The 56,332-nt window shown below is 50.8% G+C and carries 57 protein-coding genes and 3 pseudogenes; 51 read left to right on the forward strand and 9 right to left on the reverse strand.

The features are described from left to right. The 11 genes from HMPREF0980_RS09160 to HMPREF0980_RS18900 all read left to right on the forward strand — a co-directional run. Positions 1-1,014: FGGY-family carbohydrate kinase (locus HMPREF0980_RS09160; RefSeq protein WP_049729182.1), on the forward strand; the 1,014-nt coding region annotated here is incomplete at its 5' end. Between the two features lie 37 nt (positions 1,015-1,051). Then, entirely contained in the window at positions 1,052-2,098 is a 1,047-nt protein-coding gene (locus HMPREF0980_RS09165; protein ID WP_049728830.1) for an NAD(P)-dependent alcohol dehydrogenase, read from the forward strand. Between the two features lie 120 nt (positions 2,099-2,218). Next, positions 2,219-3,064, forward strand: a complete 846-nt coding sequence (locus tag HMPREF0980_RS09170) for a trigger factor (RefSeq protein WP_049728831.1) — start codon at positions 2,219-2,221, stop codon at positions 3,062-3,064. Between the two features lie 18 nt (positions 3,065-3,082). Further along, positions 3,083-3,763: a histidine phosphatase family protein gene (locus tag HMPREF0980_RS09175; RefSeq protein ID WP_049728832.1), complete on the forward strand. Its 681-nt coding sequence runs from the start codon at positions 3,083-3,085 to the stop codon at positions 3,761-3,763. Positions 3,764-3,936: 173 nt separating this feature from the next. Then, complete coding sequence (locus tag HMPREF0980_RS09180) at positions 3,937-4,806, forward strand: tyrosine-type recombinase/integrase (RefSeq protein WP_049728833.1); 870 nt, start codon at positions 3,937-3,939, stop codon at positions 4,804-4,806. Between the two features lie 396 nt (positions 4,807-5,202). Continuing rightward, positions 5,203-8,460, forward strand: a complete 3,258-nt coding sequence (locus tag HMPREF0980_RS09185; RefSeq protein WP_049728834.1) for a hypothetical protein — start codon at positions 5,203-5,205, stop codon at positions 8,458-8,460. A gap of 300 nt (positions 8,461-8,760) precedes the next feature. After that, positions 8,761-9,291, forward strand: a complete 531-nt coding sequence (locus HMPREF0980_RS18895) for a hypothetical protein (RefSeq protein ID WP_147629810.1) — start codon at positions 8,761-8,763, stop codon at positions 9,289-9,291. 176 nt (positions 9,292-9,467) lie between these two features. Then, positions 9,468-10,148, forward strand: a complete 681-nt coding sequence (locus HMPREF0980_RS09200; RefSeq protein WP_049728837.1) for a hypothetical protein — start codon at positions 9,468-9,470, stop codon at positions 10,146-10,148. 17 nt (positions 10,149-10,165) lie between these two features. After that, positions 10,166-10,669, forward strand: a complete 504-nt coding sequence (locus HMPREF0980_RS09205; protein ID WP_147629811.1) for a hypothetical protein — start codon at positions 10,166-10,168, stop codon at positions 10,667-10,669. Continuing rightward, positions 10,670-11,197 (forward strand): hypothetical protein, encoded by a 528-nt coding sequence (locus HMPREF0980_RS09210; protein WP_049728839.1) that lies wholly within the window; start codon positions 10,670-10,672, stop codon positions 11,195-11,197. It abuts the gene before it with no gap. 48 nt (positions 11,198-11,245) lie between these two features. After that, positions 11,246-11,407 (forward strand): hypothetical protein, encoded by a 162-nt coding sequence (locus HMPREF0980_RS18900; RefSeq protein ID WP_157039365.1) that lies wholly within the window; start codon positions 11,246-11,248, stop codon positions 11,405-11,407. 112 nt (positions 11,408-11,519) lie between these two features. On the opposite strand, the gene HMPREF0980_RS09215 is transcribed toward HMPREF0980_RS18900, so the two are convergent. Next, positions 11,520-13,052: a recombinase family protein gene (locus HMPREF0980_RS09215; RefSeq protein ID WP_330375886.1), complete on the reverse strand. Its 1,533-nt coding sequence runs from the start codon at positions 13,050-13,052 to the stop codon at positions 11,520-11,522. A gap of 234 nt (positions 13,053-13,286) precedes the next feature. On the opposite strand from HMPREF0980_RS09215, the gene HMPREF0980_RS09220 reads away from it, so the two are divergent. The 6 genes and pseudogenes from HMPREF0980_RS09220 to HMPREF0980_RS09245 all read left to right on the forward strand — a co-directional run bounded on the left by HMPREF0980_RS09220 (position 13,287) and on the right by HMPREF0980_RS09245 (position 18,358). Beyond that, positions 13,287-14,270, forward strand: coding sequence for a DUF6017 domain-containing protein (locus tag HMPREF0980_RS09220; RefSeq protein WP_007037034.1), 984 nt, complete (start codon positions 13,287-13,289; stop codon positions 14,268-14,270). 31 nt (positions 14,271-14,301) lie between these two features. Then, positions 14,302-14,523 (forward strand): DUF5348 domain-containing protein, encoded by a 222-nt coding sequence (locus HMPREF0980_RS09225; protein ID WP_002569164.1) that lies wholly within the window; start codon positions 14,302-14,304, stop codon positions 14,521-14,523. 41 nt (positions 14,524-14,564) lie between these two features. Further along, positions 14,565-15,041, forward strand: coding sequence for a PcfB family protein (locus HMPREF0980_RS09230; protein WP_007037035.1), 477 nt, complete (start codon positions 14,565-14,567; stop codon positions 15,039-15,041). After that, positions 15,038-16,006: pseudogene (locus HMPREF0980_RS09235) on the forward strand (type IV secretory system conjugative DNA transfer family protein); the annotation flags it as partial. The gene HMPREF0980_RS09230 and the pseudogene HMPREF0980_RS09235, both read left to right, overlap by 4 nt. A 91-nt stretch (positions 16,007-16,097) precedes the next feature. Beyond that, the gene (locus tag HMPREF0980_RS09240; RefSeq protein ID WP_008791589.1) at positions 16,098-17,978 is read left to right on the forward strand and encodes a recombinase family protein; all 1,881 of its coding nucleotides are present in this window, start codon (positions 16,098-16,100) and stop codon (positions 17,976-17,978) included. Positions 17,979-18,004: 26 nt separating this feature from the next. Next, positions 18,005-18,358, forward strand: a complete 354-nt coding sequence (locus HMPREF0980_RS09245) for a TnpV protein (protein WP_008978045.1) — start codon at positions 18,005-18,007, stop codon at positions 18,356-18,358. A gap of 60 nt (positions 18,359-18,418) precedes the next feature. Here HMPREF0980_RS09245 and HMPREF0980_RS09250 read toward each other — a convergent pair whose 3' ends face one another. Next, entirely contained in the window at positions 18,419-19,411 is a 993-nt protein-coding gene (locus HMPREF0980_RS09250; protein WP_330375887.1) for a helix-turn-helix domain-containing protein, read from the reverse strand. A gap of 195 nt (positions 19,412-19,606) precedes the next feature. Between HMPREF0980_RS09250 and HMPREF0980_RS09255 the strand changes: the two genes are divergently transcribed. From HMPREF0980_RS09255 to mobQ, 11 genes are all read left to right on the forward strand, one after another. Beyond that, positions 19,607-20,188, forward strand: a complete 582-nt coding sequence (locus HMPREF0980_RS09255) for an MptD family putative ECF transporter S component (protein WP_008791591.1) — start codon at positions 19,607-19,609, stop codon at positions 20,186-20,188. Next, positions 20,188-20,925: an energy-coupling factor transporter transmembrane component T gene (locus HMPREF0980_RS09260; RefSeq protein WP_008791592.1), complete on the forward strand. Its 738-nt coding sequence runs from the start codon at positions 20,188-20,190 to the stop codon at positions 20,923-20,925. Before HMPREF0980_RS09255 ends, HMPREF0980_RS09260 begins: the two co-directional genes overlap by 1 nt. Before the next feature lie 5 nt (positions 20,926-20,930). After that, a complete protein-coding gene (locus HMPREF0980_RS09265; RefSeq protein WP_008791593.1) occupies positions 20,931-22,445 on the forward strand; it encodes an ABC transporter ATP-binding protein in 1,515 nt (504 codons plus the stop codon). Beyond that, positions 22,442-24,187: an ABC transporter ATP-binding protein gene (locus HMPREF0980_RS09270; protein WP_008791594.1), complete on the forward strand. Its 1,746-nt coding sequence runs from the start codon at positions 22,442-22,444 to the stop codon at positions 24,185-24,187. The genes HMPREF0980_RS09265 and HMPREF0980_RS09270 overlap by 4 nt, the downstream gene beginning before the upstream one ends. Positions 24,188-24,201: 14 nt before the next feature. Next, the gene (locus HMPREF0980_RS09275; protein WP_008791595.1) at positions 24,202-25,938 is read left to right on the forward strand and encodes an ABC transporter ATP-binding protein; all 1,737 of its coding nucleotides are present in this window, start codon (positions 24,202-24,204) and stop codon (positions 25,936-25,938) included. Positions 25,939-25,949: 11 nt separating this feature from the next. Continuing rightward, positions 25,950-26,321, forward strand: coding sequence for a metal-dependent transcriptional regulator (locus tag HMPREF0980_RS09280; protein WP_008791596.1), 372 nt, complete (start codon positions 25,950-25,952; stop codon positions 26,319-26,321). Positions 26,322-26,798: 477 nt separating this feature from the next. Then, complete coding sequence (locus HMPREF0980_RS09285) at positions 26,799-27,212, forward strand: RNA polymerase sigma factor (protein ID WP_007860240.1); 414 nt, start codon at positions 26,799-26,801, stop codon at positions 27,210-27,212. Positions 27,213-27,315: 103 nt separating this feature from the next. Then, the gene (locus HMPREF0980_RS09290) at positions 27,316-27,768 is read left to right on the forward strand and encodes a hypothetical protein (RefSeq protein WP_008978042.1); all 453 of its coding nucleotides are present in this window, start codon (positions 27,316-27,318) and stop codon (positions 27,766-27,768) included. 10 nt (positions 27,769-27,778) lie between these two features. After that, complete coding sequence (locus tag HMPREF0980_RS09295) at positions 27,779-28,240, forward strand: RNA polymerase sigma factor (protein ID WP_008791597.1); 462 nt, start codon at positions 27,779-27,781, stop codon at positions 28,238-28,240. Between the two features lie 28 nt (positions 28,241-28,268). Next, the gene (locus HMPREF0980_RS09300; protein ID WP_008791598.1) at positions 28,269-28,559 is read left to right on the forward strand and encodes a DUF3847 domain-containing protein; all 291 of its coding nucleotides are present in this window, start codon (positions 28,269-28,271) and stop codon (positions 28,557-28,559) included. Positions 28,560-28,746: 187 nt separating this feature from the next. Beyond that, complete coding sequence (gene mobQ, locus HMPREF0980_RS09305; RefSeq protein ID WP_008978041.1) at positions 28,747-30,192, forward strand: MobQ family relaxase; 1,446 nt, start codon at positions 28,747-28,749, stop codon at positions 30,190-30,192. A gap of 107 nt (positions 30,193-30,299) precedes the next feature. Here the strand turns inward: mobQ and HMPREF0980_RS09310 are convergent, their stop codons facing one another. After that, on the reverse strand, positions 30,300-30,590 hold the full coding sequence (locus tag HMPREF0980_RS09310; protein WP_002596328.1) for a type II toxin-antitoxin system YafQ family toxin: 291 nt from the start codon (positions 30,588-30,590) through the stop codon (positions 30,300-30,302). Then, entirely contained in the window at positions 30,587-30,865 is a 279-nt protein-coding gene (locus tag HMPREF0980_RS09315; protein WP_005924829.1) for a type II toxin-antitoxin system RelB/DinJ family antitoxin, read from the reverse strand. Before HMPREF0980_RS09315 ends, HMPREF0980_RS09310 begins: the two co-directional genes overlap by 4 nt. Positions 30,866-30,991: 126 nt before the next feature. Here HMPREF0980_RS09315 and HMPREF0980_RS09320 point away from each other — a divergent pair, with 126 nt between their 5' ends. The 16 genes and pseudogenes from HMPREF0980_RS09320 to HMPREF0980_RS09390 all read left to right on the forward strand — a co-directional run bounded on the left by HMPREF0980_RS09320 (position 30,992) and on the right by HMPREF0980_RS09390 (position 43,642). Then, positions 30,992-31,390, forward strand: coding sequence for a cysteine-rich VLP domain-containing protein (locus tag HMPREF0980_RS09320; RefSeq protein WP_007860226.1), 399 nt, complete (start codon positions 30,992-30,994; stop codon positions 31,388-31,390). Positions 31,391-31,503: 113 nt separating this feature from the next. Beyond that, on the forward strand, positions 31,504-32,253 hold the full coding sequence (locus HMPREF0980_RS09325; RefSeq protein WP_007860225.1) for a phage replisome organizer N-terminal domain-containing protein: 750 nt from the start codon (positions 31,504-31,506) through the stop codon (positions 32,251-32,253). Then, entirely contained in the window at positions 32,250-33,113 is an 864-nt protein-coding gene (locus HMPREF0980_RS09330; RefSeq protein ID WP_007860224.1) for an ATP-binding protein, read from the forward strand. Before HMPREF0980_RS09325 ends, HMPREF0980_RS09330 begins: the two co-directional genes overlap by 4 nt. A 64-nt stretch (positions 33,114-33,177) precedes the next feature. After that, positions 33,178-33,351, forward strand: coding sequence for a transposon-encoded TnpW family protein (locus HMPREF0980_RS09335; RefSeq protein ID WP_008978040.1), 174 nt, complete (start codon positions 33,178-33,180; stop codon positions 33,349-33,351). A 77-nt stretch (positions 33,352-33,428) separates the two neighbouring features. After that, positions 33,429-33,794 (forward strand): hypothetical protein, encoded by a 366-nt coding sequence (locus HMPREF0980_RS09340; protein WP_007860222.1) that lies wholly within the window; start codon positions 33,429-33,431, stop codon positions 33,792-33,794. Positions 33,795-33,890: 96 nt separating this feature from the next. After that, positions 33,891-34,736, forward strand: a pseudogene (locus HMPREF0980_RS09345) (VirD4-like conjugal transfer protein, CD1115 family); the annotation flags it as partial. Then, the gene (locus HMPREF0980_RS19125; protein WP_002569167.1) at positions 34,723-34,893 is read left to right on the forward strand and encodes a hypothetical protein; all 171 of its coding nucleotides are present in this window, start codon (positions 34,723-34,725) and stop codon (positions 34,891-34,893) included. The pseudogene HMPREF0980_RS09345 and the gene HMPREF0980_RS19125, both read left to right, overlap by 14 nt. 410 nt (positions 34,894-35,303) lie before the next feature. Continuing rightward, complete coding sequence (locus tag HMPREF0980_RS09350; protein WP_002569168.1) at positions 35,304-35,519, forward strand: Maff2 family mobile element protein; 216 nt, start codon at positions 35,304-35,306, stop codon at positions 35,517-35,519. A 19-nt stretch (positions 35,520-35,538) separates the two neighbouring features. Then, entirely contained in the window at positions 35,539-36,408 is an 870-nt protein-coding gene (locus HMPREF0980_RS09355) for a VirB6/TrbL-like conjugal transfer protein, CD1112 family (RefSeq protein WP_002584320.1), read from the forward strand. Between the two features lie 177 nt (positions 36,409-36,585). Continuing rightward, positions 36,586-36,987: a PrgI family protein gene (locus HMPREF0980_RS09360; RefSeq protein ID WP_007037042.1), complete on the forward strand. Its 402-nt coding sequence runs from the start codon at positions 36,586-36,588 to the stop codon at positions 36,985-36,987. Next, complete coding sequence (locus HMPREF0980_RS09365; protein ID WP_006876011.1) at positions 36,938-39,376, forward strand: VirB4-like conjugal transfer ATPase, CD1110 family; 2,439 nt, start codon at positions 36,938-36,940, stop codon at positions 39,374-39,376. The genes HMPREF0980_RS09360 and HMPREF0980_RS09365 overlap by 50 nt, the downstream gene beginning before the upstream one ends. Beyond that, positions 39,373-40,332 (forward strand): DNA-methyltransferase, encoded by a 960-nt coding sequence (locus tag HMPREF0980_RS09370; RefSeq protein WP_006876012.1) that lies wholly within the window; start codon positions 39,373-39,375, stop codon positions 40,330-40,332. Before HMPREF0980_RS09365 ends, HMPREF0980_RS09370 begins: the two co-directional genes overlap by 4 nt. 35 nt (positions 40,333-40,367) lie before the next feature. Further along, complete coding sequence (locus tag HMPREF0980_RS09375) at positions 40,368-42,437, forward strand: C40 family peptidase (RefSeq protein WP_007037045.1); 2,070 nt, start codon at positions 40,368-40,370, stop codon at positions 42,435-42,437. Positions 42,438-42,475: 38 nt separating this feature from the next. Next, positions 42,476-42,754, forward strand: coding sequence for a DUF4315 family protein (locus tag HMPREF0980_RS09380; RefSeq protein WP_004607957.1), 279 nt, complete (start codon positions 42,476-42,478; stop codon positions 42,752-42,754). Further along, positions 42,747-43,457, forward strand: a complete 711-nt coding sequence (locus HMPREF0980_RS09385) for a DUF4366 domain-containing protein (RefSeq protein WP_004607958.1) — start codon at positions 42,747-42,749, stop codon at positions 43,455-43,457. The genes HMPREF0980_RS09380 and HMPREF0980_RS09385 overlap by 8 nt, the downstream gene beginning before the upstream one ends. Then, complete coding sequence (locus tag HMPREF0980_RS09390; RefSeq protein ID WP_004607959.1) at positions 43,454-43,642, forward strand: hypothetical protein; 189 nt, start codon at positions 43,454-43,456, stop codon at positions 43,640-43,642. The genes HMPREF0980_RS09385 and HMPREF0980_RS09390 overlap by 4 nt, the downstream gene beginning before the upstream one ends. Positions 43,643-43,652: 10 nt before the next feature. On the opposite strand, the gene HMPREF0980_RS09395 is transcribed toward HMPREF0980_RS09390, so the two are convergent. Continuing rightward, on the reverse strand, positions 43,653-44,405 hold the full coding sequence (locus HMPREF0980_RS09395; protein ID WP_004607960.1) for a Shedu anti-phage system protein SduA domain-containing protein: 753 nt from the start codon (positions 44,403-44,405) through the stop codon (positions 43,653-43,655). 78 nt (positions 44,406-44,483) lie between these two features. On the opposite strand from HMPREF0980_RS09395, the gene HMPREF0980_RS09400 reads away from it, so the two are divergent. The 5 genes and pseudogenes from HMPREF0980_RS09400 (at position 44,484) to HMPREF0980_RS09420 (ending at position 51,663) form a co-directional block, all read left to right on the forward strand. Further along, a complete protein-coding gene (locus tag HMPREF0980_RS09400) occupies positions 44,484-46,568 on the forward strand; it encodes a DNA topoisomerase 3 (RefSeq protein WP_007037046.1) in 2,085 nt (694 codons plus the stop codon). A gap of 239 nt (positions 46,569-46,807) precedes the next feature. Then, positions 46,808-50,135 (forward strand): annotated as a pseudogene (locus HMPREF0980_RS09405) (antirestriction protein ArdA). 3 nt (positions 50,136-50,138) lie between these two features. Then, positions 50,139-51,092, forward strand: a complete 954-nt coding sequence (locus tag HMPREF0980_RS09410) for a hypothetical protein (protein WP_002585090.1) — start codon at positions 50,139-50,141, stop codon at positions 51,090-51,092. After that, positions 51,089-51,301: a transposon-transfer assisting family protein gene (locus tag HMPREF0980_RS09415; protein WP_004607965.1), complete on the forward strand. Its 213-nt coding sequence runs from the start codon at positions 51,089-51,091 to the stop codon at positions 51,299-51,301. The genes HMPREF0980_RS09410 and HMPREF0980_RS09415 overlap by 4 nt, the downstream gene beginning before the upstream one ends. Beyond that, positions 51,298-51,663, forward strand: coding sequence for a cysteine-rich VLP domain-containing protein (locus tag HMPREF0980_RS09420; protein WP_002585089.1), 366 nt, complete (start codon positions 51,298-51,300; stop codon positions 51,661-51,663). The genes HMPREF0980_RS09415 and HMPREF0980_RS09420 overlap by 4 nt, the downstream gene beginning before the upstream one ends. Before the next feature lie 177 nt (positions 51,664-51,840). Here the strand turns inward: HMPREF0980_RS09420 and HMPREF0980_RS09425 are convergent, their stop codons facing one another. From HMPREF0980_RS09425 to HMPREF0980_RS09440, 4 genes are all read right to left on the reverse strand, one after another. After that, entirely contained in the window at positions 51,841-52,092 is a 252-nt protein-coding gene (locus HMPREF0980_RS09425) for a helix-turn-helix domain-containing protein (protein ID WP_002585088.1), read from the reverse strand. Positions 52,093-52,155: 63 nt separating this feature from the next. Further along, complete coding sequence (locus tag HMPREF0980_RS09430; protein WP_002585087.1) at positions 52,156-53,502, reverse strand: relaxase/mobilization nuclease domain-containing protein; 1,347 nt, start codon at positions 53,500-53,502, stop codon at positions 52,156-52,158. Next, positions 53,463-53,792 (reverse strand): plasmid mobilization protein, encoded by a 330-nt coding sequence (locus HMPREF0980_RS09435; RefSeq protein WP_002585086.1) that lies wholly within the window; start codon positions 53,790-53,792, stop codon positions 53,463-53,465. Before HMPREF0980_RS09435 ends, HMPREF0980_RS09430 begins: the two co-directional genes overlap by 40 nt. A gap of 261 nt (positions 53,793-54,053) precedes the next feature. Next, positions 54,054-54,407 carry a helix-turn-helix transcriptional regulator gene (locus tag HMPREF0980_RS09440; RefSeq protein WP_004607969.1) on the reverse strand — a complete coding sequence of 118 codons (354 nt, stop codon included), beginning with the start codon at positions 54,405-54,407 and terminating at the stop codon, positions 54,054-54,056. Between the two features lie 381 nt (positions 54,408-54,788). On the opposite strand from HMPREF0980_RS09440, the gene HMPREF0980_RS09445 reads away from it, so the two are divergent. Together HMPREF0980_RS09445 and rlmN are read left to right on the forward strand one after the other, a co-directional pair. Further along, entirely contained in the window at positions 54,789-54,974 is a 186-nt protein-coding gene (locus HMPREF0980_RS09445; RefSeq protein ID WP_004607970.1) for a cysteine-rich KTR domain-containing protein, read from the forward strand. Next, entirely contained in the window at positions 54,975-55,964 is a 990-nt protein-coding gene (gene rlmN, locus HMPREF0980_RS09450) for a 23S rRNA (adenine(2503)-C(2))-methyltransferase RlmN (protein ID WP_004607971.1), read from the forward strand. Positions 55,965-56,332 lie beyond the last annotated feature (368 nt).

The following is a 56,332-nucleotide window of genomic DNA, read 5'->3' on the forward strand; positions in this document are numbered from 1 at the left end:
GCAGGTGAGATCTGCCACGGCACGATAGACAGCTGGCTCATCTATAAGCTGACCGACGGGAAGTCCTACAAGACCGACTACTCCAACGCCTCCCGGACGCAGCTCTTCAACATCTTCGAGCTCACGTGGGATGCGGACATCTGCCGGCTCTTCGGGATAGACCCGGCGAACCTGGCCGAGGTGTGCGACTCGGATTCCGACTTCGGAGAGACGGACTTCGAAGGGCTGCTCCCCCGCCCGGTGCCGATCCACGGGGTGCTCGGGGACTCCCACGGCTCCCTGTTCGGCCAGGGCTGCTTAAGGCCCGGGATGATAAAGTCCACCTACGGCACGGGCTCCTCGATCATGATGAACATCGGGGAGAGGCCGGTCTTAAGCACCCATGGGGTGGTGACGTCCCTGGCGTGGAGCATGGACGGGAAGGTGAGCTACGTGCTGGAGGGGAACCTGAACTACACGGGGGCGGTGATCACGTGGCTGAAGGACGACCTGAAGCTCATCAGCTCGCCGGGGGAGACGGAAGGGCTGGCCAGGGAGGCGGTGCAGGACGACAGCCTGTACCTCATCCCCGCGTTTTCGGGCCTCGGGGCGCCGTACTGGGACAGCCGCGCGGCGGCGGCCATCGTAGGGATGACGCGCACGACAGGCCGTGCGGAGGTGGTGAGGGCAGGGGTGGAATGCATCGCCTACCAGATAACGGACATCGTGAAAGCCATGAGCCAGGATGCGGGGGTGAAGGTGGAAGAGCTGCGGGTGGACGGAGGCCCGACGAGGAACCGGTACCTGATGCAGTTCCAGAGCGATATCGCCCAGGCCGCGGTGCAGGTGCCGGATTCGGAGGAGCTGTCGGGCATCGGCCCGGCATACGCAGCAGGGCTTGCCCTCGGCGTGTGGGATGAAAGCATCTTTGACAGATTGAAACGGGTAAAATATGAGCCGCAAATGGACGGCGCATTGAGAGATAGAAAATATCAAGGCTGGAAATCGGCAGTCGGAGCTATATTAACGAGGTAAGGACATGTAAATCAAACAAGAAAAGAGGTAGAAAACGATGGAAGGAAAGATGAAAGTATGTGTTTTGACAGGAAAACAAAAACTGGAGTGGGTAGAGCGCGACATACCGCAGCCAGGCAAAGGCGAGCTTCAGATCAAGCTTGAATATGTAGGCGTGTGCGGGTCTGATCTTCACTTCTACCAGGAAGGCCAGCTTGCAAACTGGACATTAGACGGACCTCTTGCCCTCGGGCATGAGCCGGGCGGCGTAGTCACCGGAATCGGTGAGGGGGTAGAAGGATTCGCAATCGGCGATAAAGTGTCTATCGAGCCGGCAGTGCCGTGCGGGCACTGTGAAGACTGCAGAAAAGGAAACTACAACTTGTGTACGAATATAAAGATGCTGGCAATCCCAGGGGAGAGGGACGGAGTAAATGCAGAGTACTGCACGCACGATGCAAGCATGTGCTATAGACTGCCTGAGAATATGTCAACTCTGGAAGGGGCGATGATAGAACCTCTGGCAGTCGGCATGCATGCCACGGAATTGTCTGACGCCAGAATCGGCGAGACGGCTATCGTCCTTGGAAGCGGCTGTATCGGCCTGTGCACGGTCATGAGCCTGAAAGCGAGAGGCGTCAGCGAAATCTACGTAGCTGATGTCATGGACAAACGGCTCGAAAAAGCCATGGAGGTCGGAGCAACAAGAGTATTCAACAGCAAGAGAGAGAGTATCGAGGAATTTGCCAAGACGTTGCCGGGCGGCGGTGCAGACCAGGTGTACGAGTGCGCAGGCAACCGGATTACGACGCTGCAGTCCTGCAGGCTGATCAAACGCGCCGGAAAAGTAACGCTTGTAGGCGTATCGCCGGAACCGGTTCTGGAATTGGACATTGCAACGCTGAACGCAATGGAAGGTGTCGTCTATTCGGTATACCGTTATAGAAACTTGTGGCCGAAAGCAATTGCCGCTGTTTCATCAGGGGCAATTCCGGTAAAGGATATCGTATCCCATGAATTTGATTTCAAGGATTGTATCGAAGCTATAGAATACAGTCTGAACCACAAGGATGAAGTAATAAAATCAGTCGTTAAGTTTGTATAAACTGTACATAAAAAACGGTATAAAGGGAGAGAATTCGCTCATTCTTTATACGGGGGCAGTCTCTTTTTGCATGGAGGGGGCTGTCCCCATTAATATTTTGGAAAAACAGGAGTATGTATTATGAAGAAAACAGCAGTGCTATTGGCAGCGTTTATCGTTGCGGCGTCCCTTGCGGGCTGCTCGGATAAACTGTCTGATAAATATGTAACGGTTAACGAATACGAAGGAATCGAAGTTGAAAAAGCAGAGGTTACAGAGACGACAGAGGAAGAGATAGATAAGGTGGTGGCAAGGATGATGGAGGGGTATGTGGCACAGCATGATCTTCCGAAAGACACGCCGATTACCGATGAAATTGTAAAGGAGACGCTTTCGGATACGGCTGATACGGTGGAAGCGTACAGAGATGACCTCCGCAGACAGATAGATAAGGCAAAGGAAACTGCCGCCCGGGAGAAGATAGAGACGAGAGCCTGGGAGCAGGTGATAGATAAGACAGAAGTCAAGAGTTATCCAAAAGACCGTCTCAAAGAGGTGGAGAAGCATCTGGAAAGCCAGTATCAAGATTATGCAAAAGAGGCAGGCATGGAATACGATGCGTACATGGAGGCTCTTGGGATGACGGACAAAGAACTGCGTCAGGCGGCTAAGGCGTCTGTAAAACAGGAGCTTGCAGCAGAGGTCATAGCTGACAAGTATGGGCTGAAGCCAAATGAAGAAGAGTTCCAGAAGGCGTTGGAAGAATACGCTAAAGAATATAAATTCCCCAATACAGATCTGCTTCTTAAGGCAGTGACGGAAGAAGAGATGCGCCTCCTCGTAACACAGGATAATGTGAAATCCTGGATTGCAGACCGCTGTAAGCTTGTAGAAGCATCCGAAGAGACAAAGGCGGAAGATTCGGAAGATGAGACAGCCGAAGCGGATACGAAGTCAAAAGAGGACGGAAATGCGGCAGTTCAATAGAAGAAGGAGATAGCAGGCATGAAGACAAAAGTAATCATGGTGCGCCATGGAGAGACCGAATGGAATGTACTCTGCAAGTTCCTTGGAAGCGTTGACATTCCGCTGAATGAAAAAGGAAGAAGGCAGGCCGGGTACGCGAAAGAAGCGTTGAAGGACGAGAAAATAGATGTCATCTATTCAAGTCCTATGAAACGGGCGCTTGAGACAGGTGAAATCATACGGGGGAACCGTCCCTTACCTATACTGGAAGATGACGGACTCCGGGAAATCTGCTGCGGCAAGTGGGAAGGGCTCACTGGCAAAGAGGTAGAAGAAAGATATCCGGTCCAGATATCACTCTGGGGAAATCATCCTGAAAAGATCAAGATCGAGGGCGGCGACACGTTTCAGGAGGTGTCGGACCGGATAACGGAGACGTTCTGGAGAATCGTAGACAGCAACAGGGGCAGGACCATCCTCATAACATCACACATGATCTGCCTGACGCTGCTCATGATGCGTTTCATTGGAACGGACATCAGCGAGATATGGGAGGCAAAGCCGATCGGCAATGCTGCACTCAACATCGTGGAAGTGACTGACGATGATATAGCAGAGATAGTATCCTGGAGTGATGACAGCTTCGTTCCAGAGGAAGATAGAAAAGGAAGCGCGCTCGTGGCAGGGAGACACGATGCCGGTAAAGAATCAGATATATGAAATATAAGAACAGCAGGCAGAACGGCTTTCCGTTCTGCCTGCTGTTCTTACGCATCTACCAGATTCAAAAGAGGTGGACGGACGGAACAGATGGTAAAATCAACCAGATGATTTGATGTTACGGCATGCTATGATAAAAATCAAATTATTAGGTTAAAGGAGAGAAGCATGAAATGAAGAAAGCGGTATTGGATCAGAACATTTTAAAAAAATACAGAGAACATCTGTATGACGAAGAACGGAGCCAGGCGACGATTGAGAAATATATGCGGGATGTCACATATTTCTATCAATATCTGCCGGAGGAGGATAAAGTAATCACAAAAGAGGTTCTGGTCGCATATAAGAACAGCCTGTCCGACAGATATAAGATGTCCAGCATCAACAGTATGCTTGCTGCCTTGAACGGATTGTTAGAATTTATGAAGCTGAATAGCCTGAAAGTAAAGCTTCATAAGGTACAGCGCTCAGCTTTTTATGATGAGGAAAAGGAACTTACAAAAAGTGAATATAAGAGACTGCTGGATACAGCAATGAATAACGGGAATGAACGTCTCTATCTGCTGCTGCAGACAATCTGCGGCACGGGAATCAGGGTGTCCGAACATAGGTATATCACGGTGGAAAGCTTGAAAGAAGGGAAAGCGGTTGTCAAAAACAAAGGCAAAGTAAGGGTTATCTTTATACCTGCCGCGCTTAATAAAATGCTGAAGGACTATTGCCGCAAGGAGAATATTCGGAGCGGCTCCATCTTTATCACCAAAAGTGGAAAACCTATGGATCGGAGCAATATCTGGAACGCGATGAAAAAGCTGTGTATGGATGCAAAAGTGAGCGACAAGAAAGTATTCCCCCATAATCTGAGGCATCTGTTCGCATTAACCTACTACCGTCTGCAGAAGGATGTCGTAAGGCTGGCAGACATCCTTGGCCATGCGAGCATAGAAACGACGAGGACATACACGATGACAACCGGAAGAGAATGTCAAAAATCGCTTTCAAAGATGAATCTGGTAATCCCGGAATACAAAAAAACAACATAATATGTATTATGTTGTATATGTAGCTTCTGCTTATTCAAATAATGAGCAAATCTCATTTATTTTTCTCAGTATATATCAAGTGGTAAAATTTTACAATATATTTTCTCAAAAAAGTCCAAAAAAATCTATCAAATGTCAGGTCATCATCTTAACAAATTCTTTGATATTAATCCCTTATTTTCATTATTTTATCCATATTGAACAGCTAATGTTCAATATGGTATACGAAATATTATTAAAAACCACGGTCTACAACATAATACATATTATGTCGTAAACTGGGGGAGTACAATTATGATAAAAAGATTAGGAAAGATTTGGAGAAAACCGCAGTCTTTATTTCTTGCAGTTTTAATTCCAGTATTGGCTGTACTTTCATTTGCTGGGGAGCAAACGATGAATGTACAGGCATCAGCTGGCCCGTCGGCGGTTTCCGGGACGGTGACGATTGGTGAACTAAAGGCTGAAAAAATGGAAAGCAATGGATCTTCTTTCATAGAGGTGCCTATGTATACGATGGAAGAAGAGAAGCCGATGGGATACTATCGGTTTTCCGGGGGAGATATCATAAATATCGATGACCAGACATTTGAAGGTCTGCCCTATAAGTTCGTGCGTGCTGAAATCAGAATGCTTGAAGGTGCGACCTGGAAGGTATATCCAATCAACTATTATGACAAGATAGGGGATAGACGCTACTATTCCGTAGATAATGGTGACGGCCCTGCCCAGGATTTTGAGATAGCGAATGAAGTGCCGGATACTGCTGAAGTCTCCTTTAAGTTCCAGCTGAACACGAAGGAGTACAAGGTGAATGTTATAGACGATAAGAAGGCGGAAGGATTCGGACTAGAGTTCATCCTGGGATTCACCAAAGCTGATGGAAGCTTCTACGCAAGGCATGACACGCATGTTAAAGTAAAGCTGACATATCCTGCAGGGTACCATACGGTGGAAGCACCGGGCATTACGCCGGTCGGCATCATTTTTGGCGATGCATCCCTTCAGATATCCAAAAGTGAAGACGAGGCAAAAAGAGAGATTGTATACTCCTTCCTATATCCTGATAAAAGCCTGGATATGACCGTAGTCGGTGACAGGGATGATGGACCTCTCATCTGCGGGGTATATGAGGGCACCGGTCCTATGCAGAATACAGAGATAGGTGACAGCTGGATCAGGAAGACGGATGCCACAGGCAACTATTCACAGGGTGATCCGTATTTTGGGACGGATTATTATGGAGAGGATTATCTGACGAAGGGATGGTCAAAACCACGGGGCAGCGAAACAAAAGATGTGGAGATGAGCATCGGAAAGAAAACGATATCAACCGGGACATTTGGAAGCAGCGATGTATTGCACTTTGAATATCGTATGAAACGTGCCGGCGGCAACGGAACTCCGTCATCCCCTACATTCTTTTTTTGGCCGTCTCCTACATTGACCCTGAGCTACTTCCCGAACGGCGTGGATTATTCTGCAAAGGAGCCGATAATAAATGAAACGTTCAACTTCTGGGACCCTTCCTGGGAAGATACGAGCGATACAGGTGCGTCCCAGATAACGGAAAACTATACTGCAGGGAATGGAGCCAACATAATGATTCAGGTTATGAAGGCACATTTCCTCTCCGGCACGAGAGAATATTATGATTTTAGGGCCATAATTACAATCAGTAATATGAAAAACAGCTTCTATCTACAGACGCAGTCTGCCAGCAGCGTACAAGGCTCCCACTATTTCCGTGGTTTAGACAAGGTATCCCTCGCTACGGCAGCAGATAAAGGAGATTCGTATTTTATGGTGGACCCAAATGACACTGGCGGAGCCGGCGGGAGCCAAGTCAAGAAGGCAATCAAACCAGGAGGAGTATTTTTAGATAAGCAGTCCATAGCCAACAAAGAATATCCGTCCGGCACGGGAATCCCCGGTGCCGCTGACGATCAATATTCATTCAAATTCGGTGTCACGCCTGAGTGGGGATACACGCACCCCCGGGTATTAAGCTTTGATGAAAATGGGGAAGTAACAGGACAAAGAGCCGAGACGATCGAAGCGGAAATGGGAGGGACGCTTACCCTGGGCAGCTACTCCTGGTTCAATGAGGACTTTAAAAACAGAGGCGAGATCAGCCCGTTCCAATATGTCCTGTTCATGCGGGTCAGCGATAAGGGCGGAAAGCACAGTCAGCGGGCTATCGATATAACAACGGAGAAAATAAGCGGACAGATAGTAAATAATGCTGAATTTGTGGACGGAAATAATCCAGATAACGTAATCGTGAATGGAGACGGGAGCTTTGACCTTCTGGAGGCTAATAACAGGATCGTTTTTTCAGACAGCTTCAAGGCGCCTAGACGGGAGGGGGAGACATTTGTCGGGTTCACTATCGAAATCAAGGCAAAAGATAACCCTTTCCTGGATCCGGAGAAGGTTGTAAAGACGTTGTACAAGAACAAAGAAGACACAGACTACTTCAGACCCGGGGACACGGTCAGCCTTGCCGATTATTACCGACGTGATTCGGCCGACCTGCTAGACATCTGGAAAGAGGGGAAGGGACTGAACGCGAATGAACAGGAGCGTCTGGAACTGCTTATGTACACAGCGAAGCTGGAATTGAACATCAAGCTCAACTATAAGCCGGGTGAGAACGTTGAGGGCAGCTTTGTAACAGGGCACGTAAACAAGTATTTACAGGATGTAGAAAAACCGGGGATTTCTTATCTGAATATTGCTTCCGACTCGAAAAGTACGAAGGCGATAATCGGGACTAATATCGTATTCAGCAAATTTGCTGAGACATATGATAATGCCGCAGACCACCATACGTATTATCTGAACATTGATAATACGACTTCCGTGCCTAAAGTGACAGAGGATAATCAGGAGCTCGCCAGGGTGGCATATGACCGTGGACTGACGGTCACTTATCTGGAGGAGGATGGAAGCCCATTTACAGGTATCGAGGATCAGACCGTATATCGAACTTACGATGGACATAACAGGGCGGCCATCCAGTTCCCGACGGCATCCCAGTGTCCGGCAGGAAAGGTGCTCGATTACTGGACGGTCAAGGAGCTTGACGACTCCGGAAGCTGGGTGCCAAAACCGGGCTACATGATCAAACAGGGGGCGGAGCCGGCAGCCTACGAATTTGCATCAGGTCCTGGTGCAAATAATAAGAGCATACAGCTTCAGGCCGTGTGGAAGGATATCACACCCGATTCCTATATAACGATACCGAGAAATATACTGTTAAGTGAAGCGGGGACCAACCTGCAGCCGGAAGACAAGTATGCCGGCGTAAAAGTAACAATAGGCTACGAACCTGTGAATGGCAATGACAAAGAGGTTAACGTAGATGTCCTGAAATCATTTGACCTTTCCCTGGAAGATGATTCGGCAGAGACGATCAAAGTCTTTTCTTATGACGCAGGGGGGAATAAGCTGGACGCTCCGGGAACTGACGGGAGCTATGCACGTGCCGGAACGTTGGGGGGGACGGTGAGGAGTAAGGACATATGGTTCAATACAGAGACCAAAGACGGCAATGAGGTCTATAAGGGGACCTTCAACATCAGCTCCGATCCATCGGATACCGGGCAGGGAACCTTATTCTATATCTCTGCCGTATCACCATCACCATGAGGTGTATCATGATTAAGAGAATTGTAAGCGTCGGCATCTTCATCTTATGCCTTGCATGCAGCAGCTGTACTGCACTGGCATATGGAGATGCTGATAAGAGCAGAGAAACAGGACAGATGGAAGTCGTATACATACCAGATAACAGACCTGCGTTAGAAATCATCTGCAAAGGCGAAGGTAAACTTATGCCAGGCCCCCGTACGGGTGATACGGGCATATTACTGCATCTGGAAAGGCTGGTAATTGCATCGGCAGTATTGCTGATGTTAATTATAATCATAAAAAAAGGAGAAAACAAATATGAAGAAGATGAAATTTATGAGCGTATTGGCATTGACTGCTATGATCAGCATAACAATAACAGTACCGGCATTGGCAGCAGGAACTGCAGAGGGAAAGACGCAAGTTACATATACCGCGAATTCTGCAGCACCGGACCTGGCGGACTGGATGGTTTCCTTCCCGAGCAAGGTGACCCTGACTGATTACAATACCGAGCCGAGCAAGGGGCAGTCATTGAACTTTGAACTGCTGGATAAGCTGTCAGGACAGGCTTATGCGGGTAGTGAGACCGTTACGGTTTCGGTTGCGGGATACGGCACTGGATTTGACATGACAGGAGGAAGCGGCGGTTCTGCGAAGATGGGGCTGGCAAATGGTTCAAAGACAGAATTGAGCGGTCCTAATTTTGAGCTGGGCAGTATGAAGGCAAAAGTTGGCACCGGCAAAGAAAATGTGGCCACAGGCTATGCCTATCTGAAAAGCACCGCCAATCCAGAGGGAACATTTACAAAAACGGTAACCTTTACATTTAAAGATGGCACCACTTAGAAACCATTCCCACAGGCATGCAGGATGGAGTCGGTCATATCAGAGGACTGACTCCTTTTTGAATAAACATACAGGAGGAAGGACCTATCAAATATAAGATACATCCATTATTACGAACAAAAAGAGTATTTAGGATTCATGACGCCGGCTGCTGGTATTATGCAAATGAGGAAGAGATGCAGGCCTTGTATCCGAATGGGGGGTTCAAAGTGTTTTCGGATATCCATATGCGTGAAAATCCCAAAGCAGAGGATCATCTTGCCGGTGAAGAGGCAGAGGTGGGCCTGTATCCTTATCAGAACAGGCTGGCGTGGACGAAAAGGGTCGTGGGATATATTCCGGTGGTGGACGGAAAAGGGGAAGAGGGCTTCCTCCGGATTGTCGACCATGCCTGGCACAGGCTGCTTTCGGTCATATTGGCGGCGCTCGTATGCGCCATCATATTCCTGGCCGGCATATGGATTGCACGAAAGGACGAGGTTGAGGGATTGGACAAGACGGCGGTATCCTATCATGTGGAAGGTATTAAGAATACGGACAGTGATTCCATCCTGCTGCCGGGGGTGAGTACACTGAACGGCAGGGAAGGGGATACGCATATCAAGGCCGTACTGCTCAACCCGGAAGGGAATGAATGCTATTTCCGGTATACGATCAAGCAGACGGACACCGGCGAATCACTATACGCCTCCGGCCTGATAGAACCAGGCAAAGCTGTAATGGAATTCGATCTCAACAAGAAGCTGGAGTCGGGGACATACCCCATTGAGGTCATCGTGGAGACACGGGACATACAGGAACCAAAAATCGTATATAATGCAGGAAATATACAGGCACAACTCGTAATAACAGAATAATGAGGCAGGGAGGGTATATGGAAGATACATACAGGAAGAGGAAAAGGAAGCATGGTAAAAGGCCTGTCAGAAAAATAATGACAGTAATCCTTCTGCTGCTGATTGCGGCCGCAGGAGTGACGGCAGCCTTGACCTATGAGCGCGGACCGGATCTGGACAAGCATGCTATTGCATATCAACTGCCGAATGGGGTGAAAAACACAGACCCGGACTCCATCCTTATGCCGGGATATGACGTTCTTGAGATGGACCTGGCAACGAAGAAAGTCGAAGTGGCACTGCTCAACCCGGAAGGGAATGACTGTTATTTCAAATTCCACATAATACTTAAAAGTGATGGATCGACATTGTATCAGACAGGCCTGATCAAACCGGGCACGGCTGTAACAAGCTTCAAGATAGATAAGGAATTAAAGAAGGGGGAGTATCCGATCGTCTTGAATGTGGAAGCGGCTGATATGAAGGATCCGGACAACTTATATAACGGGGGAGCAATGGAAGCGGTGCTCGAGGTGGAATAAATGAAAAAGTGCTTATTATTGGCCTTTCTGCTGCTGCTTTGCGCCAGCGGCTGCCGCGGTAAGATAACAGCGGAACATAGCATACAAGCCGGTGCTGATGAGAGCATAACCATGAACGGCATCTCATTTACCTTCGAGAAGGCTGACATATGCAAGGAGGTCAAGCCAAAGCAGCCAAACGGCTACTATAACTATTACGAGGAAAAGAAGGGCTATTCTTACTATGTTATCTCCGGAACAGCGGAAAATAAAGGCTTATATGTGCTTGATGCCGGCAATATCATGGTACAGGGCATAAGCGGCAGGAAGACGTATGAAGGTGCCCTCCTTTTTTCAAATCATGATAAAAGCGATCTGGTTACGGAGATCGGCGCGAATGACGAGCTGGAGTTTTCTTTTGTCATACTGATGAAAGAAGGAAGGCCGCAGCCTGACAGGCTGGAGATATATTATACGAAGGATTTTAAAGCGCCCCGGGAAGGCGAGCCATATGATGAATCGATCATATGGACGTTTCCTTCATCCTGATATGTGGATGGCAGGGGCGGATTGAGAGAACAGAAAGGATAAGAGCAGGTGGCAGATTACAGAGAGATAACGCAGGAGCCGGAACTGGATATTGCTACAGCCGACAGGATACTCCAGAACGTATTCCGCGAAGCAGGCTGGGAGGAATCCAGCCTTTATGATGCTCTGGAACGGCTGGAAAAGAGGAAGGACGTTCATATGGCCGATTGAATTAAAATTGGTGGCCGCATGTTCCGGCCACCAATAATATTAAAAAACGGTGCACGCTTTAGGCAGCGGCCCATAAGGAAGCAAAAAGAAATTTGGTCGGAACCGGCGTGACTTAACACGCCGGTTCCGATTCGTTTAAGGACTCCCTTCCAATTTTCAAAGGGATGCGGATTTGTCCCACATAGGTAAAGTACAAATCTATCTGTACATGCTTCCTCCCGTTCTCCCTTACCGGGCTGTGTACCACAATCTTGCTTACAAGTTCATTGAGAATGGCGGCGTCAAGTTCCGGAATATCCAGGTACTTGTCCACCAGCTTCAGAAACTCGTTCACATCGGAAACCTGCCCGGACTGTTCCTCGATTTCCCGTTCCAATACGGCGGCAAGCTGTTCAATCTCTGCCTGCTCCTTCTCGTATTGGCGGGATAATTTTAAGTACCGGCTGTCGGATAGCTTACCCAGCACATTGTCCTCATAGATGTGCTGGATAATCCTGTCCAAATCCTCCATCCGCTTTTTTGCTCCGGAGAGGGCTTTCTGCTTTTCCGCCAGTTCCGCCTTGCGGCTTTCTTCGTTCTGCGCCAGCATTTCCAGCTTGAAATCCTTCCGGAACATACGGACATAAGTCAATGTCCGCTGGATACTCTCCAGCACGATCCGGTAAAGCACCTGTTCCCGGATATAGTGGATTTTGCAGGAGCCGGTGTTGCTCTTGTAGTTGGAGCAAACGAAATGATTCTGGCTGTCATCCTTGTAGGTGTTGCAGGTGCAGAAGTACAGCTTGGCCCCGCAGTCGGCGCAGTAGAGCAGGCCGGAGAACATGCTGGTCCTTCCTGTTTTTGTCGGCCTGCGTTTGTTCTTCCGCAGTTCCTGTACCCGTTCCCACTGCCCTTTCTCAATGACGGCGGGCTGGGTATCCTCAAAAACCCGCTGGTTCTCAACCGAGTTTTCCATCCGCTTTTTGAATTTCAGGGACTTGGTATAGGTCTTGAAGTTCACGGTACAGCCCGTGTACTCCCGCCGCTCCAATATCCCGGCGACAGATTTGGCACACCACTGATAAAGATTCTCAGGCATGGCCCAGCCTTTCTGCCTGGCGTGATAAGCGGTAACGGTCGGTACCTTATCGGCTGTGAGGATTTTAGCGATCTGCATGGGGCCTTTCCCCGCAATGCAGAGGTTGAAGATACGCTGCACCACCTTTGCCGCTTCTTCGTCCACGATCCATTTCTTCTTGTCCTGCGGGTCTTTTATATACCCATAGGGCGGATTGCTGGCGATATGCTCCCCGGCTTCACCCCTCATCTTTACCACTGCCCGGATTTTCTTGCTGGTATCCTTGGCGTAGTAGTCGTTGAATACATTTTTGAACACCGCAAAATCATTTTCCCCTTTGGCGCTGTCCACATCGTCGTTGATGGCGATAAAGCGGACGTCATAAGCGGGAAAGATGAAATCCTGAAGCCGCCCCATGTAGGAATACTCCCTGCCCAGCCGGGACAGGTCTTTGACAATCACAGCGGATACGCTGTAATCCTCCACATATCGCATCATCTCCTGGAACCCCGGCCTCTGGAAAGCTGACGTTAGATAACGATACTTTTGAAAACACTGGAAAATCAAGGTTTTTCGAGCGACGGACAAGCAGGGTATTGTACTAAAAACTGAATACGACGCAGAAGCGGCGTTTCTTACTCTCTACATGGGAGAACAGGAACGCCGCTTTTTTCATGCCCTTTGTTACGCAGTAGGGGCAGAAAAAGCCTTGCTACAAGCGGTTTTCCGGGCGCGTATCTGGCGCGGAAAGGGATTTATACCTTATCCCCCGAAACCGCGCTTCTACTGCGTAACAAATCCAAAGCAAAGGAGCTATGAACTATGGCAGTTTTCAGAGTGGAACGAAACAAGGGCTATACCGTAATGAGCAACCACCACCTACGCAACAAGGAGCTTTCCCTAAAGGCAAAGGGGCTGTTGTCGCAAATGCTGTCACTCCCCGAAGATTGGGACTACACCTTGAAAGGCTTATCCCTTATCAACCGGGAGAAGATAGACGCTATCCGCGAAGCCATTAAGGAACTTGAACGCGCCGGGTATATCGTCCGTTCAAGGGAGCGCGACGAGAAAGGACGCTTGCGGGGCGCGGACTATGTGATATTCGAGCAGCCGCAGCCGCCTACGCCGGATTTACCTACATTGGAAAATCCAACATTGGATAATCCAATGCAGGAAAAACCAACATTGGAAAAACCTACGTTGGAAAATCCAACGCAATTAAATAAAGATATACAAAGAACTGACTTACCAAAAAAAGAAAAATCAAATACAGATTTATCAAGTACCCATTCCATTCCTATCCTTTCCCCTAACCCCTCTCCTTGCAGAGAAGCGGCTGCGCCGCCGGAACGGAAAGGAACGGAAGCGGCAGCACAGAGCGCAGTTGATATATACCGGGAAATCATCAAGGACAATATCGACTACCACATTCTCAAACAGGACATGAAGTTTGACAGTGACAGGCTGGACGAGATTGTAGACCTCATGCTTGAAACCGTATGCACCGCCAGAAAGCGGGTACGGATTGCGGGGGACGACTACCCGGCAGAGCTTGTGAAGTCAAAGTTTATGAAACTAGACGGCGAGCATATCCGCTTTGTGCTTGACTGTATGCGGGAGAACACAACCAAAATCCGCAACATCAAGCAATATCTGAAAGCCGCCCTTTTCAACGCCCCGTCCACAATCGGCAACTACTACACTTCCCTTGTCGCCCATGACATGGCAAGCGGCGCACTGTCACCGAAAAAGCCGCAGTACGGCGACCCGGACTATTATTCATGCAATGAGGGCGAAAGCCTGTAACCACCCACAACCACAAAAGGAGGATTTTATTATGGCACAGAAAATGACAGGAGCATTGGTATTTGACGAGCGCACCGACCGTTACGACATCCGCTTTGACTTAAACAGCTACTACGGGGGCTTGCATTGCGGCGAGTGCTTTGACGTATTCGTGCGGGGCAAGTGGAAGCCGACCCGGATTGAGTACGGCGACAACTGGTATCTTGTGGGTATCAGAGCCGAGGACTTGAACGGGCTGCGGGTGCGTATCTGACCGCCGCCCCATAAAGAAACGCGAAAGGAGGACGCGACAAATTGCAGGACGAAGTAAACGAAAAGACCATAGCCCTTTACATCAAGACCGGGAAGCTGACCGCGCAGACGCTCCAAAAGGCAATGAAAGCCATACTGTCAAAGGGCAAAAAGCAGCTTGCAAAACCGCCACAGGGCAAGCAGAGCTTAAAGCAGCTTATGAAGCAGAACGCGGGCGTTTCCAACATTGAGATTACCGAGGGCAATATCAAAGCCTTTGAGAGTACGGCGAAAAAGTACGGTATCGACTTTGCGCTGAAAAAGGACGCGACGGAAAGCCCGCCCCGCTATCTGGTTTTCTTCAAGGGGCGGGACGCGGACGTACTGACCGCAGCCTTTAAGGAATTTTCCGCAAAAAAGCTGACACAGGAGAAAAAGCCCTCAATCCGAAAGCTGCTCTCTACCCTCAAAGAAGCTGCACAGGGCAGAAACGCGGAACGGGCAAAGGTCAAGAACAAGGACAGGGAGGTATCGCTATGAAGCCGGAAATCAAGAAGCTGCTTATCCTAAATCTCCCGTATCTGCTCTTTGTCTGGCTCTTTGATAAAGTGGGCGCGGCTGTCCGGCTCTCCCCCGGCGCGGACGCAAGCGCAAAGCTGCTACATCTTGGGGACGGTTTTACCGCCGCCTTTTCCAGTATCGCGCCGAGCTTCCACCCGGCAGACTTAGCTTTAGGCATTGCGGGGGCGGTCATTGTCCGGCTGATTATCTACACCAAAGGCAAGAACGCGAAGAAATACCGCCGCGGGACAGAATACGGTTCGGCGCGTTGGGGCGGGGCTGACGACATAAAGCCGTACACCGACCCGGTATTTGAGAACAATATCCCCTTAACGCAGACGGAACGGCTCACCATGAACAGCCGCCCGAAGCAGCCGAAATACGCAAGAAACAAAAATATCCTTGTAATCGGCGGTTCCGGCAGCGGCAAGACCCGGTTCTTTGTGAAACCGTCGCTCATGCAATGTACGTCAAAGGATTTTCCAACGTCGTATATCGTCACTGACCCGAAAGGAACACTGATTTTGGAAACCGGGAAAATGTTACAGCGGTACAAATACCGTATCAAAGTGCTAAATACGATTAACTTCAAAAAATCCATGAAATACAATCCCTTTGCCTATCTGCGGAGCGAAAAGGACATTTTGAAGTTAGTCAATACCATTATCGCCAACACCAAAGGCGACGGGGAAAAATCCGGCGAGGATTTCTGGGTGAAAGCGGAAAAGCTCTACTACACCGCGCTAATCGGCTACATCTGGTATGAAGCCCCGGAGGACGAGAAGAACTTCACGACGCTGCTTGAGATGATAAATGCGTCGGAAGCCCGCGAGGACGACGAGGATTTCCAGAACCCGGTTGACCTCATGTTTGAACGTCTGGAAGAAAAAGACCCGGAACATTTTGCAGTCAAGCAGTACAAAAAATACAAACTTGCGGCGGGAGATGTATGCTCTAAGTGACTTCTTAATCATGGTTTATGTCATGGTTAGTGAAGCAGTCACTTAGAGCATTTTCATTTCAGGAGGTACAGCCATGAGAAACGAGAAAATCACCCCACTGTACGAACGATTGAGCCGCGATGACGAGTTACAGGGTGAGAGCAATTCCATAAGTCATCAAAAGCAGATGTTAGAGGAGTTTGCCCGTCGGAATAACCTGCCCAATCCCCGGCATTTTACCGATGACGGTGTATCGGGAACCCGTTTTGATCGCCCCGGATTCCTGGCGATGATGGAGGAAGTTGAGGCGGGGCGTGTAGAGGCCATTGTCATCAAGGACATGAGCCGCCTGGGGCGTGACTATCTGAAGGTCGGTCAGGTCATGGAGATTTTACGGCAGCGCGGCGTCCGGCTGATCGCCATTAACGACGGTGTGGACAGCCTGAAAGGCGACGATGATTTTACCCCCTTCCGCAACATTATGAACGAGTTTTACGCCCGCGACACCAGCCGGAAAATCCGCTCCGTGTTCAAGTCCAAAGGTATGAGCGGCAAGCATCTGACCGGCACCGTCATTTATGGCTACCTGTGGGACGAAAAGCGGGAACACTGGCTTGTGGACGAAGAAGCCGCCGAGGTGGTACGCCGTATCTTTTCTCTGACGATGGAGGGCTACGGTCCCTATCAAATCTCCAAGCTGCTGTCCGAAGCAAAGGTTGAAATTCCCGCTGTCCATCTGGCACGCTTTGACGAAGGAGTAAACAGGACGAAGCCAGTCAAAGACCCCTACGGCTGGGGTTCGTCCACCATTGTGAGCATTTTGAAAAAGCGTGAGTATTTAGGTCATACGGTTAATTTCAAGACCCGCAAGCACTTCAAGGACAAGAAAAGCCACTATGTTGACGAAAGCGAATGGACAATTTTCGAGAATACCCATGAGGCCATCATCGACCAGGAAACCTTTGACAATGTGCAGCGCGTCCGGGGAAACGCCAGACGCTACCCGGACGGCTTTGGGGAGGCATATCCCCTGACTGGCCTAATGTACTGCGCCGACTGCGGCGGCAAGATGTATGTTCACCGCACCTATAACGGTAAGCGTGTTCCTCAGTACACTTGCGGCCAGTATGGCAAATACCCTATCGGCTCCCTTTGCCCCACACAGCACCGCATCAAGGCCGAAGCTGTTCTGACCCTGATTGCCGATATGCTCCGGACCATCGCGGAGTATTCCAGGAATGACCGGGCCGAGTTTATCCGCACTGTCCAGGAAACGCAGGCCGCCCAGCAGACCGCCGACATCTCTAAAAAGCGGAAACGGCTGGCTGCCGCCCAAAAGCGGGCCGGAGAACTGGAACGGCTGATTTGCAAAATCTATGAGGACAACGCCCTGGGCAAGCTGCCGGACGCCCGGTATGAGGCCCTGGACGCACAGTACGCCAAAGAGCAAGACGCCCTCAATGCGGAAATCACAGAGTTGGAAAAAGCCGTTACCGGCTATGAGCAGAGCCGGAAATCTGCGGAGAAGTTTATTGCCCTGATTGACAAGTATGAGAACTTCGACACGCTTACGAATATCATGCTCAACGAGTTTGTCGAGAAAATCCTTGTCCATGAGCGCGCCCGGAAAGGCAGTCAGGACACCACGCAGGAGGTTGAAATCTACTTCAACTTTGTGGGCCGGTATATCCCGCCCGCCTTGCAGCCTGTTCCCTTGACCCCGGAGGAACAGGAAGAACTGCGGAAGAAAGAGGAACGCAAGGACAGGCTTCACCAGAACTACTTACGCCGCAAAGCAAACGGCAAGCAGAAGGAATGGGAAGAACGCTACAACGCAAAGCGCAAAGCGCAACGGGAGGCGGCAAAGGCCGCAATCCGTGCTGAGGACATGGAAAAAGGCATTTTTATCCCCGTCAGTCAGTTACCTAGGCAGGAGCCCCGCAAGGCCACCGTATCGGCCAGCACCGCCGTTTAACAATTACAATGCAAAGGAGGACGAACATGAACGAGTTGACTTACACCCGCTGCGGGGATTACTACATCCCCGACCTGAAACTTTCCGAGCAGCCGGAGGCCCCCATCGGCAAGTATGGCCGTATGCGGCAACGCTACCTGAAGGAACACCGGCCAGGACTTTACAGCAGCCTGATCTTGAGCGAAATGCTATACCCGCACCTGTTGGAGATTGACCGGGCGGCGCGGGAGCGCATAGACGCCATGCTGCCCCGCATGATGGAGGCGGCGGGCGTTACCGAGGAACTGAAAGCCTGTGACCCTATGCGCTGGGTGGGGCTGATGAACACGCTGAAGGCGCAGGCGGAGGAAGTTATTTTTCAAGAGTTGATTTCCGCATGAGATTTTAGGCATAAGAAAGGCCGGGATTTTGCTGACAAGTGGCAAATCCCGGCTTTGTTCTTATCGGTTTTCCAAATTCTTTGACCGCCGGTATTCCAGCGGAGAAAAGCCAAACTGCTTTTTGAACACGGCGGCAAATTTCCCTTGATTAGAGTAGCCGACCTGTTCTGATATTTCGGCAATCGGACGCTTTGTGTCCGAAAGAAGTCTTGCGGCTTCGTTCATGCGGATTTCCCGCAGCCAGGTGGATATATTCTGTCCATATACGCCTCTAAAATAATTTTTCAGGCTGGTTTCACTGACCGAAAATCGTTCTGCAATCTGTCTTACAGGGATGTGCTGGCGAAGGTCATCAGAAAGGATTTGTGCCGCCCTTTTTGCAATTTCAACCTGTGTTTCCGTGTAGAAGCCGCAAGTTTTCGGAGGCCGGATTTCCATGTTAAGAAGCCGGTGGAGAAGTTCAAGAGTATAGATTTGCAAATGGAAGGCCGAGGGTCTTTCGGATAGCCGCCAGAGTTTTTGAAATATATTTTCCAGCTCGCTGTCCGCTTCGTTGATATATGTTTTATGGTTGCCACAATAACTTTTTTCCAGCGTAGGGAGGTCAAGTGAAAAAGATTTCAAAAGTTCACCGCAGGACTGTAAAAGAAGTGACAGGTCAAAATATATTTTTATCCCCTGATATTGCTTCGTAGGAAAGATATATTCTTTCTGTGCGGTCTGTTCACTGACACAAAAATCATTTTCCTTCAGGTAAATGTAAGAGCCGTCATCCAGAAGCAATTCACTTCTGCCTGAAACGCAATAGTTAATCAGCAAAGGCTTTAGATTTGAATTTTCATCCGACTCCGGCCATACGGGAGCATTTACAAAAATAAAAGCCAAAGTCAGCCCCGGAAAGAGCGTATGGAATGTCATGCGTCCCTTGCCATCTGCCCGATCCAAAAGCAATGTGCTGCTATTTGGACTGTTTTTCAAAGTCACATCAGAAACAGTATCGCTGTTTTCTAAAATGCTGTATATCATATCACGCAACTGCTTCGCCCCTTTCATCACACAAAATCGTTAATATTATTATACCCGCGAGAAAATTCACGGTCAATGGATATGCTGGCAAAACGAAAAAACTCCTTGCTATACGGGCCTAAAATACTGATATGTGCATAGAAGCATAATTGAATATGTGCTACCATTAGAATTGGTTAGCGAGATCTAACCGAGAAAGCAATCATGTTAGGAGGTTTCGCAATGAACAACAAATTGCAAGGAAAGGATCTCATCAATATCGGTATTTTCACGGCGATTTATTTTATCGTCATTTTCGCTGCGGCGTCCATCGGTTTTATCCCGATTTTCATTCCGCTTATCAGCGTGATCGTGCCGCTTGTGGGCGGTATTCCGATGATGTTGTTCTTCTCCAAAATCAAAAAATTCGGTATGCTTACCATCTGCGGGGTGCTGCTCGGTATCATTATGTTGCTGACCGGCATGGGCTGGTGGTGCATCCCTACCGGGCTGATTTTCGGGCTGATTTCCGATTTTATGATGAAAGCCTGTGACTACAAGAACGCCAAGCGTGAAGTGCTGATCCACGGCGTTTTTTCCATGTGGGTAATCGGGGCGTTTATTCCCATCGTTGTGACGCGTGACGCTTACTACCAGAGCCTGCTCCCCGGCTACGGTCAGGAATATGCCGACACGCTCATGGCTTATATGCCAGACTGGATTTTGCCGGCACTGCTTATTGCTGCTTTCGTCAGTGGTCTTGTCGGCGGCCTGATCGGACAGAAGATTTTCAAAAAGCACTTTGAGCGGGCGGGAATTGTGTAATGAGCCGCGAACTTCTTGCAAGTCAAAAAAACAATAGCGGAATTTTATTAGACCCCCGGACAAAACTGGCGGTACTGATTACCATAGCTGTCTTTATTTTAGGCGGTTCGTATGAAGGTATCATGCAGTATTACATCATCGTGTTGGCGGCGATCCCGCTGTTACTTTTGTCAGCGGCCAGAAAATGGAAAGGCGCTGTTCTCTATATCCTGATTTTTGGAGGCAGTCTGTGCCTGGAAATGTTCGGCATGTCCCGACTGACCGGCGTAGCAAACTACATCGCAGTAGCCGTCGTTGGTATTCTTCTGCGGTTCACCCCCAGCGTGGTCATGGGATATTTCGTGGTAACTACAACCACGGTCAGCGAATTTGTTGCAGCGATGGAACGACTCCACCTGCCGCAGCAGATTACCATTCCCATGTCCGTGATGTTCCGTTTCTTTCCCACGGTTGCGGAAGAATGGAGCGCCATTGGGGACGCCATGCGGATGCGTGGCGTCCGCTTTGGCGGTGGTAAAGCTGGTACGATTTTAGAGTATCGGATTGTTCCCATGATGATCTGCTCCGTCAAAATCGGGGAGGAACTGTCCCAGGCAGCCCTTACGCGGGGATTGGGAGGCCCGGTAAAACGGACGAATATCTGTAAGCTGGGTTTTCATGTGCAGGATGTTATTTTCCTGCTGATCTGTCTGGGAGCATTTGCAGCGCAAATCTATGTGCTTGCCGCAAGGGGGTGAAGGAAATGATTGAATGTCAAGATGTGTCCTTTTCTTATCCTGCCAGTACCCTTCCCGACAGTGAGAGGCAGGCCGGTGGCGCTTTGAAACATATTTCCTGCACCATTGAGGACGGTTCTTTTGTCCTGCTCTGCGGGACTTCCGGCTGTGGGAAAACAACCATGACCCGGTTGTTTAACGGCTTGATCCCCCATTATCATGAGGGGACTTATACCGGCTCCGTCTATCTGGATGGAAAGGATACCCGTGACCTGTCACTGTTTGATATTTCTCTGAAAGTCGGTTCTGTATTTCAAAATCCGCGTTCTCAGTTTTTCAATGTGGACACGACCAGCGAACTGGCTTTCGGCCCAGAGAATCACGGCATAGCGGAAGATCTTGTGCGTGACCGTGTAAAGCGTGTAGCTGCACAGCTAAAGTTGGAGCCGCTGCTTGATAGAAGTATTTTTTCTTTGTCCGGCGGTGAAAAGCAAAAAATCGCCTGCGGATCGGCAGCGGCGATTGACCCGGATATTTATGTGCTTGATGAGCCATCATCCAACCTTGACGCATACGCTATCGCTGATTTTCGACAGCTACTCTTTACTTTGAAATCGCAGGGAAAGACCATCATCATCTCTGAACATCGGCTGTATTATCTGTCCGGCCTCTTTGACCGTGTCCTGTACCTAAAAGATGGAGAAATCGAAGGTGATTATACAGCAGAGGAATTTTGCGGCCTGTCGGCAAGACAGCGCGATGATATGGGATTGCGCCCTCTTGATCTTGCGGGGCTTTCAGAAGTTGTAGGCACGCCGCAGAGAATGAATGAGGCGGTTTGGACGATAAAGAATGTGTCCTTCGCCTATAAGCATGAGCCGGAAACCTTGCATATAACGGAAACCTCTTTCCCATCCGGCAGCGCCACGGCCATCATCGGACATAATGGTGCGGGAAAATCCACCTTTGCCCGGTGCCTCTGCGGGTTGGAAAAGCACTTCAAAGGAACGGTGCAGGATCAGAGCAAGAACTATTCCAGAAAAGAACGATTGAAACTCTGTTATATGGTCATGCAGGATGTAAACCACCAGCTCTTTACCGAAAGTGTTCTGGATGAAATTCTGCTCAGTATGAGAACTGAGGATAAGCAGAGGGCAAGAGAAATCTTGCAGGAGATGGACCTGCTGCCTTATGAGGACTGCCACCCGATGGGACTGTCCGGCGGCCAAAAGCAGCGCGTGGCGGTTGCCTCTGCGATTGCTTCGGAGCGCCCTTTGATTTTATTCGATGAACCGACCAGCGGCCTTGACCTGTTTCACATGAGGCAGGTTGCCAATGTTGTTAATCAGGTGGCGAATACTGGAAGAACTGCGCTTGTGGTAACGCATGACCCGGAATTTATTCTACGCTGCTGCAATTATGTCCTTCACTTAGAAAACGGGCAAATTCATGAAAGTTATTCCATAGAGGACAGCGATGGCCGAAAACGCCTACTAAAGTTTTTTCTGAGTGATATGAAGAAGGAGGTGTCCACAGAATGAAGGAGGAAAAGAAAGAGTCGCCCATAGGCGTCTTATGGGGATGGGGCAAGCCCTATCATGGAAAATTCATCGGCAGTGTTATCCTTGCGGTATTAGGCGTGGCCTGCCAGATGGTGCCCTATTTCTGCGTGGCGAATATTGTCACAATGATGTTGTCTGGGGAACAGAATTTTTCCCGCTATGTGACCGCTGGTATTATTGCATTGTGCGGCTACTTTGGGAAAGTGCTGTTTTCCAGTCTTTCTACAACGATTTCCCACACGGCGACCTATTACACGCTGCGCGATCTGCGAGAGAATATCACCGCAAAGCTGGCCCGCGTCCCGATGGGGACGATTTTAGATACTCCGTCCGGCCAGTACAAAACGACGATTGTTGACCGGGTTGAAGGCATGGAATCGACCTTCGCACACCTGCTCCCGGAAATGACCGCAAATGTGCTGGTGCCTTTGGTGATTGTCGTATATCTGTTCGTTATGGACTGGCGCATGGCGCTCCTGTCCCTTGTTACGCTGGTGGTGGGCCTTGCTGTCATGTCCGCCGGTATGAAGAATTATCCCGTCAAATGGGAGGGCGCGGTTAAAGCGGGAAAGCAGATGGCAAACGCCATTGTAGAATACATCGGCGGGATTGAGGTGGTAAAAGCGTTCAGCCAGTCCGCCGGTTCCTACAAAAAATATTCTGACGCGGTGAATTATAACGCCAACTATTATGTGGACTGGATGCGTGAAAACCAGAAAACCATGAGCGCCTACAACGCCATCCTGCCCTCAGTGCTAATCTGCGTGCTGCCCTGCGGCTTCGCGTTCTGGCTCTCCGGCAGTCTGGAGCTTTCCACCTTCCTGTCCATTGTGATTTTCTCGCTGGGGCTGATCGGGCCGATTATTGCGGCCTTTACCTTTACGGACGATTTGGCTGTACTGGGGACAAATGTGGAAGAAATCAGCCAGCTTCTGAACGCCGAAGAACTGAACCATAAAGAAACGCCGATCAAGCTGGAAGATACCGGCATTTCTCTCAGGTCTGTGTCGTTTTCCTATGACGGGACAACAGAGGTTTTGCATGATGTGAATCTCGCCATCCACCCCGGAACCATGACCGCCCTTGTAGGGCCATCCGGCTCCGGCAAGTCTACGGTGGCGAAGCTGATTGCCGGGTATTGGGATGTTACATCCGGCAGCATTACCCTCGGCGGCCATGAGCTGAAGGATATGCCGCTGTCTGAAATTGCAGACCAGATTTCCTATGTATCTCAGGATAACTACCTGTTTAACCGCAGTATCCGGGAGAATATCCGCATGGGAAGACCCAGTGCCACGGACGCAGAGGTGGAGCAGGCAGCCAAACAAAGCGGCTGCGACGCCTTTATCCGCAAGCTGGATAATGGCTATGATACGGTTGTCGGCAGCGCCGGTTCCCATCTTTCCGGCGGTGAACGCCAGCGGATTGCCATCGCCCGCGCCATGCTGAAAAATGCGCCGGTTGTCATTTTGGACGAGGCAACTGCCTATATCGACCCAGAGAATGAGGCGCTGGTGCAGAAAGCCATTTCCACTTTAACTGTCGGCAAGACCCTGATTGTGATCGCACACCGGCTGTCTACCATTGTTGGCGCAGATAACATCGTTGTGGTGAAGGATGGAACCATCCACGCACAGGGTACGCATGAGAAGCTGCTGGAAACCTGCCCCCTCTACCGGGATATGTGGCAGGCGCACATCGGCGCGAAAGACCAGATGTAAGGGGGTGTTGTCAGATGTATGGAACATTGAAAAAAATCTTTGCTTTTGCAGGCAGCAAAAAGGAGCTTCTAAAAAAATCCCTGTTATTCTCATTCCTGTCCGGGCTGTTTTCAGCCATGCAGTTTGCCGCCCTCTTTGTGGTAATTGGTGCACTGGTATCTGACAACCGGGACGGAAAGTTTATCTGGCTTTCGCTGGGGATTATGGCCGTTTCCCTCATTGGGCGTATCATCACGACCTATTTTTCCACGATGGAGCAGACGGAAACCGGCTATTGCATGGTGGCGGAAAAGCGTATCCACATCGGAGATCGGCTGCGCTACATCCCGATGGGCTACTTCAACAAGAATAGTATCGGGAATATTACCGCCATTGTCACAACAACTTTGGGTGATGTAGAGAACTCAGCAGCCCGTGTCCTGGTGTCAGTGCTGGGCGGTTTTTTCAACTCGGTTGCCCTCGTCATCGTCCTGTTGGTATTTGACTGGCGGATCGGTCTTGTGGCCGCTGCCGGTGTCCTGATTTACCTTGCGGCGGCGGAACTGGCGCTTCGCAAATCTGCCGCGCTTAGCGGGGTACGCCAGCACACACAGGAGTCCCTTGTGGAGTCTGTGTTGGAGTACATTCAGGGGATGGGGATTGTCAAAGCATTTGGACTGGAACGGGACAGCACGCAGTCTATCGGCAGTGCAATTAAGGCGAGCTGCCGAGATAACCTGAAATTGACAAAGGCCAGCGTTCCCTATGACGCTATCAAACAGGCTGTTGTCCGGGTGTTCAGCGTCCTGTTGCTTTTGGCCTCGGTCTGGTTCTGGCTGGACGGCTCCCTGCCGCTGGCCTACGGTCTGATTTTGGTGATTGCTTCTTTCATGGTGTTCAACGATTTGGAGAACGCCGGGAATATGGCCTCTTTGCTGCAAATGCTGGCGGCCTCGATGGATACGGCAAACTCCATTGATGACACGCCGGTAATGGACGAGAAAGGCGCTGATATTACGCCGAAGTCCAGCGAGATCGTGTTTAACAAGGTGGATTTTTCCTACGCAGACCGTAAGATATTAGATCAGGTCAGCTTTACCATTCCCGAAAAAACGACTACGGCCATTGTCGGCCCTTCCGGGGCAGGAAAGACAACGATGTGCAACCTGATTGCCCGTTTTTGGGATGTGAATGCCGGGAAGATTACCATAGGCGGTACGGATGTACGGGATTTTAAGCTGGACAGCCTGATGAAGAATATCTCGATGGTGTTCCAGAGCGTATACCTCTTTGCAGATACGATTGAGAACAATATCAAGTTTGGCTGCCCGGACGCCACCCATGAGCAGGTGGTTGAGGCGGCGAAGAAGGCTTGCTGCCATGACTTTATTTCTGCCCTGCCGGATGGCTATGACACTGTGATTGGCGAGGGAGGCGGTACTTTGTCCGGCGGCGAGAAACAGCGGATTTCCATCGCCCGCGCCATGCTGAAGGACGCACCTATCATCATTTTGGACGAGGCAACAAGCAGCGTTGACCCGGAGAATGAGGATGAATTGCAGCGGGCTATCGAGGCATTGACCCATGACAAGACCATCATCATGATTGCCCACCGTCTGAAAACCGTCCGCAACGCCGATCAGATCCTTGTACTGGACAACGCTCATATCGTCCAGCGCGGCACTCATGCGGAGCTGATCCAGCAAAAGGGCCTGTATGCCGATTTTGTATCGGCCAGACAGGAGGCCATCGGCTGGAAGCTGGCTCAGTAAAGGAGGTTCAGATGAAACTTCATGCGTCCGGGGAGGACTACCTGGAAACCATCCTTGTTCTCCAAAAGAAACTCGGTATGGTACGCTCCGTAGATGTGGTCCGGCACATGGAGGTGTCAAAGCCCAGCGTGTGCCATGCAGTGGCTACCTTGCGGGACGGCGGCTTTCTTATGATGGACGAAGATCACTTTCTCCATCTGACCGATGTGGGCCGCGAGGTAGCCGAAAAAATCTACGAGCGTCACTGCTTCTTTACCGAGCAGCTTATCACCGCAGGCGTTGACCCCAAAACTGCGGAGGCCGATGCCTGTCGTATTGAACACATCATCAGCGATGAGAGTTTTGACCGGCTGAAAGAAGCAGTCGAACAAGAGCAAGACTAAAACCGAATAAGCCAAGCGATCCTGCCCCGCAAGACGGGGAAAGAAAAAAACCGTTGCAGGGCAGGCAGCTTTGTGCGCCCAAAATGGATTTTCCGGGTACTGCGGCGGTTTTGAGTACATCAAGGCCGCCGTTCCTTATGCCCTCGACAAAGGAGTGACGACTACACGCTGACACGGCGGCTTTAGGAGGGAGCCGCCATGAAGCACATTGACCGCCGACAAATTCAGACGATATTTCACTACCGTCAAAAAAAGCCCAGTCAACGAACAGGCCCCGTCTGGCAGCCGGTGCGAAAATTGTCATTCTGTAAGTGAATATTGGAGTTTTTGCGCTCGAATAGCTTTCTGCTGTCCGGGCGTTTTTTCATACCTGTGGGGCCGTAACATCGGGTCAGCATGGCCCGAACCTTGGCCCCAGTGCCGTTCTCCGCCGCCCCATTCAGATTTACCAAAAAAATCTGAATGGAGGAAAGGCAGATGGAAGTTACCATCAATTATAACGGACAAGCTGTGGCCGTGGAGGTTACGCTGGAAGTCTATGAATTTCTTGACCGGGCCGATCATAAAACGGAGAACCTGTTCCATGAACAGCGGCGGCATTGGGATGGCCGGGAGTTCGACGAGTACATCATTACCACCGAGGGTGTAGGGGTCTACGGCGAAACGCCGGAGGAATACCTTTGCCGCATGGAAACGCTGCATGAGCTGATGGCTGTTCTGGACACCTGTACCGAGGCCCAGCGGCGCCGGTTCCTGCTCTATGCGCTTGACGGGCTGAGCCTTGCAGAGATCGGTGTGCTGTGCGGCTGCTCCAAAGTGGCTGTTTATCAAAGTGTGGAGGCAGTCAGAAAAAAATTTATAAATTTCTTTGAAAACAGGCTTAACGAATGACCTGTTTTCTGGCTACCAAGTGAAAGGGATCATTTCCCTTATCTCAGCGAGGGGCGGACAGCGGACGAGCTGCCCGCCTCTCCGATTTTCAGGAGGTAAGCCTATGAAAACAATCAATCTGCGGTGGATGTATCCCCACTACCGGCATGACGAGTTTGTGGATGTTACGGACGAGGTATGGGCAGCGATGTATCAGGCCAAGCGGGAGATGGAGAACTATGAGCGTCGGAAAGTCTACCACCGCGCCTACTACTCTCTGGACGCATACAGCTGGCTGGAAAATTACGCACTGGAACACAGCAGATCGCCGGAAGATATTTTGCTGGAACGAGAAGAAATGACCACCCGCCTATACCTGATTGCAGCTCTGCCGGTGGCTCTGGCTCATGCCACTCCGACACAGGCCCGCCGTGTTCACGCCTACTACATTGTTGGTATCAAGCAGCCGGAAATCTCTCGGATAGAGGGCGTCCACAGCAGCAAGGTTAGCGTTGCCATCCGCCGGGGTCTGCGGAATATGCGCCGCTGCTATGATGACCTTTTTCAAACAGAGTGAGGGCGTGCCTATGCAGACCATCAATCTCAAACAATATTATCCATTTTGCAAAGAGGACATTTTTGTGGAGGTGTCCGATGAGATCGTCGAAGCGTTTCTTCTGGACAAGAGAGCCGAGGCCGCCAGAGATCGCAAGATGTTCCGGTATAAGGCGTTTTATTCCCTCGATTGTAACGATGGAATCGAAAATGCCGCCATCGGCTGGGCGCAGCCATCGCCGGAGGATCATCTGATAGAAAAAGAAGAATTAGCCGAATACGAAGAACTGATACGGCGATTGTACGAAGCCATTTCCTCCCTGCCGCCTATGCAGGCTCGCCGTGTCCACGCCCGCTATATGCTGGGTATGAAAGTGAAAGATATTGCCGCAATGGAGGGTATCACACCATCACAGGCGGGAAAATCCATCCATGCCGCACTGCGGAGGCTGCGCCGGTACTTTGCGCGTCAGAAATGGACGGTCAATCTATGAGCGTTTTCAAAGAAAAGAGGTGCATGACATGAACGAAAAAAATACAGCCCAAACCCAAAAAGAAGAACGGGAGGAAGTCCTGAAGGAGATCCGACAGCTTGAAAACCGCAAGAAGATTTTGGAGAACAAGCAACGGAACGAAGAACGCAGGGTTCGCACCCGCCGCCTGATTGAGCGCGGAGCCATTTTGGAGGGTATTTTTCCGCTGGCCTCCAACCTTTCCGGCGCAGAGGTCAAAACATTTCTGATTGCCCTGTCCCATCTTCCGGGGGCTGCGGAATTGACTGCAAACCTGCCAAAATCCGGGGACACGCCATAAGTCCCTTGTTTACAAGGGCGCACTTATACACCGTTGCCGGTGCTGTGCGCCCTGCCGGGGGCGTTGCGTACTTCGTCCGCGATGGGAAGCTACGCTCCCCAAACCCCTTGTGCGCTCTGCGCAGCCAAACACCCGCTTTGCGTTTGTCCGGCTCCACAGAGCCTGCTATCCCCCTCACTGAAAGGAGGTGTTCCCCATAGATTTCTGTCATATCCCCGTCAGTATCATCAAGCGCAGCGCAGGCCGTTCTGCCGTTGCCGCAGCTGCTTACCGCAGCGGAACCAAGCTGACAAATGAATGGGATGGAATGACCCACGACTACACCCGGAAAGGCGGCATTGTCCATGCGGAGATCATGCTGCCTGCCCACGCCCCGCCAGAATTTGCAGACCGTTCTATCCTCTGGAACAGCGTGGAGCAAATCGAGAAAGCAAGGGACAGCCAGCTTGCCCGCGAGATTGAAGCAGCCCTGCCCCGTGAACTGTCCGGCGCACAACAGCTTGCCCTTGTGCGTGCCTATGTGAAGGACAATTTTGTAGACAAAGGAATGTGCGCCGACTTTGCCATCCATGACAAGGGAACCGGCAACCCTCATGTCCATATCATGCTGACGCTCCGGCCTCTGAAAGAAAACGGACAGTGGGGCGCAAAGTGCCGCAAGGCATACGATCTGGACGAGAATGGACAGCGTATCCCGGATGGGAAAGGCGGCTGGAAAAATCATCGGGAGGATACGACCGACTGGAACGATAAAGGAAATGTGGAGATTTGGCGGGCAGCGTGGACAGCCTACACCAACCGGGCGCTGGAATCTGCCGGTAGACCGGAGCGCATTGACCACCGCAGTTACAAGCGGCAGGGCATTGATAAAATTCCCTCTGTCCATCTGGGGCCAGCTGCCAGCCAAATGGAAAAGCGCGGTATCCGCACCGACAAGGGGGAAGTAAACCGACAGATCGTCGCCGACAACAAACTGCTGAAAGAAATTAAAGCCCGCATTACCCGTCTTTATCGCTGGTCGAAAGACGAAGCGGAAAAACCACAAACACAGCAAAGCAGCTTGACTGCTTTGTGGGAGGCCCAGCAGCAGTTGAACACTCCCCGCACCCGCACCGGCAAAATCCGGGCTTTGCAGGAAAGCGCTGCACTATTCAGCTTTTTACAGGCAAACGGCATCCAGTCTATGCAGCAGCTTCATGAAAAAATCGCTGATATGAACAGCCGTTACTATGACCTTCGCGGAAAGATTGTCAAGGCTGAGCGCCGGATCGCCATTCTTACCGAACGCGGGGAGATGTGGGAACAGTACAACCAGTACAAGCCCATCCACAAACAGCTTGCCAAAGTAAAGCCGGAAAAGCGGGAACAGTTTGAGCAGCGCCACAGCCGGGAACTGATCCTGTATGACGCAGCAGCCTGGTATCTGAAAGAACTGAAAGACAGCGGCGAGGGGATCACCCCGAAGGCATGGCAGCGGGAGATCGACCAGCTGACCGCCGGAAAGCAGACGGACACGCTTGCCATGAAATCCATGAGGGAGGATTTGAAAGCAGTGGAACGGCTCCGCAAAACCGCCGAGCAGCTGTCCCGACAGGAAAGGGACAAGTCTCACGACCGTGGGCCGGAGCGGTAAAGGCTACCGCGTTTTGGCGTACCCCTGTCAAGTGTGTCGCGTTTCACGACATACCTTTGCATACAGAAAAACCGCCGTACAGGTTTCCCCATACGGCGGCAGACTGTTTATTTGCCGAACAAGTCGCTGTGTGTGCCGGTGCGGGCCAGCGTCAGCACCAGAACATCATCCTCTATGCGGTAGACAAGCAGCCAGTCCGGGAGAATATGACATTCCCGATGGCCTGCCCAATCGCCGGACAGGTCATGGTCGCGGTTCTTATCCGGCAGCGGTTCGCCCATTGCCAGCAATGCTACGACCTGCTCCAGCAGCTCAATCTTCAAGCCACGCTTTATGGCTCGTTTGTAGTCTTTTTTGAAACTGGTCGTGTACTTGACGGTATATTTGGTTTCTTTCATCTTTTCAGGTCAGCAAACAACTCGTCAAGGTCATTGTAGCCCTTTACAGACGGGTCTTTTGCAATCCTTTCCGCTTCCAGCATGGCAGCAACCGTTTCTTTGTTCGGCTGTTCCAGCCTTACCTCAAAGGGAATGCCGCCTTCACGAAGCGACTGGCGCACAAAGATGTTAAACGCCGTAGTCAGGTTCATGCCAAGTTCAGTAAACAGTGCGTCCGCCTGCGCTTTCAAATCTGCGTCCATGCGGATACTGATGTTTGTGGTATTTCCAGCCATACGATCAACCCCTTTCTGCTGGCAATTATAGTATATGCCATTTGCACGAAGAAAACAATACTTTGCACGAATATTTAACAATAAATTCATTCGAGGAGGTTACACGCTTTATGAAAGAAATCATTTATGAAGAACAACAAGACTGAACCTATCCCTGTCATGGATTACCGCCAGTACCGCAGAGCGCGGAGGCTGGTGCATGAGTGCTGTAACTACATTGACGGAAACTGTATCGCCCTGGACGATGGGGAGGAATGCATCTGTGTCCAGTCCATTTCCTACTCCCTGTTGTGCAGGTGGTTTCGGGCGGCGGTATTGCCGCAGGATAAGGAACTGGAAACGGCGCTGTTCCACCGACTGAATGCTAAGAAATGCGCTGTATGTGGGGCGCTGTTTACCCCCGGTTCTAACAGGGCCAAATATTGCCCGGAATGTGCCGCGCGCATGAAGCGGATCAACGCCGCAAAGCGCAAGCGGAAACAACGGGAGAAATGTCACGCTTTAGGGGCTGAAAAACCCTTGTAAATCAAGGCTTTTTTCGAGGGTGTCAAAGGCAGGCTGATAGATTTATCCTCTGACTCCTAAAATAGCCTTAAAATGCGTACAGAATCCCAAGAGAATCCCCAAGGAGGAACCCTATGTCAGACAATCGAAAATATTATTACCTGAAACTCAAAGAAAACTATTTTGACGATGATTCTATCGTGCTGCTGGAAAGTATGCAGGACGGTGTGCTGTATTCTAACATTCTGCTCAAGCTGTATCTGAAATCGCTGAAACATGGCGGGCGGCTCCAGCTTGACGAGGACATTCCTTACACGGCGCAGATAATCGCCACCATCACCCGCCAGCAGATCGGCACTGTGGAGAGAGCCTTGCAAATCTTTTTGAAGCTGGGTCTTGTGGAAGTGCTGGACAGCGGCACATTCTACATGAGCAACATCGAACTTTTAATCGGCCAGTCCTCTACCGAGGCTGAGCGAAAGCGGGCTGCAAGGCTTCAAAATAAGGCTCTTTCTGCGCTCCGGACAAGTGGCGGACATTTGTCCGACATTCGTCCACCAGAGATAGAGATAGAGTTAGAGAAAGAGATAAAGATAAAGAGAGAGATAGAGAAGGTACGCCCTGAAATGGGGCACCCTTCCCACACCTATGGCCGTTACCAGAATATTTTCCTGACGGATGAAGAACTGGCTGACTTGCAGGCCAGTTTTCCTGCTGTATGGGAACAGTACATCGAAAAACTGTCCGAGTACATGGCTTCTACCGGCAAGCGTTATCAGAGCCATGCAGCGACCATCCGGCGCTGGGCCGGTGAGGACGCTAAAAAAACTGTCACACCCTCACGCAACCGGGATTACAGCGTAAAGGAGGATGAAACTGTATGATTGAGATTACCGCAGAAATCCGGGCGTTCATCGACAAGGCAGCTGCCGGTGTGGAATTGGCTGAGGACGAGTATATAGACTTGTCAGACGGGCTCATTCACTGTAAGAAATGCGGCGGCCAGAGGCAGACCGTTGTGCCATGCTTTGGGAAATCCGGCTACTTTATGCCGCGTTGCATCTGCCAGTGCCAGCGGGAAGCTGAGGAGCAGCGCAAGGCTGCTGAAGAACGGCAGCGCCGTATGGAGCGTATCAAACGCCGAAAGGCACAGGGCTTGCAAGACCGTTATCTGTACGACTACACATTTTCCAATGATAACGGGCAAAACCCATTGATGGACAAGGCTCATGCCTATGTGGAGAACTGGAAAGAGGCATATAAGAGCAATATCGGGCTTTTGCTGTTTGGAGATGTGGGAACCGGCAAGTCTTTTTTCGCCGGATGTATTGCCAACGCTCTACTTGACCAGGATGTGCCGGTGCTGATGACGAACTTTCCCACCATTCTGAACCGCCTGACCGGGATGTTCGCTGAGGACAGGTCGGAGTTTATTGCCAGCTTTGATGAGTATGACTTGCTTATCATTGACGATTTGGGTGTAGAGCGCAGTACCGAATATGCTATGGAGCAGATGTTTTTCGTCATTGACAGCCGCTATCGCAGCCGCAGACCCATGATTATCACAACAAACTTGAAACTGTCCGAGCTGAAAAACCCGCCTGATCTGGCCCACGCCCGTATCTATGACCGTATTTTGGAACGGTGTGCGCCGATCCTCTTTGACGGGAAGAATTTTCGGGAAGAAAATGCCGGTGCTACCCGACAGACAGCAAAAGACATTGTAAACAGTAAGCACGACTGATTTTTTACCGGGCGGCACAGACCCGTTCGGAGAAAGGAGCGCCATGAACAAAGAACCCCGTACTATGCAGGTGGCAGACGCCGTTACTGCGTCCAGAGCGCCGGAAAACACGCCGGCGATGGTAAAGAAAATCGGTAAGACGACCTACAAGGTTCATGTCCATTTCAGCAATACCAGCACAGAAACCATGAGCGATAAAATCAAGCGTATGCTCAAAAATGAAATTCAGCAGATGTGACAGACTGATAAACGAAGCCGCCTTGTGCTAAACTGATGATGGTATGCACCAAAATTTTTGTCAAGGAGGACACAAAAATGCTTTACACAGAAAAAGAGAAACATGAAATTGAGCGAGTAAAGGAAGTCTTTGCGGAACATCTGCGGCAAAGCCCCGATTTTGAACTGCTCTGGTCGGACAAGGTGGGCTATGTCTGGCTGACGATTGGCGTAAATCCGCTTTATGTGGATACCGGTATCAGGATAGAATCAGCCGCCGATCTCTGCGGCAGGTGTTTGGACGATGTTGCTACGGATGTTTTGTATATGACGGGCAACGATCATGCACTGGAAGCAGCCGACCCGCTGGAATTGGCCGAAATCAAGCGGCGCTGGGAGTCATATATCAACCAGTTGCCAGACTATGCGTATCTCTGCAAAGACCTGCTGAACGGAAAAATGTAATCTATCAAACGAGGTGTCAGGAGCCATACAATGCTTCTGGCACCTTTTTTTGTAGATTTTTTGTGAATTTGATTAAAAAGTCCTTGACAATTTGTCTCTGGCAAGACCGCAAAAAGCATACTTATCTCATGCGGCGCGAGGTTAGCCCCATTCGACATTAAGGAGCTGCGGGAGCTTATGGAAACCGACGAAATGGAGCTTGACACCATAGGCGACAGAAAGACCGCCCTTTTCGTCATCATCAGCGACACCGACGACACTTTTAACTTTGTCGTTTCAATCCTTTACACACAGCTATTCAACTTGCTTTGTGACAAGGCAGATGATGAATACGGCGGGCGGCTTCCCGTCCATGTTAGGTGCTTACTTGATGAATTTGCGAATATCGGGCAGATACCAAAGTTTGAAAAGCTCATTGCAACGATACGGAGCCGGGAAATATCCGCGTCAATCATCTTGCAGAGCCAGTCACAGCTAAAAGCCATTTACAAAGACAACGCCGATACCATAGTCGGCAACTGCGACACCACGCTTTTCTTGGGCGGCAAGGAGAAAACCACCCTTAAAGAAATATCGGAAATTTTAGGAAAAGAAACGATAGACAGCTTTAACACGTCCGAAACAAGGGGGCGGGAGCTTTCGCATGGGCTGAACTATCAGAAATTGGGAAAGCAGCTTATGACGGAAGATGAAATTGCAGTCATGGACGGAGGGAAATGTATCTTGCAGCTACGCGGGGTGCGCCCGTTCTTTTCGGACAAATTCGACATAACGAAGCACCCGAAATACAAGTACCTGTCCGACGCAGACCCGAAGAACGCCTTTGACATGGAAAAGCACCTTAAACGCCGCCCCGCCATTGTCAAGCCCGACGAGGTTTTTGACTATTACGAGCTTGACGCGGCAGACTTACAGGAGGACGCAGACCATGAGGAAACGTAGCGCAGAGGAAAAACAAAAGCAGCTTGAACGGTTTTTAATGAATGTTGCGGAAGCCGCCGACGCTGCATTATGGGAGTATTGGCGGGAAAAGGAAGCGGAACACCGCCGTTTTGCAACGGAGTATGTCACGCGCCGGGGGCTTATCCCGCAACAGTGACAGCATGGCAGACCGCCGGGGGACAGGGGAAGCTACACTTCCCCTACGCTGCCTTGCGGCAGCTACCCCTTTGTGAACTTGCGGGAAGCGAACACCTTGCTACGCAAGCTATTCACTTCCCGCAAGTCTGAAAAAAACGTCCGGCAGCACAGCGGAACACAGAAAGGAGCGATTGAAGCAATCACATCTATCCATACCGGCTACATGATACGCGCCCCCACTTTCCGGCGCAGTACACAGCGGCAGGAGCCGCACCCCTTACAACTGAATACCGCCGCGCCGCAGAACTTACGCAGCGCGGGGACAGCCGCCTTTACCAGAGGGCGGTTTTTTGTGCGGCGGCGACCATACGCTGACCGCCTTTTGTCCGCTTGCCGGACAGCCGCAGACGCGGCAGAAAGGATATATTTATGGCATTTTTCAATAGCGCAGTAGACGTTTTGCAGACCCTTGTTGTAGCACTTGGAGCCGGGCTTGGTATCTGGGGCGTAATCAATCTGATGGAGGGCTACGGCAATGACAATCCGGGCGCAAAGAGCCAGGGCATGAAGCAGCTTATGGCGGGCGGCGGCGTTGCCCTTATCGGCATGACCCTTGTACCGCTGCTTTCCGGCTTGTTCGGTTAAGAAGCGCGGGTAAAGGCTTATGCAGAGCATACTTGACGCGATTAACGAATGGATAAAGGAAATCCTCATAGGAGCCATAAACGGTAATCTGTCAACTATGTTCGGGGACGTAAACGAAAAAGTCGGCACTATCGCCGCAGAGGTAGGGCAGACCCCGCAAGGGTGGAACGCAAATATATTCTCCATGATACAGACCCTTAGTGAAAATGTAATCGTACCCATTGCGGGGCTTGTCATTACCTACGTCCTATGCTATGAGCTTATCAGCATGGTAACGGAAAAGAACAATATGCACGACGTTGACACTTCCATGTTCTTCAAGTGGGTGTTCAAGGCGTTTGTGGCAGTCTACCTTGTGACGCACACCTTTGACATTACTATGGCGGTGTTCGATATGGCGCAGCACGTTGTTTCCGGCGCGGCGGGGGTAATCGGCGGCAGCACAGAGATTGATGTTGCCGCCGCCCTTGCTTCCATGCAGAGCGGGCTTGACGCTATGGAAATCCCCGAACTGCTCTTACTTGTCATGGAAACAAGCCTTGTGAGCTTGTGCATGAAAATCATGTCCGTACTGATAACCGTTATCCTCTACGGGCGCATGATAGAAATTTACCTTTACTGTTCGGTATCGCCTATCCCGTTTGCAACTATGACGAACCGGGAATGGGGGCAGATAGGAAACAACTACCTAAAATCCCTGTTCGCTATCGGTTTTCAAGGCTTCCTCATTATGATATGCGTCGGCATTTACGCGGTTCTGGTAAACAACATGATAATAGCGGACAATCTGCACAGCGCGATATTCTCCCTTGCAGCCTATACCGTTATCCTCTGTTTCTCCCTGTTCAAATCCGGCGCACTGGCGAAGTCGATATTCTCCGCGCATTAGCGGCGTGTCAAGGGCAGGGTGGAGATTTTCAGAGCGAAGCGGCGAAAATACGACCCGACCTTGACGCGGATAACCCCCATATAATACGGGCGGGCAAAGGGCATAGATTGACCTTTGCCTTGATTACCCTTATGGAAAATTACAGCAACACCAAACCCAGAGAAAGGAGGTTTTCACTTGGCGTATGTACCCGTACCCAAAGACTTATCCAAAGTCAAGACAAAAGTAGCTTTCAACCTTACCAAACGGCAGATTGTATGTTTTGCGGCGGCTCTCCTGTTCGGCTTGCCGCTTTTCTTTCTGCTCAAAGACAGCACAGGCACAAGCCTTGCGTCTATGGCTATGATTGCCGTCATGCTGCCCTGTTTCCTCTTTGCCATGTATGAGAAGCATGGACAGCCCCTTGAAGTGGTGGTGAAGAACATCATACGGACAAAATTCATAGCCCCCAAAGAACGACCATACAGGACAGACAACTTTTATTCCGTCTTAGAACGGCAGAGAAAACTTGAAAAGGAGGTATCAGCGATTGCAAAAGGAAACACGAAGAAACAGCGCGGCGGGAAGCACAAAGCCTAACCCGCCCCGCAAGCTCACCCGCGCCGAGAAAAAGCAGATTGCGGAAATCATCAGACAGGCAAAGGGCGACGGGAAAGCCCACACCGCGCAGCAGACAATCCCCTATATCCAGATGTACCCGGACGGTATCTGCAAGGTTACGGGACGGAAATACTCAAAGACCGTCGCCTTTGAAGATATTAACTATCAGCTTGCACAGGCAGACGACAAGACCGCCATTTTTGAGAACTGGTGCGACTTCCTCAACTACTTTGACGCTTCCGTTTCGGTGCAGCTTTCTTTCATCAATCAAGGGACGCAGCGCGGCGAAGCGGAAAAGGCGGTCAATATCCCGGCACAGGAGGACGCTTTCAATTCTATCCGCACAGAATACCGGGATATGCTGAAAAACCAGCTTGCAAAGGGCAACAACGGGCTTGTCAAAGCAAAATATATCACCTTTGCCATTGAAGCCGACAGTCTGGGCGCGGCGAAATCCCGCCTTGCCCGTATCGAAACGGACGTACTCAACAACTTTAAGCTCTTGGGCGTGTCTGCCCGCCCCATGACAGGCTATGAACGCCTTAAAATGCTGCATGGCATTTTCCACCCGGAGGGCGGGCAGTTTGCCTTTGATTTTTCATGGCTTGCCCCGTCCGGGCTTTCCACAAAGGACTTTATCGCCCCGTCCTCTTTCCGTTTTGGCGAGGGGCGTTATTTCCGCATGGGGCGCAAAATCGGCGCGGTTTCATTCCTTGAAATCCTTGCGCCGGAATTAAACGACCGTATCTTATCTGACATTCTGGACTTGGAAACGGGCGTTATCGTCAATCTGCATATCCACAGTATCGACCAGACCGAAGCCATAAAGACAATCAAGCGCAAGATTACCGACCTTGACAAAATGAAAATCGAGGAACAGAAGAAAGCGGTACGCAGCGGCTATGACATGGATATTATACCGTCCGACCTTGCCACTTTCGGCAGCGAAGCGAAGAATCTCTTACAGGACTTGCAGAGCCGGAATGAAAGAATGTTCCTCTTGACGTTCCTTGTGGTGAACATGGCGGACACGAAGCGGAAACTGGAAAATGACGTATTCGCGGCGGCGGGCATTGCACAGAAGAACAACTGCGCCTTAACCCGCCTTGACTACCAACAGGAAGCGGGGCTTATGTCCTCTGTACCGCTTGGGGAGAACCTTATCCCCATTCAAAGAGGGCTTACCACGTCAAGCACCGCTATCTTTATCCCCTTTATCACACAGGAGCTTTTCCAGACGGGCGCGGCTTTGTACTACGGCTTAAACGCCCTTAGTAACAACATGATACTCTGCGACCGCAAGCAGCTAAAGAACCCCAACGGCTTAATCTTGGGTACGCCGGGAAGCGGGAAATCCTTTGCCGCCAAACGGGAAATGACAAACGCTTTCCTCATTACCGACGACGACATAATTATCTGCGACCCGGAAGCAGAGTATTTTTCCCTTGTGCAGCGGCTTGACGGGCAAGTGATACGCTTATCCCCTACGGGCAAGGGCATTGACGGGAAGCCCCAGTATGTGAACCCTATGGATATTAACCTCAATTACAGCGAGGACGACAGCCCCCTTGCGCTGAAATCCGACTTTATCCTCTCCCTCTGCGAGCTTGTCATAGGCGGCAAGGAGGGCTTGCAGCCCGTCGATAAGACCGTCATTGACCGCGCCGTTAGGAACGTGTACCGCCCTTTCCTTGCAGACCCCGACCCGGAGAAAATGCCTATCTTGGGCGACCTCTACAACGAGCTTTTGAAGCAGCCGGAGCCGGAAGCGGCGCGTATTGCGGCGGCGTTGGAGCTGTATGTTTCCGGGAGCCTTAACGTATTCAACCACCGTACCAACGTGGAGCTGAACAACCGCCTTGTCTGCTTTGACATCAAGCAGCTTGGGAAGCAGCTCAAAAAGTTAGGTATGCTCATTGTGCAGGACCAGGTATGGAACCGCGTCACCGTCAACCGGGCAGAAAGGAAATCCACCCGGTATTTTATGGACGAATTTCATCTTCTCTTGAAAGAGGAACAGACCGCCGCCTATTCCGTTGAAATCTGGAAGCGTTTCAGAAAATGGGGCGGCATACCCACAGCCATTACGCAGAATGTCAAGGATTTGCTTGCTTCCCGCGAAGTGGAGAATATCTTTGAAAACTCTGATTTTGTCCTCATGCTCAATCAGGCGGCGGGCGACCGGGCTATCCTTGCGAAGCAGCTCAACATCTCCCCGCAGCAGATGAAATATGTCACCCACACCGAAGCGGGCGAGGGGCTTATCTTCTACGGGAACGTGGTGCTGCCCTTTGTAGACCGCTTCCCGAAAGACACCGAGCTTTACCGGGTAATGACGACGAAGCCGGAGGAAGTGGGCGAAGCATGAACGGGCTGAAAACTGACACCATCATCAACCGGGACGCGCTCTATGCCTTGCGGGAGCTTCCAGAGGAAAGCGTACACTGTTGCGTCACAAGCCCGCCCTACTATGCGCTTAGGGATTATGGGCTTGATATGCAGATTGGGCGGGAGGACACGCCGGAGCAGTACATTGACAGGCTGACCGAGGTTTTCCGCGAGCTGCGCCGGGTACTGCGTTCTGACGGTACGCTCTGGCTGAATATCGCGGACACCTACTGCGGCACAGGGAACAAGGGCTACCATGCAGACCCGAAGAACCCGAAAGGCAGAAACGGACAGCAGATTGCAAAAAACAACCGCGTTTCCGGCTGCAAACAAAAGGACTTAATCGGTATCCCTTGGCTTTTAGCTTTTGCCCTACGCGCTGACGGGTGGTATTTACGGAGCGACATTATCTGGCAGAAAGAAAACCCCATGCCGGAGAGCGTGAAAGACCGCCCTACCCGCTGCTATGAACATATCTTTCTGCTTACGAAGTCAAAGAAATATTTCTATGACGCAGCCGCCATAGCCGAGCCGTTAGCCCCCACAACGGCGGCGCGGTACCGCACCGGGCGCAGCGCGGGACAGAAATATGCGGACGAAGTACCCGGACAGGGGAAAGTACAGGGGCTTAACCGGGCGAGAAGCGGCAGCTACTACGACGAAGCCCTCATGCCGACCATGCGGAACAGGCGGGACGTGTGGCTTATCAATACCGTACCCTACAAGGGCGGGCATTTCGCCGCGTTCCCGCCAAAACTTGCCGAAACCTGTATCAAGGCGGGCTGTCCGAAAGGCGGCGTTGTGCTTGACCCCTTTTTCGGCAGCGGCACGACGGGAGCAGCCGCAAGGCAGCTTGACAGGCATTATATAGGCATTGAGATAAACGCCGAGTATTGCGCCCTTGCAAGGGCGCGGATTGGAGGGACAGAAAAATAAAACAGTATCGAGCGCGTGAGAAAGTCACGCAGAAAATGACCCGCGAGGGGGCTGTCGAGGTAAACGCCGCCACCGGGAAAAAGAAACGTATCAGCAAGCGGATAAGGGACGCGGACTTTGCAAAGACCGAAGCACCGCAGCCGCCGGAACAGGCAGCGCAGACCATACCGGGCGGCGCAGCTCCCGCGCCCACAGCCGCCGCGCCGCCGCTTCCCCATGCGCCGGGGGCAGAACGGGAACAGGACACCGCCGCAGCCGAGCGCGTCTTGGAGCGTATCGACGGGGCGCGTACCAGAAAGGCGAGCAAAAAGGCGGCGAGGAAAGCACAGGCAGAAGCCACAGCAAAAGAAAAATCTTCCCGCTTGCAGTTTACCGACGAGGAACGGGCAACGCCGGAGCTTGAAAGGTATATCCGAAAATCGGACAAAGCAGCCGACCGTCTGGACGCGGCAAAGGCGGCTATCCCCAAAGAAAAGAAACTTGTACGGGAGCGCACCTTTGATGAAGCCACCGGGAAAGGCAAGACCCGCCTACATTTTGAGGAACAGGAAAAGCCCATAGGAAGGAATAAGCCCCACAATAACCCGCTATCCCGCCCCGCACAGGAAGCGGGTATTTTCGTCCACAACAAGATACATTCCGTTGAAAAGGACAATTCCGGCGTTGAGGGGGCGCACAAATCCGAAGAACTGGCAGAGCGCGGCGCAAAGTACGGGACGCGGAAAGTCAAGGAGGGCTACCGCAGCCACAAGCTCAAACCCTACCGGGCGGCGGCAAAGGCAGAGAAAGCGGCGTTCAAGGCGAATGTGGATTTCCAGTACCATAAATCCCTACATGACAATCCGCAGATTGCGGGCAATCCCCTTTCCCGCTTCATGCAGAAGCAGCAAATCAAGCGGCAGTATGCAAAGTCGGCAAGGAAAGGCGGCGCAAAAACGGCGCAGAAAGCCGCAGAGAACACCCGCAAGGCGGCAAAAAAGACCGCCGAGGAAACAAAAAAGGCAATCGCTTTTGTAGGGCGGCACCCGGCGGGCGTATGTATCGCCGTTGCCGCGCTGCTCTTATTCATCATGGTATCGGCGGGGCTTTCCTCTTGCGGCTCCATGTTCTCCGGCTTGATGAACGGCATACTTGGGACTTCCTACACGTCGGAGGACAGCGACCTTGTGGCGACGGAAAATAATTACGCCGCAAAGGAAAACGAGCTTCAGCAGCAGATTGACAATATCGAAAGCACCCACCCCGGCTATGACGAATACCGCTATGACCTTGACAGTATCGGGCATAACCCCCATGAGTTAGCGTCCTACCTCACCGCCCTTTTACAGACCTACACCCCGCAGAGCGCACAGGCAGAACTAAACCGCGTCTTTGCCATGCAGTACACTTTGACGCTGACGGAAGAAACGGAAATCCGCTACCGCACAGAAACAAGCACAGACCCGGAAACAGGGGAAACGACCAGCGAGGAAGTACCCTACGAGTACCATATCCTCAACGTGAAGCTGACGAACAAGCCCATTTCCGAGATTGCGGAGGAACTTCTAACGCCACAGCAGCTTGAAATGTACCGCGTCTATCTGGAAACAAGCGGAAACAAGCCGCTGATTTTCGGCGGCGGCTCCCCCGATATGGGCGCGTCCGAGGATTTAAGCGGCGTACAGCTTGTAAACGGCACACGCCCCGGCAACACCGCCGTTGTAGACCTTGCGAAGCGGCAAGTCGGCAACGTAGGCGGGCGACCCTTTTGGAGCTGGTACGGATTTAACAGCCGCGTGGAATGGTGCGCCTGTTTTGTTTCATGGTGCTACAATCAAGCCGGGAAAAGCGAGCCGCGCTTTGCCGGGTGCCAGTCACAGGGCGTACCCTGGTTCCAGTCACGCGGGCAATGGGGCGCGAGGGGCTATGAGAATATCGCCCCCGGCGACGCTATCTTTTTCGACTGGGACGGGGACGGGAGCGCAGACCATGTAGGGCTTGTTATCGGGACGGACGGGGAGCGCGTCTATACCGTCGAGGGCAATTCCGGCGACGCCTGCAAGATAAAGAGCTACCCCGTCAATTACTCCTGTATCAAGGGCTACGGCTTAATGAATTGGAACTGACAACAAAAAAATGAAAATCTGAAAGGAGAAATTTATTGATGGCTATGAACAAAATTGAACGTATCGACAAGGAGATTGCAAAGACCCGCGAGAAAATCACCGAGTACCAGAATAAATTAAGGGGGCTTGAAGCGCAGAAAACCGAAGCGGAAAACCTGCAAATCGTACAGCTTGTGCGCTCCATGCGCCTTTCCCCGCATGAGCTTTCCGCTATGCTTTCCGGGGGCGGTATTCCGGGCATGGAAGCCGCGCCGGGCTACCCCGCAGAACCCGCAGACCACGACACCGAAGAAATGGAGGACACCGAGAATGAATAAGAAAATCCTTAGAACACTGACCGCACTTTGCGCCGCCCTTATGCTTTCGGGCGGCTTTTCCGTCACCGCTTTTGCACAGACCCCGGAGGGAGAGGACGACACCAACGACAGCGGCGTTGTCTACGAGGAACCCCAAAAGGAAGAACCCCTTACCCCGGACGGGAACGCGACCCTTGTAGACGATTTCGGCGGCAACAAGCAGCTTATCACCGTAACGACCAAAAACGGCAATTACTTTTATATCCTCATTGACCGGGACGACGAAGGCGAGAACACCGTACATTTCCTTAATCAAGTGGACGAAGCCGACCTCTTAGCACTTATGGAGGACGGAAGCACCGAAGCAGCCCCGCCCGCCGTTTGCAGTTGCACCGAAAAATGCGAAGCCGGAAAGGTAAATGTGAGCTGCCCCGTCTGCAAGGACAACATGACCGCTTGCAGCGGCAAGGAAGCAGAGCCGGAAACCGAGGAACCGCCGGAGCTGCCCAAAGAGAAAGGCAATGCGGGCGGGCTTGTGCTTTTCCTTGTCGTGGCACTTCTTGGCGGCGGGGGCGCGTTCTATTATTTTAAGTTTATGAAGCCGAAGCAAAACGTCAAGGGCGGCACCGACCTTGAAGATTTCGATTTTGACGACTACGACGAGGACGAGCCGGACGAGGGGGACGGGCTTTCTGATGAAGAACAGGAGGACGAGGAAGCATGACCCTGTTTACCGACAATCCCTTTGAAAAGATGATGATACAAAGACCGGGCGGGCGGCGTGACAATGCGCCGCCCGTTCCCCATTCCCCGGCTTGCGCTTCCTGTCCGTACAAAGGGCAGCTCCCTTGTGTGGGCTACTGTCTGAAACAGGTACAGGAGAAAAAGGCAAGTGAGCCGGAACGCTGAAAATGGACTTTTAATTTTCGTTTGCAACATCTATGAGATTTTCGTAATGCAAAAGTGTTATGTTATTTTCATTTTGCAGTTGGAGCTTTCTATCACGAATATTCTCAAAATCTTTACGGAGTCCGGCTATCACAGCATAGTAGATTTGATAAGGGCAATATTTGTATAATTGTCTGGGTAACTTTGTATTGGAGAATGAGTGCTTTTCCAATTCTGCTACAATTACATTCCAATTTGCAGCAATATACATTTGCCAATCCCTAACCTGTTCAATCCCTTTATTGATTACTTCCCCGAAACGAGTACCTTTTTCTTTTGTTATCCGCCCGTTGGGAGCTTCTAATTCCACAAAGACAAATTGATAACCGTCTGAACTATTACCTATGAGCAGATAATCAGCCACATAAGCCGACCCGATTTTGAACTCTGGAAAGATATAATTATCGTCATGGTGTCCTGTTCTGTAATAATGCCGTAATAAGCCAAACAAATAATTCCATGCACGATTAGAAGCTATCCAATTTAGTATAGCTCTTTCTGTTGTATCGGAAGAAGTAATCAGTTGATAAAACTCTTTTGTCGTATCATATATAGGTGTGAACCTTGAATAATGGTTGTTGGGAAATAGCGAAGTAGCACACTCAATAAAGTAATCCATTTCTTTGTTTTTACCGCGCCTGTAATGCCCGCCACGTTTTTTATTCATTGCTTCTTCCTGTTCATCAGTAGGAGCAAAAACATCGAAAGTATGTATTGATTTCATATTGTCACCTGTTTCTTATAGTAATGCTTAAAGTATAAACCAATTTCAAACCTAAAACAACCGAAAGGAGAACAGAAAATGAAACTGATTATTGCAGAAAAGCCGAGCGTGGCGCAGACTATCGCCGCCGCGCTTGGCGTTAAGGAAAAGAAAGACGGATATATCGAGGGCGGCGGCTGCCTCATTTCATGGTGCGTCGGGCATTTGGTACAGCTTGCGGAAGCTGCCGCCTACGGGGAGCAATATAAAAAATGGAGTTTTGAGAGCTTACCCATTCTGCCGGAGGAATGGCAGTACGCCGTTGACCCGGACAAGGGGAAGCAATTCAAAACCCTAAAAGAGCTTATGCACCGCGCCGACGTTTCCGAAGTGGTAAATGCGTGTGACGCGGGGCGCGAGGGAGAATTGATTTTCCGCTTTGTCTACGAAGCGGCGGGCTGCAAGAAGCCCATGCGCCGCTTGTGGATTTCCTCAATGGAGGACGGGGCAATCAAGGCGGGCTTTGCTTCCCTCAAAGACGGGCAGGAATACGACGCGCTCTTTGCGTCTGCCCTCTGCCGCGCAAAGGCTGACTGGCTTATCGGCATTAACGCCACCCGGCTTTTCTCCTGCCTGTATGGAAAGACCTTGAACGTGGGGCGCGTCCAGACCCCGACCTTAAAAATGCTCACCGACCGGGACGCGGCTATCTCCCATTTCCAGAAAGAAAAATATTATCATGTGCGCCTTGATTTATCCGGCGCGGAAGCGGCAAGCGGGAGGATTTCCGACAAGGCAGAAGCCGACGCGCTGAAAGGGGCTTGCGAAGCGGAAACGGCGGTATGCGTTTCCCTCACCAGAGAGAAGAAAACCGCAGCCCCGCCGAAGCTCTTTGACCTTACCTCTTTGCAGCGGGAAGCGAACCGCATTTTCGGCTACACCGCGAAGCAGACCCTTGACCTTGCACAATCCCTTTATGAAAAGCGGCTCCTTACTTATCCGAGGACGGACAGCAGCTTTCTTACTGACGACATGGGCGGCACCGCAGCGGGCATTATCGCGCTGCTTTGCGAAAAACTCCCCTTTATGGCGGGCGCGGACTTCACGCCGGAGGTTGTAAAGGTATTAGACAGTAAAAAAGTATCAGACCACCACGCAATCATTCCCACTATGGAGCTTGCAAAGGCTGACCCGGACGCGCTGCCGGAAAGCGAGAAGAATATCCTTACCCTTGCGGGGGCGCGTCTGCTTTTTGCCACCGCCGAGCCGCATATTTATGAAGCGGTTACGGCGGTTTTCTCATGCGCCGGGACAGACTTCACCGCAAGGGGAAAGACCGTACTTGCGGAGGGTTGGAAAGAGCTTCAACGCAGATACCGGGCGACGCTGAAAGATAAGCCCGAAGCGGAGGACGGGGAAAATGCAGACGTGACGCTGCCGAAGCTTTCCGAGGGACAGGGCTTTCCTAACCCCGCCGCAAAAGTAACGGAGCATACCACAACGCCGCCGAAGCCCCACAGCGAAGCAAGCCTTTTGTCGGCTATGGAACGCGCCGGGAACGGGGACACCGACCCGGACGCGGAACGCCGGGGGCTTGGCACTCCCGCCACCCGCGCCGCCGTCATTGAAAAACTGGTAAAGGGCGGCTTTGCGGAGCGCAAGGGGAAGCAGCTTATCCCTACCAAAAACGGGAACAGCCTTATCTGTATTCTGCCGGATATACTCACTTCCCCACAGCTTACCGCAGAATGGGAAAACAATCTGACGCAGATAGCAAAGGGAGCCGCAGACCCCGGCGAATTTCTGTCCGGCATTGAAGCTATGGCGCGGGAGCTTGTGCAGACACACGCCGCAGCACTGGACGGGAAAAAGGATTTGTTCCGGGAGGAAAAGCCCTCTGTCGGCAAATGCCCCCGTTGCGGTTCCCCCGTCCATGAGGGGAAGAAAAACTATTATTGCAGCAACAAAGAATGTGCCTTTGTCATGTGGAAGAATGACCGCTTTTTCGAGGAACGCAAGACCGCTTTTTCCGCGAAGATTGCCGCCGCGCTCCTTAAATCCGGCAAGGCGAATGTGAAGAAGCTCTACTCCCCGAAAACAGGCAAGACCTACGACGGAACTATCGTTCTGGCTGACACTGGCGGGAAATACGTCAACTACCGTATCGAAGTGCAGAAGAACTAAAAACTTGAATAGCAAGCATAGGAAGCGGGTACCCACTTCCGTAAATCCCCGTTGCGACGCTGACGCGCCGGACGGGGATTTTGCTTGTTGGGAAGTTTCCCAAACCCTCTTTTGCGGAGGGCTTCACCCTCTAAAAATTTTCAAAAATATTTGGCAGAAATGCGGGCGTACCCGTAGTAGACCATGCAGCCAAAAAATGCAGCTTATGACGCTGCCGCAGAGAAAGGAGGTTTTTCACTATGGCAAGTTTACGGGACACCGTAAAGGACTATCAAGACGAGCTTAGGGACGGTATCGCATGGGTGGCGTTCTGGAAACAGGGGCGTTCATGGAACGCGGAATATTTTCATCTTGATATGGACGATACGCTCTACCCGGAGGACAGGAGCCGGTTAGAGGAAATAAAAAGCATTGACCCCGCCGCCGTTATCTTAAACGGCTACTATTGCGGGCATTTAGGCGAGGACATGAGCCTTGACGAGCTGACCGCCGGAGTGCGTTACCACTACGAAAACAGCATGAACGACATTGACGGTTTTATCGGAGCGCATGACGACAGGCTTCCCCCGGAGGTTATCGAGGAAGCGAGGGCAGCCGCCCATGAAGCGGGGCTTCCCTTTTCCGAAAAGCCCTACCGGGACGGGGAGGATTTTAACCCCTATGTATTTGACGGGAGCATGAGCATTGAGGATTTTGAGCTTATGCACCGCATGATTGAAAAAGAAAGGAGCGAACAAATGGCAGAACCGATTTTAAGCGGCTATCTTTCCAATCTTGGGAAGTACACCGAGGGCAGACCCGCGGGCGAATGGGTGACATTCCCCACGACTGCCGAACATCTGAAAGAAGTCTTTGACCGTATCGGGATTGACTTCAAGCACTATGAGGAATGGCATTTCACAGAATTTCAATCCACTATCCCCGGCTTGACGGAGCATTTAAGCGAGTATTCCCACCCCGACGAGCTGAACTATTTAGGGAAGCTCTTGGAAATGCAGTTTGACGACGACCGGGAGAAATTCATTGCAGCCATTGAATACGGCGACCATGCCGACAGCTTACAGGACATTATCAACCTTGCACAGAACCTTGACTGCTACTGGATTTATCCGTCCGTCCACAATGAAGAAGAATACGGGCGTTATCTGGTTGATGAACTGGAAGAACCGGAACTTCCCGAAGAAGCGAAAAAGTATTTCATGTATGAGGAATACGGGCGGGACGCTTCCATTAACGACGACGGTATGTTTACCGAAAAGGGCTATATCTACAACAACCGCAACACCTTTACAGAATGGTACGACGGGCGCGACGTGCCGGAGGAATACCGGGTAACGCCGCAGCCCCCGCAGCCGGAAAGACCCGACCCGTCAAAGGTAGAAATGGACGCAGCCGCGCCGGGGCAGAGAACGGCGCAGACCGCAGAGCAGCCACAGGAGCCGCGCCCGGTTATCCCTATCGTGCTGACGAGCGAGAAGCCCGCCGAAAAGCTCAAAGAGATTACCGACCGTCTGGAACAGGGTATTGCGGAACTCTTTGACAGCGAGCGTTACCGGGAATATCTGAAAGTCATGTCAAAATTCCATAATTACAGCTTCCGAAACACCGTCCTTATCGCCATGCAGAAGCCGGACGCTTCCCTTGTGGCGGGCTTTTCCGCTTGGAAGAACAACTTTGAACGAAACGTGATGAAAGGGCAAAAGGGAATTAAAATCATTGCTCCGTCACCCTATAAAAATCAAACAGGAAATGCAGAAAATCGACCCGCACACGCAGAAGCCCGTTATCGGCAAGGACGGGAAGCCCGTCACCGAGGAAAAGGAAGTCACCATACCCGCCTACAAGGTGGTATCCGTCTTTGACGTTTCCCAGACCGAGGGAAAGGAGCTGCCGGACATTGCGGTTGACGAGCTGACAGGCGACGTTGACCGCTACAAGGATTTTTTCGCAGCCCTTGAAAAGACTTCCCCCGTTCCTATCGCCTTTGAGAATATCGAGGGCGGCTCTCATGGCTACTACCACTTGGAGGACAAGCGCATTGCTATCAACGAGGGCATGAGCGAATTACAGACCTTAAAGACCGCTATTCACGAAATCGCCCATGCGAAGCTGCACGACATTGACCTCAACGCGCCAAAGGACGAGCAGCAGCCCCACGTTGACCGCCGCACCCGCGAAGTCGAAGCGGAAAGCGTCGCCTATACTGTCTGCCAACATTACGGGCTTGACACGTCGGACTACTCTTTCGGCTATGTCGCCGGGTGGAGCAGCGGGCGGGAGCTGTCCGAGCTGAAAAGCTCCCTTGAAACGATACGCAGCGCAGCCGCCGAGATTATCAATTCCATAGACGAGAACTTAGCGGAGCTGCAAAAGGCACAGGACAAGGAGCAGACCGCCGGACAGGAGCAGCCCACCAGAGAGGGACAGGAAGCCGCGCCGGAGAAGCCGGATCCGGAAGCAGCCGCACCGGGAAAATCCGGCGCACAGGAAAAAGCGGGCGCAGCCCCGAAAGAAGCCTTTACCCCGGAAACGATTTACAGAGTGCGCCGGAACCCTTACAGCGACAGCCGGGAAAACAGCTACCTCTTGCAAGCCTATGTGACACAGGAGAACGGGCGGGCGAAAATGGGCGACGTGCTTTATACGGGAACGCCGGAGAAATGCCGCGAGCTTATGGGGCAGCTCAAAAGCGGCGAGCTGACCGAGGGCGACGTGAAGCAGCTTTACGCAAAGGCACAGGAAACGGCGCAGACCGCCGGACAGGACAAAGACACCTTTTCCATTTACCAGATAAAGGGCGGGGACGAAACAAGGGATTTCCGCTTTGAGCCATACGACCGCCTGCAGGCGGCGGGAAATGTGGTTGACAGGGCGAACTATGAGCTTGTCTATTCCGCGCCCCTTGCGCCGGAAACTTCCCTTGAAGATATTTACACCTGTTTCAATATCGACCACCCCAAAGATTTTAAGGGACACAGCCTTTCCGTTTCCGACGTGGTAGTGCTTCATCAGGACGGACAGGACGCGGCGCATTTCGTTGACAGTGTAGGTTTTCGGGAAGTGCCGGAGTTTTTACAGGAGCAAAAGCAGCTTACCCCGGACGACTTGGAAACGGGCGAAACTGTCAAGACACCGAGGGGGACTTTCCATGTGACCGCCATGAGCCGGGAGCAGATAGAAGCCGCCGGATATGGCTTTCACCACCAGTCGGACGACGGAAAGTATCTGATTATGGGGAATGGGACGCGGGCGTTTGCCGTTGCCGCAGAACAGGCGCAGCGGGACAATCCCTTGAAAACCGCCGAGCAGACCACAGAGCAGAACGGGAACATGATTGACGGTATCATCAACAACACCCCCACCGTTGACGAACTGGAAGCAAAGGTAAAGGCGGGCGAGCAGATTTCCCTTGTTGACCTGGCTAACGCTGTCAAAGCCGACAAGGAGCGCGGCAAGGGAGCGAAGCCGGAAAAGAAACCCTCTATCCGGGCGCAGCTTAGAGCCGACAAGGAAAAGGCACAGAAGAAAAACGCAAAGCAGAAGTCACAGGACTTGGAAAGGAGCTGACCCATGCCGGAACAGAGCAAATTTGAAAACATGGATTTGTTTGCTTCCCTTGAAGCGATTATGAAGCAGAACACAGGCTTTTACCAGAGCGACTTAGACATTGACAAAGAGATTATCGCAAAGGCGGCGGCAAGCCCCCACAGGGAGGACAAAACACTTTTGTGGTTCTGCCGCCCGTCCGGGACGCACTGTTTCCGGGAGCGCGACGTTTTCCTCAAAGACACCGCGCCCCACAACACATGGCGTTTCTACATGGAGCAGACAAGCGACCGCGTTCTTGCCTATGCAATCGAGCTGACGGGAAAGGAGCGCGGGAAAATCAAGGGCAATCTGTACGAACTGGACTACTCTAAACATTATGAGCGCGTCAAGGAAAAGGAGCTGCCCGCCGATACGGTGAAGCTGATTTATGAGCATGGGGAAAGGGTACAGGAAGCCGGGAGATATTTTGACGGAACCCCAGACCCGCAGCTTGGGAAATTTGAACGCTTTGAAGCCGTACCCAACGACCCGGACGCGCTGCAATCGCTCTTACAGGAAGAACGGCGCAGCCGGGAGCAGCTTTCGCCGGGGGATTTCAAGGCGCATATTGCCGCTTTGCGGGACGGGCTGATTGAAACGGAAGCGCGGCGCATTGTGCGGGAAATGAAGCGGCATTACGAGCCGAACAGCCCGAACAAGACCCATTTCATGGCAGAGCTTTCCCCGGCGTTCATGCGGCTTGCAGCCACAAAGGACACTGACCGCCTTTTCTCCATGCTGCCCTACAAGACCCTTTCCTTTTCCAAAATCGAGGGCAGACATGGGACGTATGCGCTGATTGACAAGGGGGAGAACCGGGACAGGGAGATAAGGAAGCCCCGCCCCTCTATCCGGGCGCAGCTTAAAGCAGACAAGGCAAAGACCGCCCCGAAAAAGGCGGCGGCAAAAACAAAAAATCACGATATGGAGGTATGAGCATGATTAGACTGACTGTTGAAGAAACAAACCTTTTGAGCATTTACAACGAGGGCGGCAAGCGGGCTTTGATTGAGAATGTCAACGCCGCGCTGCCCTACATGGACGCGGATATGCGGGAGCTTGCAAAGCGCACCCTTTCCAAAGTGGACGCTTTGACCGAAGCGGAATTTGCAGAGCTTCCCATTTACGCCGCTGATGAAGTATGAACGGGGTTAAGCGGCTGACGCCGCCCCAGAGCCGGAAAGTCAACGCCCTTGTGCGCCGGACGTGCTGCAATTATGATAACGGGAACTGTATCTTACTGGACGACGGGGACGAGTGCGTATGTCCGCAGCTCATTTCCTATTCGCTTCTCTGCAAGTGGTTCCGGGTTGCGGTGCTTCCCGCCGACAGGCTGCTTTATGCGGAGCTTTACCAGACAGGGGATAAGAAGAAATGTACCGAGTGCGGCGCGTTCTTTGCGTCAACCTCTAACAGTGTCAAATACTGCCCCGTCTGCCGGAAACGTATCACCCGCAGACAAGCCGCCGAGCGCATGAGGAAAAGACGCGCCCCTGTTACGCAGTAGGCGCGGAAAATCCCTTGATTTACAGGGCTTTCCGGGCGTGAAAATCGGATAGGCGATACTTTATACCTTTACCCCCAAAAATGGCGTTCTACTGCGTAACATTCACGAAAACAGCACCCATAAAAAGACAGGGCGCGGAAGTCATATACTGGCTTCCGCGCCCTGTTCTTTTTTTGCCTATCTGACATTTCCCTTTTCCATTTCTTCAAGCGGGAACTGCGGGAGGGCTTCTATCAGCTTCTTTGTGATGGACTGGCGCATATCTTCGTTGATTTCCTGTTTCGTGCTTCCGTCCGGCTGTCTGACCGCTACCGTCGATAGCCTGTCGATTTCGTCCTTGTAGCACTCCACGACTTTCTCCACCGCCCATTTTTCCCCGGCAACGGCGGCGCGTATGGTTTCATATTCCGGCATTTTCTGGTTTTCCATGCTCAACGCTCCTCTGCTTTTTGATAGCCCTATCATAGCACAGCGGCGGGGATTTTGCTATCCTTATCCGCGCTCTGTTCCCTTTTCCCGTTCCGGCTGCCTGTCTGCCTGTAAAATGCTGTCAATGTTCTGCTTGATAATATCGTATTCCCGGACTTTCTTTTTCAGCTTCCCATAGTCGGCATAAAGGGCTTCTTTCTGCGCTTGGAGGGCTTCATATTCCGATTGCAGCGCGGCAAGGTTCGGGAGCTTTGCAATGCCCGCCGCTTTCAGCGACCTTGCGGCGGCTTCATGTAGGATAATCGCCTGTTCCTGTCCGGCGCGGTACTTCTCCCTGTTCCTTGCCTTGCGGTATGCGTCATAGACGGGCTTTGTCTTTTGGTAGGTGGAAACATTCTTGATAAGCACCGCCATGTCCGCAAGCCGCTTTTCCGCGTCCTTCAATGCGTCTGCCGCCTGTCCGCTTTCCGCTGCCATTTCTTCAATCCGGCTGACTAAATCCGCGTACTGTTCAATCTTATGTTCCGTCAAGAAATTCATGGTCTTTGCTGCCTGTTTCAGATTGTGGATTTTCGCCCACTGTTCATAGCCCTTACTCTGCGCCGCCTTGATACTGTTCTCAATGTCGATAAGCAGCGAAACGCCGCGCTGCTCTCTGGGGGCTTTCGCCGCCTTTGCCCGTCTGCCCGCTATCCGTTCCCTTATGGCTTCCTCTGTATAATCCGCGCCGAGGGTTTTAAGACGGGTGAAGCGTTCCTGTCCGGGGGCGCGGCATGACACATATTTCCCCGGCTTTATCTCATAGCCCGCCGCCTGTAACCGCTGCAACAATTCCTCAAAACTGGAAACTTGGGGGATAAGCGCGTCAACGGCAATCTTTAGCTTGCCTTTCCAACTTGTACCCGTCTTTTCTGCCTGGTACTCCGCATAGCTCTTTCCCTTGCTGCCCTTGCCGGGAACGACGACGGACAAGCCATTTTCCCGACACAGCTTGTCGCTCATGTTCCGTATGCCGTAATAGCTCCTTTTGTTGGAATTATATTTGCGGTGGTCTACGAAATTTACGGCGCAGAAAATAATGTGATTGTGGACGTGTCCTTTGTCAATGTGCGTCGTGAGTACATATTCATGCTGCCCCTTTGTTACCGCGTCGGCAAGCTGCTTTCCGATTTCATGGGCTTTCTGATAATCGACTTCCCCCGGCTCAAAGGACTGTATCAGATGAAAGGCTAAATTGTTCCCCTTTTGGAGTGCTTGGGACAAGGTATATTCAAATTCAATATCTGCCGTTTCATAGGAGCAGCCGAAAGAGGACACAAGCATTTTTCCGTCCGTCTTGTCCGGGTTTTCGATATAGTCAAGGGCTTTGCTTAGAGTGCTTTTAATAGGCTTAATCTTTGTAACCGCCATATCTCCGCAAGCACCCCCTTTATTTCCTCTATGTCCTCTTGGTATGCGTTCCCCGTCGCGTTTACGCGGCGTGCTATCTGGTTGACGTTGACACCGATTTTCTGTATCTCTGCGGTCATTGCCTTTATATCGGCATGGTCTATCTGAATGATATACCCGTCAATGGCAATCTTCCGCAGATATGCCGCCATGTTCCGGGTGGGTACGAGCTTCATTTTTTCCAGTATTAAATCCCGTTCCGCTTCCGTCACTCTGAATTTGATTTGCACCGTTCTTTTGCGTCCGTTCATGTATTCGCTCCTTTCCTTTCCGTTCCGAGGGTTTGGGACACTTCCCAACAAGCAATTTTCAACCGACGCGCCGCAGCGCGGGAGGGGAAAATACGGAAGTGGGTACCCGCTTCCTATGCTTGCTACGAATGTTTTTATCCCTTATGCCTTACTACGGAGCTATGCCCGGTTTTGCCAAACTTCCGCAAAAGAAAAACGCTGCAATCCTCAAAAAAAGATTACAACGCTCTCTAAACCTTATTCAATTCTGACGGACACTTCTTATCTGCCCTCTGTTTCGACTTCCGCTATCTCCTTTGCCGTTGCGCTCACAATCCGTATGCCTGTATCGCTCATACCGTCAAGAAGCGCGTCAAGCTGCCGCCGCTGCGTGTTCTTCTCTGGCGGCGTTTCCAAAAGAAACTGGTCTACGGATATATTGTAGCGGAGCATAAGCTCAAAGAAAATCTGTAAACTTGGGTGCTGCCCCTTGTTCTCAATGTTCGCAAGGTAGCGCGGCGAGATAAACATTTCGTCGCTCACTTTCTTGCGGCTCTCCTTGCGCCCTGTCCGCGCCGCCTTTATCGCTGCCCCAAAAGCCTTGAAATCGTATTTCGGTACTGGTCTTTTTGCCATAGTTATTCACCCTGTTACATTTTACTGTTCCCCTTTCTTCTTGGATATGTCTACACAATTCAATCAGTTAGCCAAAATAATTCATATGTATATGTTGACAATTAGCCGCTTTTTTTGTATAGTATTATTAAAAGGGGGAAATGTTTATGTTACATAGCATGCGTATTCGATAAGCATTGAAATCAAAAAAGATTTTTCCCATTTTCAATATGGGCTTTTTTGTCATGCTTATTTTGCGTATGCTATACAACAAAACTAACGATGTATAGACATAGTATAAAAACTATGCCTTAATTTTGTTGTAGTGTTATATGTATAAATGCAGGTCAATGCTCATGTTGAGAATTGACCTGTATTTTTTTGCACAAAAGGAGAAATATTATGCTTGAAAAATATTGGATAAAATGTCCAATTTGTAACGGAAAGACGAGGGTTCAAGTATTTTATAATACGGTATTAAGAAATTTTCCTCTTTTCTGCCCTAAATGTAAATTAACACATATCATTGATGTTGAAAAATTAGAAATCATAATCAAAAACTCTGAAAAACAAAAGGAAGGATATTAAATGAAACACTTACCTAAAAGTACACTTACGGAAATATTGAATGACCCATACGGATTTACTTACAAAGAAATGTCGGAAGTAATTGGAGAGGATAAAGCAAGAGCCTTATATGCGGAATTGTATAAACAGCCATTTCACAAAAAAAATCTATCAATATCAACAAAAAAAGTCTATAAAAGTAGCGATACTGAAAAGTATGTTTATGAATTGAAAGACAACAGGTATATCGAAACGGTTTTTATTAAACGGCGAGATGGTGGGACTGTTTGCGTAAGTACGCAAGTTGGTTGTTCTGTTGGCTGTATTTTTTGTGAGTCCGGACGCAATGGTTTCGTTCGTAATCTAACACCATCTGAAATTGTGCAACAGGTCATATTGATACGTCAAAAAGTAAATCGTATCGTTTTTATGGGAATGGGAGAACCTTTATTCAATTACGACAACTTGATTGCAGCAATCCATATTCTTCGAGATAGAAATGGACTTAACTTTCCAACCGACGGCATTACCGTATCAACAGTTGGTCCAGTTAATCAATTAAAAAAATTGCGCGAAGAACATCTAAAAATTCAGTTGACAATATCTTTACATGCAGCAACACAGGCTGCGAGAAACTGCATCATTCCTCATATGCACATGTACGCTATTGAAGATGTTGTTAAGCAAGCATTGTCCTATTCACAAAGGCATAATCGAAAAGTGGTATTTGCGTATTTGCTTTTACCAGGTATAAATGACCGTTCCTCAGATATAAGGCAACTTGCAAAATGGTTTAAGGGCAAAAATGTTATGATTAACGTGCTGCAATACAACCCGACGAGTAATTCAAAAATTAGAGCACCACAAAAACAAGAAATGGTTGCGTTCAAACATCAATTAGAGCAAACAGGACTTGAAGTTACCATGAGAGTTTCTCATGGTAGAGAGATTAAAGCAGCTTGTGGACAGTTAGCTAATACATATAATAAAGCCAAAAAACAACAAAAATAATTTAATTAAAAGAGCCAGACGCACAGACGCAGAGCCGATAATATGCAGTTTGAAATACTGCTGTTATCGGCTCTTTTTTGATTTAATTTGTGCCCCCAATAACCATATTGGAGCAAAATCAGAACTGTTGCTTGTCGTTCTTTGATTTCCGCAGCAGCTTTGAAAAACCAAAGCCGCCGTTTCTTTTTATCTTCTAATGAAATGACGCGGTATCACTGTTAAAAGCGGCGGCTAAAAGGAGGTAGCCGCCATGAAGCACATACCATATCGACAAAATCCGACGGTCATTGACACATCAAAAAAAGCCCGACCACCGCCGGGGAAAACTACGTCTATCAATATGAACTGTCTAATCATCTGAATACCGC

The sequence above is a fragment of the Dorea sp. D27 genome (assembly GCF_001185345.1).
Taxonomy (GTDB): Bacteria; Bacillota; Clostridia; order Lachnospirales; family Lachnospiraceae; genus Extibacter.

What these genes read in the sequence shown, in the direction of transcription:
- HMPREF0980_RS09375 (WP_007037045.1), top strand. Translation starts at nt 40,368, where the DNA reads ATGACCCGCGAGGGGGCTGTCGAGGTAAACGCCGCCACCGGGAAAAAG.
- HMPREF0980_RS09170 (WP_049728831.1), top strand. Translation starts at nt 2,219, where the DNA reads ATGAAGAAAACAGCAGTGCTATTGGCAGCGTTTATCGTTGCGGCGTCC.
- HMPREF0980_RS09330 (WP_007860224.1), top strand. Translation starts at nt 32,250, where the DNA reads ATGATTGAGATTACCGCAGAAATCCGGGCGTTCATCGACAAGGCAGCT.
- HMPREF0980_RS09250 (WP_330375887.1), bottom strand. Translation starts at nt 19,411, where the DNA reads ATGAAAGGGGCGAAGCAGTTGCGTGATATGATATACAGCATTTTAGAA.
- HMPREF0980_RS09200 (WP_049728837.1), top strand. Translation starts at nt 9,468, where the DNA reads ATGCAGGCCTTGTATCCGAATGGGGGGTTCAAAGTGTTTTCGGATATC.
- HMPREF0980_RS09260 (WP_008791592.1), top strand. Translation starts at nt 20,188, where the DNA reads ATGAGCCGCGAACTTCTTGCAAGTCAAAAAAACAATAGCGGAATTTTA.
- HMPREF0980_RS09350 (WP_002569168.1), top strand. Translation starts at nt 35,304, where the DNA reads ATGGCATTTTTCAATAGCGCAGTAGACGTTTTGCAGACCCTTGTTGTA.
- rlmN (WP_004607971.1), top strand. Translation starts at nt 54,975, where the DNA reads ATGAAACACTTACCTAAAAGTACACTTACGGAAATATTGAATGACCCA.
- HMPREF0980_RS09335 (WP_008978040.1), top strand. Translation starts at nt 33,178, where the DNA reads ATGCAGGTGGCAGACGCCGTTACTGCGTCCAGAGCGCCGGAAAACACG.
- HMPREF0980_RS09420 (WP_002585089.1), top strand. Translation starts at nt 51,298, where the DNA reads ATGAACGGGGTTAAGCGGCTGACGCCGCCCCAGAGCCGGAAAGTCAAC.
- HMPREF0980_RS09265 (WP_008791593.1), top strand. Translation starts at nt 20,931, where the DNA reads ATGATTGAATGTCAAGATGTGTCCTTTTCTTATCCTGCCAGTACCCTT.
- HMPREF0980_RS09315 (WP_005924829.1), bottom strand. Translation starts at nt 30,865, where the DNA reads ATGGCTGGAAATACCACAAACATCAGTATCCGCATGGACGCAGATTTG.
- HMPREF0980_RS09175 (WP_049728832.1), top strand. Translation starts at nt 3,083, where the DNA reads ATGAAGACAAAAGTAATCATGGTGCGCCATGGAGAGACCGAATGGAAT.
- HMPREF0980_RS09285 (WP_007860240.1), top strand. Translation starts at nt 26,799, where the DNA reads ATGGAAGTTACCATCAATTATAACGGACAAGCTGTGGCCGTGGAGGTT.
- HMPREF0980_RS09415 (WP_004607965.1), top strand. Translation starts at nt 51,089, where the DNA reads ATGAGCATGATTAGACTGACTGTTGAAGAAACAAACCTTTTGAGCATT.
- HMPREF0980_RS09440 (WP_004607969.1), bottom strand. Translation starts at nt 54,407, where the DNA reads ATGGCAAAAAGACCAGTACCGAAATACGATTTCAAGGCTTTTGGGGCA.
- HMPREF0980_RS09320 (WP_007860226.1), top strand. Translation starts at nt 30,992, where the DNA reads ATGAAGAACAACAAGACTGAACCTATCCCTGTCATGGATTACCGCCAG.
- HMPREF0980_RS09225 (WP_002569164.1), top strand. Translation starts at nt 14,302, where the DNA reads ATGGCACAGAAAATGACAGGAGCATTGGTATTTGACGAGCGCACCGAC.
- HMPREF0980_RS09295 (WP_008791597.1), top strand. Translation starts at nt 27,779, where the DNA reads ATGCAGACCATCAATCTCAAACAATATTATCCATTTTGCAAAGAGGAC.
- HMPREF0980_RS09300 (WP_008791598.1), top strand. Translation starts at nt 28,269, where the DNA reads ATGAACGAAAAAAATACAGCCCAAACCCAAAAAGAAGAACGGGAGGAA.
- HMPREF0980_RS09425 (WP_002585088.1), bottom strand. Translation starts at nt 52,092, where the DNA reads ATGGAAAACCAGAAAATGCCGGAATATGAAACCATACGCGCCGCCGTT.
- HMPREF0980_RS09275 (WP_008791595.1), top strand. Translation starts at nt 24,202, where the DNA reads ATGTATGGAACATTGAAAAAAATCTTTGCTTTTGCAGGCAGCAAAAAG.
- HMPREF0980_RS09400 (WP_007037046.1), top strand. Translation starts at nt 44,484, where the DNA reads ATGAAACTGATTATTGCAGAAAAGCCGAGCGTGGCGCAGACTATCGCC.
- HMPREF0980_RS18895 (WP_147629810.1), top strand. Translation starts at nt 8,761, where the DNA reads ATGAAGAAGATGAAATTTATGAGCGTATTGGCATTGACTGCTATGATC.
- HMPREF0980_RS09395 (WP_004607960.1), bottom strand. Translation starts at nt 44,405, where the DNA reads ATGAAATCAATACATACTTTCGATGTTTTTGCTCCTACTGATGAACAG.
- HMPREF0980_RS09270 (WP_008791594.1), top strand. Translation starts at nt 22,442, where the DNA reads ATGAAGGAGGAAAAGAAAGAGTCGCCCATAGGCGTCTTATGGGGATGG.
- HMPREF0980_RS09180 (WP_049728833.1), top strand. Translation starts at nt 3,937, where the DNA reads ATGAAGAAAGCGGTATTGGATCAGAACATTTTAAAAAAATACAGAGAA.
- HMPREF0980_RS09325 (WP_007860225.1), top strand. Translation starts at nt 31,504, where the DNA reads ATGTCAGACAATCGAAAATATTATTACCTGAAACTCAAAGAAAACTAT.
- HMPREF0980_RS09205 (WP_147629811.1), top strand. Translation starts at nt 10,166, where the DNA reads ATGGAAGATACATACAGGAAGAGGAAAAGGAAGCATGGTAAAAGGCCT.
- HMPREF0980_RS09255 (WP_008791591.1), top strand. Translation starts at nt 19,607, where the DNA reads ATGAACAACAAATTGCAAGGAAAGGATCTCATCAATATCGGTATTTTC.
- HMPREF0980_RS09385 (WP_004607958.1), top strand. Translation starts at nt 42,747, where the DNA reads ATGAATAAGAAAATCCTTAGAACACTGACCGCACTTTGCGCCGCCCTT.
- HMPREF0980_RS09435 (WP_002585086.1), bottom strand. Translation starts at nt 53,792, where the DNA reads ATGAACGGACGCAAAAGAACGGTGCAAATCAAATTCAGAGTGACGGAA.
- HMPREF0980_RS09445 (WP_004607970.1), top strand. Translation starts at nt 54,789, where the DNA reads ATGCTTGAAAAATATTGGATAAAATGTCCAATTTGTAACGGAAAGACG.
- HMPREF0980_RS09410 (WP_002585090.1), top strand. Translation starts at nt 50,139, where the DNA reads ATGCCGGAACAGAGCAAATTTGAAAACATGGATTTGTTTGCTTCCCTT.
- HMPREF0980_RS09340 (WP_007860222.1), top strand. Translation starts at nt 33,429, where the DNA reads ATGCTTTACACAGAAAAAGAGAAACATGAAATTGAGCGAGTAAAGGAA.
- HMPREF0980_RS09220 (WP_007037034.1), top strand. Translation starts at nt 13,287, where the DNA reads ATGGCAGTTTTCAGAGTGGAACGAAACAAGGGCTATACCGTAATGAGC.
- HMPREF0980_RS09355 (WP_002584320.1), top strand. Translation starts at nt 35,539, where the DNA reads ATGCAGAGCATACTTGACGCGATTAACGAATGGATAAAGGAAATCCTC.
- HMPREF0980_RS09185 (WP_049728834.1), top strand. Translation starts at nt 5,203, where the DNA reads ATGAATGTACAGGCATCAGCTGGCCCGTCGGCGGTTTCCGGGACGGTG.
- HMPREF0980_RS19125 (WP_002569167.1), top strand. Translation starts at nt 34,723, where the DNA reads ATGAGGAAACGTAGCGCAGAGGAAAAACAAAAGCAGCTTGAACGGTTT.
- HMPREF0980_RS09245 (WP_008978045.1), top strand. Translation starts at nt 18,005, where the DNA reads ATGAACGAGTTGACTTACACCCGCTGCGGGGATTACTACATCCCCGAC.
- HMPREF0980_RS09390 (WP_004607959.1), top strand. Translation starts at nt 43,454, where the DNA reads ATGACCCTGTTTACCGACAATCCCTTTGAAAAGATGATGATACAAAGA.
- HMPREF0980_RS09280 (WP_008791596.1), top strand. Translation starts at nt 25,950, where the DNA reads ATGAAACTTCATGCGTCCGGGGAGGACTACCTGGAAACCATCCTTGTT.
- HMPREF0980_RS09310 (WP_002596328.1), bottom strand. Translation starts at nt 30,590, where the DNA reads ATGAAAGAAACCAAATATACCGTCAAGTACACGACCAGTTTCAAAAAA.
- HMPREF0980_RS09210 (WP_049728839.1), top strand. Translation starts at nt 10,670, where the DNA reads ATGAAAAAGTGCTTATTATTGGCCTTTCTGCTGCTGCTTTGCGCCAGC.
- HMPREF0980_RS09430 (WP_002585087.1), bottom strand. Translation starts at nt 53,502, where the DNA reads ATGGCGGTTACAAAGATTAAGCCTATTAAAAGCACTCTAAGCAAAGCC.
- HMPREF0980_RS09370 (WP_006876012.1), top strand. Translation starts at nt 39,373, where the DNA reads ATGAACGGGCTGAAAACTGACACCATCATCAACCGGGACGCGCTCTAT.
- HMPREF0980_RS09165 (WP_049728830.1), top strand. Translation starts at nt 1,052, where the DNA reads ATGGAAGGAAAGATGAAAGTATGTGTTTTGACAGGAAAACAAAAACTG.
- HMPREF0980_RS09240 (WP_008791589.1), top strand. Translation starts at nt 16,098, where the DNA reads ATGAGAAACGAGAAAATCACCCCACTGTACGAACGATTGAGCCGCGAT.
- HMPREF0980_RS09290 (WP_008978042.1), top strand. Translation starts at nt 27,316, where the DNA reads ATGAAAACAATCAATCTGCGGTGGATGTATCCCCACTACCGGCATGAC.
- HMPREF0980_RS09380 (WP_004607957.1), top strand. Translation starts at nt 42,476, where the DNA reads ATGGCTATGAACAAAATTGAACGTATCGACAAGGAGATTGCAAAGACC.